The sequence below is a fragment of the Acidithiobacillus marinus genome, assembly GCF_002847505.1.
GTDB classification, from domain to species: Bacteria; Pseudomonadota; Gammaproteobacteria; order Acidithiobacillales; family Acidithiobacillaceae; genus Acidithiobacillus; species Acidithiobacillus marinus.
The window spans coordinates 1-57,671 of record NZ_MXAV01000013.1; the positions used below are offsets into that span (position 1 = coordinate 1).

The 57,671-nt window shown below is 52.5% G+C and carries 45 protein-coding genes (1 of these 45 running past the window's edge); 17 read left to right on the forward strand and 28 right to left on the reverse strand.

Annotated elements, in window-relative coordinates; translation table 11 throughout:
* Positions 1–1,528: TonB-dependent receptor domain-containing protein (locus B1757_RS04030; protein ID WP_101537100.1), on the forward strand; the 1,528-nt coding region annotated here is incomplete at its 5' end.
* Between the two features lie 57 nt (positions 1,529–1,585).
* Here B1757_RS04030 and B1757_RS04035 read toward each other — a convergent pair.
* From B1757_RS04035 to B1757_RS04080, 10 genes are all read right to left on the reverse strand, one after another.
* Complete coding sequence (locus B1757_RS04035) at positions 1,586–3,469, reverse strand: DUF3857 domain-containing protein (RefSeq protein WP_172437594.1); 1,884 nt, start codon at positions 3,467–3,469, stop codon at positions 1,586–1,588.
* Between the two features lie 17 nt (positions 3,470–3,486).
* Positions 3,487–5,433 carry a DUF3858 domain-containing protein gene (locus tag B1757_RS04040; RefSeq protein WP_101537102.1) on the reverse strand — a complete coding sequence of 649 codons (1,947 nt, stop codon included), beginning with the start codon at positions 5,431–5,433 and terminating at the stop codon, positions 3,487–3,489.
* Positions 5,434–5,456: 23 nt separating this feature from the next.
* On the reverse strand, positions 5,457–8,567 hold the full coding sequence (locus tag B1757_RS04045; RefSeq protein WP_101537103.1) for an efflux RND transporter permease subunit: 3,111 nt from the start codon (positions 8,565–8,567) through the stop codon (positions 5,457–5,459).
* A gap of 19 nt (positions 8,568–8,586) precedes the next feature.
* Positions 8,587–9,684 (reverse strand): efflux RND transporter periplasmic adaptor subunit, encoded by a 1,098-nt coding sequence (locus tag B1757_RS04050; protein ID WP_101537104.1) that lies wholly within the window; start codon positions 9,682–9,684, stop codon positions 8,587–8,589.
* Positions 9,681–11,087, reverse strand: a complete 1,407-nt coding sequence (locus tag B1757_RS04055; protein ID WP_101537218.1) for a TolC family protein — start codon at positions 11,085–11,087, stop codon at positions 9,681–9,683. The genes B1757_RS04050 and B1757_RS04055 overlap by 4 nt, the downstream gene beginning before the upstream one ends.
* Before the next feature lie 71 nt (positions 11,088–11,158).
* The gene (locus B1757_RS04060) at positions 11,159–11,620 is read right to left on the reverse strand and encodes a type II toxin-antitoxin system YhaV family toxin (RefSeq protein WP_101537105.1); all 462 of its coding nucleotides are present in this window, start codon (positions 11,618–11,620) and stop codon (positions 11,159–11,161) included.
* Positions 11,620–11,937 (reverse strand): type II toxin-antitoxin system PrlF family antitoxin, encoded by a 318-nt coding sequence (locus B1757_RS04065; RefSeq protein ID WP_101537106.1) that lies wholly within the window; start codon positions 11,935–11,937, stop codon positions 11,620–11,622. Before B1757_RS04065 ends, B1757_RS04060 begins: the two co-directional genes overlap by 1 nt.
* A gap of 261 nt (positions 11,938–12,198) precedes the next feature.
* Positions 12,199–13,317, reverse strand: a complete 1,119-nt coding sequence (locus tag B1757_RS04070) for a DUF4097 family beta strand repeat-containing protein (RefSeq protein ID WP_216360815.1) — start codon at positions 13,315–13,317, stop codon at positions 12,199–12,201.
* On the reverse strand, positions 13,317–15,368 hold the full coding sequence (locus B1757_RS04075) for a phosphocholine-specific phospholipase C (RefSeq protein ID WP_101537108.1): 2,052 nt from the start codon (positions 15,366–15,368) through the stop codon (positions 13,317–13,319). The genes B1757_RS04070 and B1757_RS04075 overlap by 1 nt, the downstream gene beginning before the upstream one ends.
* Complete coding sequence (locus B1757_RS04080) at positions 15,355–16,128, reverse strand: tetratricopeptide repeat protein (protein ID WP_216360816.1); 774 nt, start codon at positions 16,126–16,128, stop codon at positions 15,355–15,357. Before B1757_RS04080 ends, B1757_RS04075 begins: the two co-directional genes overlap by 14 nt.
* A gap of 245 nt (positions 16,129–16,373) precedes the next feature.
* Here B1757_RS04080 and B1757_RS04085 point away from each other — a divergent pair, with 245 nt between their 5' ends.
* A complete protein-coding gene (locus B1757_RS04085) occupies positions 16,374–17,768 on the forward strand; it encodes an MFS transporter (RefSeq protein WP_253253699.1) in 1,395 nt (464 codons plus the stop codon).
* 20 nt (positions 17,769–17,788) lie between these two features.
* On the opposite strand, the gene B1757_RS15895 is transcribed toward B1757_RS04085, so the two are convergent.
* The 11 genes from B1757_RS15895 to B1757_RS04135 all read right to left on the reverse strand — a co-directional run bounded on the left by B1757_RS15895 (position 17,789) and on the right by B1757_RS04135 (position 29,661).
* Positions 17,789–17,917 carry a hypothetical protein gene (locus B1757_RS15895; RefSeq protein WP_301179151.1) on the reverse strand — a complete coding sequence of 43 codons (129 nt, stop codon included), beginning with the start codon at positions 17,915–17,917 and terminating at the stop codon, positions 17,789–17,791.
* Between the two features lie 109 nt (positions 17,918–18,026).
* On the reverse strand, positions 18,027–19,121 hold the full coding sequence (locus B1757_RS04090) for a quinone-dependent dihydroorotate dehydrogenase (RefSeq protein ID WP_101537110.1): 1,095 nt from the start codon (positions 19,119–19,121) through the stop codon (positions 18,027–18,029).
* Positions 19,118–20,008 carry an oxygen-dependent coproporphyrinogen oxidase gene (gene hemF, locus B1757_RS04095; protein ID WP_101537111.1) on the reverse strand — a complete coding sequence of 297 codons (891 nt, stop codon included), beginning with the start codon at positions 20,006–20,008 and terminating at the stop codon, positions 19,118–19,120. The genes B1757_RS04090 and hemF overlap by 4 nt, the downstream gene beginning before the upstream one ends.
* 6 nt (positions 20,009–20,014) lie before the next feature.
* A complete protein-coding gene (gene tsaC / locus B1757_RS04100) occupies positions 20,015–20,575 on the reverse strand; it encodes an L-threonylcarbamoyladenylate synthase type 1 TsaC (RefSeq protein WP_101537112.1) in 561 nt (186 codons plus the stop codon).
* Between the two features lie 15 nt (positions 20,576–20,590).
* Positions 20,591–21,850: a phosphoribosylamine--glycine ligase gene (gene purD / locus B1757_RS04105; RefSeq protein WP_101537113.1), complete on the reverse strand. Its 1,260-nt coding sequence runs from the start codon at positions 21,848–21,850 to the stop codon at positions 20,591–20,593.
* A gap of 14 nt (positions 21,851–21,864) precedes the next feature.
* Entirely contained in the window at positions 21,865–23,430 is a 1,566-nt protein-coding gene (gene purH / locus B1757_RS04110) for a bifunctional phosphoribosylaminoimidazolecarboxamide formyltransferase/IMP cyclohydrolase (RefSeq protein ID WP_101537114.1), read from the reverse strand.
* Between the two features lie 174 nt (positions 23,431–23,604).
* Positions 23,605–25,083, reverse strand: coding sequence for an undecaprenyl-phosphate galactose phosphotransferase WbaP (gene wbaP, locus B1757_RS04115; protein WP_368233155.1), 1,479 nt, complete (start codon positions 25,081–25,083; stop codon positions 23,605–23,607).
* A 160-nt stretch (positions 25,084–25,243) separates the two neighbouring features.
* The gene (locus B1757_RS04120) at positions 25,244–26,419 is read right to left on the reverse strand and encodes a glycosyltransferase family 4 protein (protein WP_101537116.1); all 1,176 of its coding nucleotides are present in this window, start codon (positions 26,417–26,419) and stop codon (positions 25,244–25,246) included.
* Positions 26,416–27,576 (reverse strand): glycosyltransferase family 4 protein, encoded by a 1,161-nt coding sequence (locus B1757_RS04125; RefSeq protein ID WP_101537117.1) that lies wholly within the window; start codon positions 27,574–27,576, stop codon positions 26,416–26,418. Before B1757_RS04125 ends, B1757_RS04120 begins: the two co-directional genes overlap by 4 nt.
* A complete protein-coding gene (locus B1757_RS04130) occupies positions 27,573–28,556 on the reverse strand; it encodes an NAD-dependent epimerase/dehydratase family protein (RefSeq protein WP_172437595.1) in 984 nt (327 codons plus the stop codon). The genes B1757_RS04125 and B1757_RS04130 overlap by 4 nt, the downstream gene beginning before the upstream one ends.
* A 1-nt stretch (position 28,557) precedes the next feature.
* Entirely contained in the window at positions 28,558–29,661 is a 1,104-nt protein-coding gene (locus B1757_RS04135) for an NAD-dependent epimerase/dehydratase family protein (RefSeq protein WP_101537119.1), read from the reverse strand.
* A gap of 727 nt (positions 29,662–30,388) precedes the next feature.
* Here B1757_RS04135 and B1757_RS04140 point away from each other — a divergent pair.
* From B1757_RS04140 to B1757_RS04200, 13 genes are all read left to right on the forward strand, one after another.
* Positions 30,389–31,456 carry a polysaccharide biosynthesis/export family protein gene (locus B1757_RS04140; protein ID WP_253253700.1) on the forward strand — a complete coding sequence of 356 codons (1,068 nt, stop codon included), beginning with the start codon at positions 30,389–30,391 and terminating at the stop codon, positions 31,454–31,456.
* An 11-nt stretch (positions 31,457–31,467) separates the two neighbouring features.
* Entirely contained in the window at positions 31,468–33,987 is a 2,520-nt protein-coding gene (locus tag B1757_RS04145; protein WP_143484212.1) for a GumC family protein, read from the forward strand.
* A 56-nt stretch (positions 33,988–34,043) separates the two neighbouring features.
* Positions 34,044–35,516, forward strand: a complete 1,473-nt coding sequence (locus B1757_RS04150; RefSeq protein ID WP_101537121.1) for an oligosaccharide flippase family protein — start codon at positions 34,044–34,046, stop codon at positions 35,514–35,516.
* Positions 35,517–35,670: 154 nt separating this feature from the next.
* Positions 35,671–36,468, forward strand: a complete 798-nt coding sequence (locus tag B1757_RS04155) for a glycosyltransferase family 2 protein (RefSeq protein ID WP_101537122.1) — start codon at positions 35,671–35,673, stop codon at positions 36,466–36,468.
* Between the two features lie 153 nt (positions 36,469–36,621).
* A complete protein-coding gene (locus B1757_RS04160) occupies positions 36,622–37,761 on the forward strand; it encodes a glycosyltransferase family 4 protein (RefSeq protein ID WP_143484213.1) in 1,140 nt (379 codons plus the stop codon).
* Positions 37,762–37,901: 140 nt separating this feature from the next.
* On the forward strand, positions 37,902–38,837 hold the full coding sequence (locus tag B1757_RS04165; RefSeq protein ID WP_101537124.1) for a glycosyltransferase: 936 nt from the start codon (positions 37,902–37,904) through the stop codon (positions 38,835–38,837).
* On the forward strand, positions 38,834–39,775 hold the full coding sequence (locus tag B1757_RS04170) for a glycosyltransferase family 2 protein (RefSeq protein WP_172437596.1): 942 nt from the start codon (positions 38,834–38,836) through the stop codon (positions 39,773–39,775). The genes B1757_RS04165 and B1757_RS04170 overlap by 4 nt, the downstream gene beginning before the upstream one ends.
* Positions 39,776–39,927: 152 nt before the next feature.
* On the forward strand, positions 39,928–41,181 hold the full coding sequence (locus B1757_RS04175) for a glucose-6-phosphate isomerase (protein WP_172437597.1): 1,254 nt from the start codon (positions 39,928–39,930) through the stop codon (positions 41,179–41,181).
* A gap of 38 nt (positions 41,182–41,219) precedes the next feature.
* Positions 41,220–42,269, forward strand: coding sequence for a glycosyltransferase family 4 protein (locus tag B1757_RS04180; protein ID WP_101537221.1), 1,050 nt, complete (start codon positions 41,220–41,222; stop codon positions 42,267–42,269).
* Positions 42,266–43,426, forward strand: a complete 1,161-nt coding sequence (locus B1757_RS04185; RefSeq protein ID WP_101537127.1) for a glycosyltransferase family 4 protein — start codon at positions 42,266–42,268, stop codon at positions 43,424–43,426. Before B1757_RS04180 ends, B1757_RS04185 begins: the two co-directional genes overlap by 4 nt.
* A gap of 1 nt (position 43,427) precedes the next feature.
* On the forward strand, positions 43,428–44,435 hold the full coding sequence (locus B1757_RS04190) for a glycosyltransferase (RefSeq protein WP_101537128.1): 1,008 nt from the start codon (positions 43,428–43,430) through the stop codon (positions 44,433–44,435).
* 81 nt (positions 44,436–44,516) lie between these two features.
* Positions 44,517–45,674, forward strand: a complete 1,158-nt coding sequence (locus B1757_RS04195) for a glycosyltransferase family 4 protein (protein WP_253253701.1) — start codon at positions 44,517–44,519, stop codon at positions 45,672–45,674.
* 126 nt (positions 45,675–45,800) lie between these two features.
* Positions 45,801–46,214, forward strand: coding sequence for a truncated hemoglobin (locus B1757_RS04200; RefSeq protein WP_101537130.1), 414 nt, complete (start codon positions 45,801–45,803; stop codon positions 46,212–46,214).
* Positions 46,215–46,221: 7 nt separating this feature from the next.
* On the opposite strand, the gene ilvA is transcribed toward B1757_RS04200, so the two are convergent.
* From ilvA to B1757_RS04220, 4 genes are read right to left on the reverse strand one after another with little or no spacing between them, the layout of a single operon-like run.
* Positions 46,222–47,745, reverse strand: coding sequence for a threonine ammonia-lyase, biosynthetic (gene ilvA, locus B1757_RS04205; protein WP_253253702.1), 1,524 nt, complete (start codon positions 47,743–47,745; stop codon positions 46,222–46,224).
* Positions 47,742–48,113 (reverse strand): winged helix-turn-helix domain-containing protein, encoded by a 372-nt coding sequence (locus tag B1757_RS04210; RefSeq protein WP_101537132.1) that lies wholly within the window; start codon positions 48,111–48,113, stop codon positions 47,742–47,744. The genes ilvA and B1757_RS04210 overlap by 4 nt, the downstream gene beginning before the upstream one ends.
* Positions 48,110–49,075 (reverse strand): YheT family hydrolase, encoded by a 966-nt coding sequence (locus tag B1757_RS04215; RefSeq protein WP_101537133.1) that lies wholly within the window; start codon positions 49,073–49,075, stop codon positions 48,110–48,112. The genes B1757_RS04210 and B1757_RS04215 overlap by 4 nt, the downstream gene beginning before the upstream one ends.
* A 2-nt stretch (positions 49,076–49,077) precedes the next feature.
* The gene (locus B1757_RS04220) at positions 49,078–49,287 is read right to left on the reverse strand and encodes a (2Fe-2S)-binding protein (RefSeq protein ID WP_101537134.1); all 210 of its coding nucleotides are present in this window, start codon (positions 49,285–49,287) and stop codon (positions 49,078–49,080) included.
* Positions 49,288–49,605: 318 nt separating this feature from the next.
* Here B1757_RS04220 and B1757_RS04225 point away from each other — a divergent pair, with 318 nt between their 5' ends.
* Entirely contained in the window at positions 49,606–50,382 is a 777-nt protein-coding gene (locus tag B1757_RS04225) for a GNAT family N-acetyltransferase (protein ID WP_101537135.1), read from the forward strand.
* The gene (locus tag B1757_RS04230) at positions 50,379–51,290 is read left to right on the forward strand and encodes a lysophospholipid acyltransferase family protein (protein WP_172437598.1); all 912 of its coding nucleotides are present in this window, start codon (positions 50,379–50,381) and stop codon (positions 51,288–51,290) included. Before B1757_RS04225 ends, B1757_RS04230 begins: the two co-directional genes overlap by 4 nt.
* Positions 51,291–51,513: 223 nt before the next feature.
* Here the strand turns inward: B1757_RS04230 and hemE are convergent, their stop codons facing one another.
* The 3 genes in view from hemE to gltB are tightly spaced (at most 27 nt apart) and all read right to left on the reverse strand, a layout consistent with a single transcriptional unit that may run on beyond the window.
* The gene (hemE, locus tag B1757_RS04235; protein WP_101537136.1) at positions 51,514–52,584 is read right to left on the reverse strand and encodes a uroporphyrinogen decarboxylase; all 1,071 of its coding nucleotides are present in this window, start codon (positions 52,582–52,584) and stop codon (positions 51,514–51,516) included.
* Positions 52,585–52,586: 2 nt separating this feature from the next.
* Complete coding sequence (locus B1757_RS04240) at positions 52,587–53,984, reverse strand: FAD-dependent oxidoreductase (RefSeq protein WP_101537137.1); 1,398 nt, start codon at positions 53,982–53,984, stop codon at positions 52,587–52,589.
* 27 nt (positions 53,985–54,011) lie between these two features.
* On the reverse strand, positions 54,012–57,671 hold the 3' portion of the coding sequence (gene gltB / locus B1757_RS04245; RefSeq protein WP_101537138.1) for a glutamate synthase large subunit. It continues 768 nt past the right edge of the window; 3,660 of the gene's 4,428 nt are visible here — the last part of the coding sequence; its start codon lies beyond the right edge, outside the window; its stop codon occupies positions 54,012–54,014.

Sequence of the window (57,671 nt, forward strand, 5' to 3'; positions counted from 1 at the left end):
CACTATTTACAATCATGAGATAGCACAGCAACCTTCGAACGTACCATTGGCGCTGATTCAAAAATATGGCCGTAATTTTCAATGGGATCGTGATATAGCCAATAATCATACCACGACAAGTTCGTATACGACGATTGTGGGTTGGAAATCTATTCTCAATCAGTATATGCTTGCCAAAGCAAAATTTTTTATCACTCAGAATACCAATGATCGAACAGCTTATGCCAATGCTGCATATAAAGACGGTTTTGATGGATATCCGTTACCAACAGCACTGAAAAGCTATGCCAATCCCAGCAAAACAGGAAGACCTAGCAATACGTACAATCCCACCGCATTGTTTGGTAACAGTTATAATGGGACTCAGTATCAGAGATATATTGATAATTTCGGCAATGCCGGATTTATGCCTTCTTTAACCTTTTTGCTACCCCATAACACCGTGACATTGGGTGGGCTATATATGTTCAGCAAGGATAATTCTGCCGAATACTGGTATGGTGCTCCTGATGTGCCGATGATTAATGGTTATAACAACGCGTGGGATGAACATGACACAAGAAATTATGCGGATGTCTATTTGCAGGATCGCATCAGTTTGTTTGATCATCGTTTGATCATCACCCCTGGTGCAAAGTATTATATGGTCGGTACCACCTGTAATGATATTGAAGGGTATTATTATAATTATGGTGGCACGGTCAGCAATACCTTCAACTACTGGGAGCCTTCATTTGGTGTGAGCTTTCTGGCCACCAAAGATATTGATCTGTATTTCCACTACGGTCGCGTGTACAAGGTACCTAATATCAGCGCCTATTATTCGGTCATTGGCAAAACCCCAACACCGGGTGCGGAATTGGTGAAACCTGAATATGTGGATAGTATTGATACAGGTGTGCGTTACAACTTTGCTGGTATCAAAACTTCTTTGGCATATTTCCGTCGGATATTCAATAACAAGTTTGGTTATTTCTATAATGATCAGACGGGTCAGACCTTTCAGTACAATGTGGGTAGCGCTTTATATCAGGGCCTAACTGCATCCGTAGATGGCAAGCTTCCCTTTAACATGAATGCCTTCGCCAACTACAGTCTCACTGAAGCCAAGTATACATCCAATTTTGATGCAGCCGATGGTGCATCGGTAAGGTCTGGAGAATACGTGGGGGATGTTCCCATGTACAATCTGAACTTTGGCTTGGGTTATCATTATGCGGGATTCTCAGCACGCATTACCGATCATGTGGTGGGTTCTCAATACATCAATACCAATAAGGGTGCTCCAGCTGGTATAGCATTACATCCTTACAATATTGCTAATCTTAACCTGGGATATGTCTGGCGGCCTGAGGAAATGGGAGTCAAAAAGCTTACTTTTGACTTTTACGTGGATAATTTGTTTAACGCAAATTATAATCCCTATGAATATGTACAGTTGCGCAGTGCCAAGGACGGTGGCAACTTTATTGCCGCCCAAGCGGGAGCGCCTACCTTCATTGGTGCCAGTTTAGCCGCCAAGTTCTAATGGCTTTTTGAGGTCCGTCTTTCTCGGGAAGGACCTCATGGATATCCGGCATGAGTTTTATCGTGCCGGATTTTTTTTCACCAGCAGCAACCCCTCGCGGATACTGCTGGAACTCAATAACGCCAAACGGTGCAAATCCGGATAATCTTTGGTACTGATGACAAACTCCGGGAGTTTCAGTCGCTGATCGATATGCAGGATTTGCCCCTGTAGCGCGTAGTGTATGGCGTAGCTGCCCACCGCAGTTTGCATATCCACATTTTTAGGCAGATAAGCCGGGTGGTAACCCCGGGGTAATTGCAGGGTAATATGAGATTCCATATAACTGGGATGGATGAGGCTGGGGGTGCTGCGCTCGGCATCAGCCGTGAATGCCTGCAAGGGTTTGGCCATGGCCGTATCGGTGGGCATGATCATCGCCATGCGCGGGCCGGGAATGAAAAGCCCATCCTTTATGGCATGGGTTTTGATCCCCAGAGGCTGATCCAGATGGTCCCGATTCTGAAAAGCGATGCTCTCCAGTTTCCCCAGATCGCCCTGTTCATAAAAGCCGTTGCGCAATCCTTTCATCAACAGCCGTCCCTGGCTGCCAATCAAGGCGGAACGGATATCCTGGGCAGCGTAACCCCGACGGATTTCTGTGCTTTGGTCTATCATTTGCCCGGCTTTGCTCAAGGTAAGCAGAGTGTGTTTGGCGATTAGCGGCAGGCTCAGGTCAGGGGCCGGGGTTTGGGTCATACGCGGATTCTTGCCGGTAATCAGCACCGGCCGACCCGCGTCTTCGAGTGGTAGACTGTGGATACCCGCGTAGCGCGAGGTGGGATCCAGAAACAGATCATAAGCCGGGATGTACACCAGAAAATGCCCAAAGGCCAAAGGGTCCACGCCGGGGTAGGGGTGGAAGCGCGCAGAGGTGGACATCAGCGCAGGTACGGCTTCCACATGCACGGCGCGGAGGAGGGCGCAGAGCAGGGCGGCATTGGCATTGCTATCGCCGACCCCGCGCTGCAGCGTGCTGCTCGCTGCGGGAGGGGTGAAGCCGGCATTGGCGTAATTGATGGATACTGAGTGGATGTTTTTTTGCAGCCAGTGATAAATGGCCTTAACGGCATCCATACCCGTTGCCCCGCCAGCTATATGGGTGGCCGCTTTTTGCAGTTCAGGAGTTGCTTTCAGGGCAGGGGCGGCCAGTTGATTGTAGGCCCGGGCCACTGCGCTCCAATGATTGGTGGTGGAAATCACTGCCAGCGGCGCATATTGGGTCAGCGCCGGACTACCCAAGGGAGGGTAGGAGACTTTTGTGAGGCTGGTGCTAAATGATACGCGACTACTATGCATGTCTTTTTGCGTGGGCGCCAACTGCCAGGCACTGCCTTGCTGGGCGGCGTAGAGTTTTTGTGCGGCGGGGGCGCGTAAAATGATTTCTGCCTGTTTAACCGGCACATTGGGAGCCAGTACTGTACTGATGGCATGGATGCCCGGTAAATAGCCGTGGTCATAGTGGATGGTATAGCGGATGTGCAGCGTATCTCCGGGCGCCACAGCAGGGAACACGACACTCTGAATGCGGCCATCACTCAAAAAAGGCGCACTGAGAGCATCCGGGCTGGATTGGGTATAAATGGCACTGGCGGGCACCGGATGTTTACTGCCGGAAGGTGTTTCCGTGTAGGCGTCGAGAATGTGGACCTGGGCAAAATTGGCCGGGTAGCCAATTTGTATCTGGGATTGGGATTGTACGCCGGCCATGGTCAGGGGCTGAATAACGCGATCGATGCTGTCTGTAAAAGCACCGTTTTTCTGGACGCTGATTTCCTGACGCAGGAGCAGTATCTGATAATTCACCTGGGCCGGTTCGCGGGCCAGCGCCAGGTTCGCGCTGCTCATGAGGATGCAGCCGGCAGTAAACAAAACAGTCTTGGGCAGAATTTGGCGGGTCATATACAGGCTTCCTGAATTCATTGACGAACAAGGATAAGTGGACTTTGCTGGGCGGCATAATCCCGTTTCAGCAGCTGGCGCAAAGCAGGATATTGCCGGGGGTTATATACGACGCGCTTTAACTGCAGCGTATAGTGAACGAGGACACTGTGATTCTGCCGGGTCAGGCTATAGACAAAGCTGCCGGCTGAATTCTGTAGTTGTTGATCTGGCGGCAGATATTCCACGCGGTAGCCAGCGGGCAGGTGGATCGTGCTGGTCCAGTGAATACCACCAAGATAGGTCGTGACGGGATGCTGGCGTTGCAGGGGGCCAATGACCCGGGTGAGCGCGCGTATGGGGTTTGCTGTGCCGGATAGACCGGGAGTGAGATAAGGGCCGGAGGGTATGGGAAAACTGATATGGTCACCGACATGGGTATAAGCCACCGTATGCCAATGGGCACTGACTGAAAATGGCTGATCCAGCACATTGGGATCACCCGGAACAAAAGAGCCACTGCCGCCGCCATCTCGAAGCAGCAGGGTATTCATGACCCTGGGAAAAGCTGAGGGGGGGATGGACGCAAAGGTTTCCCGGTACATCCAGGCCCACCAGCCATGGGTGACCATTTTGGCCGTAGCACTCAGGTCACCATTGCGATGCAGGGTGAGATCTGCAGAATAGTCCAGTTGATTGGCCCCGGGCTCGGCACCGGGAGTCATGACCACCCGAGGGTGAGGTCCGGTCACAATGGTCGGCTTGTCCCGTTCGCCTACCGCCAGTTGCCCCGGGGTTTCATAGGTGCCGGTACTGTCCAGAAACAGATGGCGTTGAGGCGCATAGTCTATGGCGTGGTTGAACCAGAAGGGCGTGGGCAGAGGCGGTAGAGTAAAGACATTATTCCAGTTGATGAGGGTCGGGTAGAGCTTGAAGCCTTTGGCATTGAATAGAGCCTGGAGTAGGGTGGCGTGGGCTTTACAGTCACCATAGCGGTTTTGCAGGGTGCTGTTGGCCGAGATGGGTACAAAGCCACCTACGCCTAATTCCAGGCCGACATAACGAATATGGTGGGAATCCCAGGAATAGAGGGCCTTTTGCGCATCCCAGCCCTGCAAGTTCTGGCTGGCATCAGCGGCGGTTTTCTGTACCAGAGGGGTGACGGTGGCCTTATCCGCAGCCCGTGACCAATAAGCCTTGCCGACCGCGGCCCAGGTCGGGAAAGTGCTCACCTCAAACAGGGGGCTGAACTGGCTTTCGGCGACAGTGCTCGGACCTGGATAATGGGCATGATGGATAGACATGCGGGCGCTGATCTGTATCAGTTTGCCGTGATTCTGGCGGGTGATCATCCAGCCGCCGGTTTGAGCCGCCTTCAGGTGCATACTGCGGGGTGCCGTGATTTTCACCTGAAAATTCCGGGCGGACTGGCTGACCGGAATTTGCCAGAACTGGGAATACTCTCCGGCAAAGTAGGGGGTGGTCTGGGTTTTCTCGGTGATGAGGTGTAACTGGTCGTGCTTGCCGAGTCTGGGTAGGACGATGGATAGCACCTTGGCGTGACTATACATGGGTGCTCCAGCAGCGACGGGCTCGGGCCGCACATAAATGGCACTGGCGGGCACCTCATATTTCTGGCCGCTGGGGGTGCTGACCCAGGCGTGCAGCACCTGCAGTTTTGCCATGTCCGCAGAGTAGCGTATCTGAAAGGGATTGATCATGGTTTCGAGGGCGGGATTCAGCAGCTCCAGAACCTGATGATCGCGCTCGGTGAACAGGCCGCTGGATTGTACGGTGACCGTAATATGATTTTTGAGGATACGCAGAGGGGCACCGCTGAGCTGCAAATTCAGTGGAACAAAAGGGGCGGTACTGTCCGCAAAGGCTGTATCCGCCTCGGCCATGCCGGTCCAGAGCATGCCCGTTCCCCAAGCCATACCAACCAGAAAAATCAAAGTAGACGGGATTTTTTTGCGCAGAAGCATAGGTTGGTCACCTTTTTGAAAAATCATGGGGTCAGAGCAAGAGATTTTGCCCGTTTGCGGCGCGGCCAGGAGAGCCCGTCAAACCATAAATAGAAGGCGGGAGTGATGTACAGGGTCAAAAACTGGGAAAATATCAGACCGCCCACCACGGCTACCCCTAGGGGTACCCGACTGCCCGCTCCGGCGCCAAAGCCGATGGCGATGGGCAAGACCCCGAGAATGGCGGCAAAAGTGGTCATCATGATGGGCCGATAGCGGATGCTGCAGGCATCGACAATGGCGTCATAGGCATCCGCGCCTTCCCGGCGGCGGCTCACCGCGAAATCCACGAGAATGATACCATTTTTCTTGACCAGGCCCAGCAGCATGATGATGCCGATAAAACTGTATAAATCGAGAGGCTCATGGAAAATGAGCAACGAGAGCAGAGCACCGAAGGCCGCCAGGGGCAGGGCTGTCAGAATGGTCAGGGGATGCAGGAAATGTTCATAGAGAATGGCGAGGACCACGTAAATCAGCAGAATAGTCGCCAGGAGCAAAAAGGGCAGGGATTTGAAAGCTGACTGGAATTGGGCGGCATTTCCGCCCAGATGTCCGACAATGCCAGCAGGCAATACTTTACGTGCAGTTTTTTGCAGGGCACTGATGGCCGTGCCCAATTGCACTCCAGGAGCCAGATTGAAGGAAATGGTGGTCGAGGGCTGACCATCATGTTGCATCAGGTTCAGGGGGGCGGCGTCATAATGGAACTCAGCTACGGCGGAAAGGGGCACCAGGGTTCCCCCCGCCCCCGGTACACTCAAAGTGGACAGAGCATTGATATTTTTCTGGTAGCGCGGTTGCAGTTCCATGATCACTTCATATTGATTGCTGGCCCCGTAAATGGTTCCCACCTCGTGCCCGCCGAAGGCCAGACCCAGGGTGTTTTCGATAGCGGCAGGAGTGACCCCTAAAGCCGTGGCGCGGGCGCGCTGAATCTGAATGGTCACCTGAGGGCTGTTGTTTTCCAGACTGTTACTGACGGAGTTGAGCTGGGGAAGTTTCTGCAGTGCATCGGTCATTTTCAGCGTGGCCGCATTCAGATCGCTCCAGTTACTGCCCATGAGTTCATACACATAACTGCCATTGCCACTGGCGGTGCCGGAGTGGGCACTTTGCGGCCCCTGAAAAACAATCTGGGCATTATGAAAACGTCGGGTGGCCTTTTGCAGGGCGACAATGATCTGTTCGGTCTGGGGAGCGTAGCCATTGCGAATATGAATGAACATGTGGCCGGAATTGCGACTGCCAAAGCCTCCCGCCCCCTGACCGGCAGAAGATACCACCGATTGAATGCGGCTGTTGGCTTTGACTACACGGGCAATGGCCGATTGCTCCTGGCTGACCTCGGCAAAGGTCATGCCGGTGGGATACTCGATGTTGGCATTGATCATCCCCGAATTCTGGCTGGGCAAAAAAGCCTTGGGAACCAGCATCAGCAACCAGACGCTTCCAGCTAAGGAAAGCCCGGCCAGAGCCAGCATCCAGTATTTGTGATGCAGCGCAATTTTCAGGGTACGAATATAAAAATCCCGACTTTTTTTAAAAAAACGCTGAAAAATCCCGTTTTCCGGCAGGTGTCCAGGATCATGTATTTCAGCGAGCGCGTGGGGATGATTGGGTTTCAGGTAACGGCTACAGAGCATGGGGGTCACACTCAGGGCGACCATTCCGGAAATCAGGATGACCATGGCAATGCTGACTCCGAAGTCCGAGAACAAATGTCCGACAAAGCCTCCCAAAAATATCAGCGGCAGGAAAATGATGGACAGGGACAGGGTCATGGACAGCACCGTAAAGCTGATTTCCCGACTGCCATTGAGGGCGGCAGTCATGCCGGTTTCGCCCCGATCAATGTGGCGATTGATGTTTTCGAGCATGACTACTGCATCATCCACCACAAAACCTACGGAAAGGGTCAGAGCCAATAAGGTCAAGGTGTTGATGCTGAAGCCGAGGAGCATCATCACCAGAAAGGTGCCGAGCAGGGACAGGGGAATGGCGACGGCGCCGATGAGCGTCGCCGAAGGGCGGCGCAAAAACAGCCACATGACCCCCGCCACCAGAAAACTGGCGATGATGAGGGTCATCAGCACTTCATGTACGGCGGCACGTATGTAGTCGGCCAGATCAAATACATTGGTCAATTTGATCCCGCCAGGCATGGCGGCCTGCAGCTGCGGCAGCATGGCGCGTATTTTATTGGAAATATCCACGGTATTACTGCCGGGTTGACGGACCACGGCCAGGACAATGCCGGGTGTTTTGTTGATCCAGGTTTCCTGCTGGTTGTCCTGGGTACTGTTGACCGCTTTGCCTACGGCACTGAGGGGCACAGCTTGCCCGCCTTCATAGGCCAGAACCAGGTGGTTGTATGCTTCGGCCGTATGTAACTGGCCGTGCACCCGAGTGGCAAAAGCCTGATCTCCACCGTCCAGGGTGCCGCCGGGCAGATTGACATTGGCGTTGCCCAAGGCACTTTGCACCGCCTGGAGGCTCAACCCCCGGGCCGAAAGAGCAAAGGGATTGACGTAAATGCGCACGGCGTAGGTCTGGGCACCATAAATCTGGACATTGGATACCCCGGAGATTCCCGACAGGGCCGTGCTCACCTTGGTCTGGGCGTATTTGTCCAGTTTATAAAGGGGCATGTTGGGTGCGGACATGCCGATATAGAAAATCGGCTGTGCGGAAGGATTCATCTGGCGCACGGAAGGCGGTTCGGGCATGCCCGGCGGCAGGTAATGCTGAGCCTGGGAAACGGCATTGGAGACTTCCTGGGTAGCACCCAGGGGCGACTTGCTGAGATCAAACTGCAAAGTAATCTGGGTGACGCCATTTTGACTGACGGCACTCATGGAATTGAGGCCGGGAATGCTGGCAAACTGCCTTTCCAAAGGCGTAGCCACGGCGCTGGACATGGTTTTCGGGCTGGCTCCCGGTAGCTCTGCGGTAACCACCACCATGGGAAAGCTGACATTGGGCAGCAGAGCTGTGGGTAATTGCAGATAGGCAAACAAGCCCAGCAGAGCTACGGCCAAAGCCAGTACCGTGGTGGCAACGGGACGGCGGATGAAGGGGGCCGAGAGGTTCATTGGGGGGCCTGATTTGCTTTCATGATGTGATCACTCGCACCGCCGAGCCAGGATGGAGCCGGGTGGGTGCTCCCACAATCACCTGTTCTCCCAATAAATGCTTTGCCCCCGCTATCGCTACCCGGTTGCCGTTCTGCCCCAGAAACTGCACCGGTTGCATGACCGCCTTATGATCCTTGATGGTGTACACATAGGGTCCGGAAACGCCTTGCTGCAAGGCGTTGGCAGGAATGATCAGGGCACCGTGAAGCTGTCTGGCGGTAAAATCCACCTGCACATATTCGCCGGGCCAGAGGCGAGCAGGTTGGTTACTGAGTGTGGCCCGTGCCGTGACTGTTGCCGATGCGGTATTGACGGTATTATCAATGACGCTAACGGTCCCGGTGCCGATGCGGGTGTGGTGATTTTCATCCCAGACATGCACTTGACCAGAGTGCTGACTAATGGCCCTGTGCAAATCATTGAGATAGGTTTCAGGCAGACTGAATTGTACGTAAATGGGTTGAATCTGATTGATGGTGACCAGCTGGGTGCTGTTGGCGGCGACCAGATTGCCGGATTTGAGCTTTAAAATCCCGACGCTGCCACTGATGGGCGCGGTGATCCGCGTTTCCGCCAGGGTGATTTGCGCCGCCTGAAGAGCCGCTCGATCGGCCGCTACCGTGGCAGCGGCGGTATTGGCCTGGGCCTGGGCCTGCTGCACCGTCTGGCGGGTCACATATTCCTTGCTGAGCAAAGGGGCATAGGCCTTGACCTGGGCCTCATCATATTGTTCCTGAGCAATTTCACCCTGAAGGTTGGCGCGATCCTCGGCAACCTGGGCAGCGGGAGTGGCCGGGTCAATCTGAAACAAGAGCTGCCCCTTTTGCACGACTTGTCCCGAGTGTACTGCCACGCTTTGCAAAATGCCGCTGACCTGCGGGGTGATGGTGACACTATGCGAGGCTACGGCCTGCCCCAGAGTGTTGACTACAATGGGCAGATCCCCGGTCTTCACAATTGCAGTTTCAACAGGTAACGCCGAAACTTTTCTGTGATGCTGCTGATGATCAGCACAACCCGTCAGGAGCAGGATCACCGCCGCCGACAGCAGCCAGGACTGGCGGAGTCGCATCATGCTGGACCTCCCGGAAGCCTGCCTTCTTTCGGTAAACTGATTAACCCCAAGGCATTGGCGAGGTTAGCGAGTTGTACATAGGCCGTAGTAATGTCCTGAATGCGAGTTTGTTCAGCAGTAGTGAGTGTGGCCTGGGCGGTGAGCAGATTGAGCATGGTGGAAAGTCCTACCTTGTACTGGGCACGGATGGCAGCAAGAGAAGCCTGGGCACTTTTGACGGCTAATTGGGCGGCGGCAGCAGCAGAGCGCGCCCCCATGACGGTCTGATAATCCTGATAGACGGTTAAGGCAATGCTTTGGGTCTCCTGGTTCAATGACGCCCGGGCACTACGTTCCTGGCGACGCGCCTGTTGAATCTGATAGCTGTCATGAAAACCGGTAAACAACGGGACTTTGAGGCTGAAGCCAATAGCCCAGTTCTGGGAAGGCTCTAGTCCATTCTGAAAGCGTTTACCAGCGGACACCGATGCACTGAGCGTCGGCAGTCCCTGCGCCTGATCTTCCCGGAGCGTAGCACGGCTGGCCAGAATCTGGGCGGCCGCAGCCTGGACTTCCGGATTGTACTGCGTGGAATGCTGGACCAAAGACGCAACGGAAGGAGTAATGTTTGGTGGCAAACGGTGGGTGTTCAATGGCACCAGCGGTATGGGGTTATTGGATGGCAAACCACAGCTTTCGGCCAGCGCTGCCTGATCCGAGCGGACAGTGGCCGAAGCGGAAATCCATTGGGCCCGGGCCTGGGCGAGGGCCGACTGCGCCTGTAACACATCGGCGATAGTTGCCATGCCGGCATGTTCTTTTAAACGCGCCGCATCCAGATTGGCCTTGTCTTCAGTGACGGTTTGCAAATAGGCGCGAACCAGAGCCTGTTCACCAATGAGTTGGTAATAATTTTGGGTAACGCTCAGAGCGACTTTGCTCAGCGCGCTGTTGTTATCGAAACCGGAAATGTACAACTGCGCGAGAGCGGCATCTTTTTTCGCAGCCCGCAGACCAAAATCCAGCAATACATAACTCAGGCTGAGGGTGGGGGAGTTGCTGTTGATAATGGGAATGCTGAAACCAGCGGAAGTATTACCCTGCGAGCGTGCGGTCGTGTCACTCAGCGAAATGCTGGGGAGCCAGGCGGACTCAGCAACCCCCAAAGCAGCGGCGGAAGCCTGTAGATTCTGGTAAGCCACCCGGGTTTGGGGATTGTGAGCCAGAGCATAATTGGTCAATGCCGCCAGACTCTGAGGCTTCACAAAGGTATGGGTTCCCGGCAGGACGGCCTTGGGCAATTGCAGATGTCGGTCCTGCCAAGACTGTCCCAGCGGTGTCTTGACCCAGTCCTGGGTATCAAAGGGGTCGTGGATCAGCATATCGAGGGGCGCGGCCCAGGCTGTTTGACTACCCAGGAGCATCCACAGCAGAGCCCAGACTGAGAAGACCCTGAAGCAAAATTCCGAGCTATTCAACTTGATGCACATTTCGATCAACGTTCCTTTGTTGCCCATTCGGTCTGGCTCGCTGCCACCAGCGCTGTCCAGTCATCGGGCGGGTTGCCGCGTCCGAGCATCTTCTTGAACTGCGCATAGGGATCGGATTTGCTACCCGCCGACCGCAGCGTCTGCTCATCGTTGATCCAAGCGAATACGATCGCCTTCGCCTTGGCATCGTAGCGGAAGAACAGACGGAACCGCCGTCCGATCTTCGCGCGCCGCCAGTGGCGATACGTCGGCCCCAGGGTGTTGCCCTGGCGGTATTCGTCTCGCGAAGGATCGCTGGGCACGACCTCCAGGATCAACTGGCTCAAGGCCCGAAACAGCTTGACGTTGGCGTTGCTCTCGAACCCTTGCGGGTCGTTCTGTTTGGCCCGCTCTGCAGCAATCTGCAGCTTGCGCAACTGCCCGATCACGCCCTCGTGAAACAAGAGCGTCCAGCCGTGCCGCTGCATCAGAGCGCTACCTTGCCGTCGATGTCTTCATCGAGATCGATCGCGTGGCCGGCGTTCACCAGCATGGCCCGGACCAGATCGTCCGGCAGGGACCGAACGCGCTGGCCGGTCCGGATGTCGGCCTCCAGCAGACCCAGAAAGGCCTCGATGTCCGGGTCTTGATGTTCGGTGTCCGCACGGGTCACGATGACTTGGCCTTTGCGCAGGTCGAAGGCCACTTTTCCGCCGGCGTCCACGCCCAGCGCCTGCCGGATGGGTTTGGGTAGGGTGATCTGACCTTTGGAGGTCAGTGTGGCGACTTCATGGATTTCAGGCATGGGGCAGTCCTCCCGATGAAAATGTCCCTATAGTAAGGAATTTTCCTTACCTAATCAATTCACCTGGGCAGGATTTCGGCGTCGGCCAACTATATAGCCCTCAGACCCGTTTCCGACAGCCCCCAGAGTGCCTGTACGTCCTCGTAGGTTTTCAGGTAAACCCCCTCGTATTGGACACTCCGTCAGAGGCACTCCACAAAGATATTGGAGAATGGCAATGTCAGGCATGGTCCCGCTCCACTTTTGTGGTCTGTGACTCTGTCATGACGGGCACTTCCGTAAACGGATCGAACCCGTGCCACTATGTAGCTGGATGTTTATGCTATTAGCCACCGGCCCAAACTGATATCGACGCCCATCAACGGCACTCGGAGCAAAGGGATGCTCGGCATCAAAGCCGCCGGTAGCAGTGACGGCAAGGCCACTGAGGGCGGGTTTGCCGGCAAAACAGAGAGCGATGTTGCCGGTACCGGTGTGGGCAGAGAAACTGTCGCCCGGAGACACTGCCAGCGCATGGATCTGGATGTTTCCCGTGCCGGTATGGATTTCAAAATGCTGCGTGCTCCCCTGCCAATATACCGTCCCCGTGCCGGACTGAATGTTTGTCCGCTGGCCAGAATGCTGGCTTGCCAGCACCTTCCCCGTACCGGCATCCAGGGTCATTTCCGGCGTGGAGGAATCGATCTGAATTTGTCCCGTTCCGTCTTTTACTGTCAGCGGATTCCTCGCCTTGGGGTTGTGAAAGAGAAACTCCCCTGTGCCCAGTTTGGCGACAATGGGAAGATACTCAGGCAAAGCTATCTGCAGCTTCGCCTGTACCTGAGAATGGTGGAGCGAGGGTAGAGGAATCCACGGATCACCATGAAAGAGCCAAGCCCACAACCTATGGAAAAACTGCGGGGCGTTGGTGAAATTCTGGACGAAATTCTTATCCTCCCGGTCAGCGGAGGAACGGATGCTAATCACTTGCCCCGACTGGATGATTGATACGCTTGCTTCCTTGAGCAGCTGCTGTTTCTGGGCCGCGTCTTTAGCATTTCCCCAGATGCTTGTCCGTATATGCAGCTCATTTCCTGGGGTGACGACAATCGTACAGTTCTGAGAGGGTAGTTGCAGATCCAGGCGCTGCCCAGGCTGGGTCACCAGATTCTGCTCTTGAGTCTCTTGGAACGTCGCGGCTCTTGCGAGACCAGGAAGGAGACAAGCGGTGAAAAGCAGCAGAACAAATGGCAATAACCTGATTATGTGCGTGTTCTCCCGGTGAAACGGCCCCTGCAGCGAATGATTTGCAACGACGTTGGCCCGCGCTTTCTGGTTTTCTGGCGAAGGACCACAAGAACGCAAAGGATTCACCCCAAGCGTTGAATTTCGCATACTCATCACGCCAGTACCGGCGCCGTATTAGCCGGATCAGACCAGCTCTCGGCCCCGGTTTCCACATGCCCGGCCAGGCGCCAGCGGTGGCTTGCGCTGCGGATTTCCAGGTCGTACCAGTGATGGCTTTGGGTGATGGGCCAGGAAATTTCCCGGCTTTCTGCTGGACCCAGCTCCAGGGCCCGCATTTCCCGGCCATAGGCCTGGTCGCTGATCTCGATGCGCTGCTTGTCGCCGCTGCCGTTGTGCAGATGCAGGCGCAGGCTGCCGTCCTTCTCGCCCCAAGCCTCCACTTGCAGGGTAGATGCACCTGTGCCGCTGAGGGTCCGCAGGAAACTATCGGGACCAATGACCGTCAGAGCCAGATCCTGATCCTTGGGTAAAGGGATCTCATCTTCCAGGCGACTGGCGGGACCGGCGGTGTAATGATGAGGAAGATGGTGGCTGCCGTCCCAGTAAGCCGTGCACACCACGCCGATGGGGGCGGGATTGTGGAGATGGACTTTCACGCCGGTGGCGGTGGCTTCCAGACGCAGGCGGGTGTCGTAGGCCAGGGGCCGACGTCGGCGTAGCCCCGCTTCCTGGGGGATGATGGCCAGTTCCTGCTCATGGGGCACTTCGGGCGCGGGCAGGGTCGATTCGTGGTGGACGGTGGCCACATAGCTGGCGGTGCTGGGCAGGGAGACAAAACGCTCATCGGGTCGCGAGAAGTCGAAGGCAGAAGTCAGGTCTCCACAAACCGCCCGCCGCCAGGGGGTGATGTTGGGTTCACTGACCCCGAAGCGTTTTTCGATAAAGCGGATCACCGAAGTATGATCGAAGACTTCCGAGCACACATAGCCGCCCTTGCTCCAGGGCGAAATGGTCATCATGGGCGCGCGGGGTCCGAGCCCATAGGGCAGCTGGTCCGCACTGTAAAGTGTCGGCCAGTTCGGATTGATGCGATTGTGGATCTCCCCTTCGGTGCTGACGGTGCTTTTGCCGGGCCGCACCGGAGTGGGTGGCTGGGGCGGCGGCACATGATCAAAAAAGCCGTCGTTTTCGTCGTAATCCAGGAGGAGGGTGGTTTTGCCCCACACGGCAGGATTGCTGGTCAGGGCATCCAACACCCGGGCGATGTAAATGGCCCCGTATGCTGGTGGATAGGAGGGGTGCTCCGAATAACCGGCCGGTACCACAATCCACGATACATGGGGCAGGCGATTGTGAAGCACATCGTCACGCAGGGCGGCCACACCACCGGGGCGCCGCGCCCGCTGGGCCAGCGGTGAACTGTCGGGAATATCGGTGAATGACTGAAAATACAGCAGGGCATTTTCGCCAAAATTGCCGGTCATGGGGTTTTTGTCCACCTCGTGCAGACCCTCCTGGTAGACCCGCCAGGAGATGCCCGCCTTCTGCAGACGTTCGGCATAAGTCGGCCAGGTGAAGGGCTTTACGCCCTTGGTCCAGAGATGGGTGTCGTCATCGATGTAGGGTCCGCCATGCTCTCCCTCAGGATCAATGGAGCCCGTAAAGAGCATACAGCGATTGGGGCAGGTCGGTCCGGCGAGAGAGGTGAAATAATGATCACAAATGGTGAAATGATCAGCCAGGGCATAATGGAAAGGAATATCCTGACGCTGAAAATAACCCATGGTCATATCGGTTTTATTGAGCGGCCAGGCATTCATCAAACCACCAGCGATGGCGCCATGCTGGGAGGCCCAGCTGTGATCGAGGTCCTGCAGGAACTGGGCGGAAGTCTTTTGGGTATTGAAATGAAAAGGTAGAATCGACCGGGTTGGGTCATCCATGCGGCCCTGAAACCAGATGGGTTTGCCATCGGGCAATTTCAGGGGAAAGCGATCGTTATAACCGCGCACCCCGCTCAAATGACCAAAATAGTGATCAAAAGAGCGATTTTCCTGCATGAAGACCACAATGTGTTCCACGTCTTCCAGGGTGCCGGAGCGCCCCAGCGCGGGCAGCATGGCCGCCCGCGCTACGGAACTGCCGAGAAAGGCCGTGACACCGGCACCAGCCCCCAGACTTTTCAAAAAATCACGACGTCGCATGGGTTTTCTCCTCGATGTGCTGCAGGGCGGTGGCGGCGGGCGGGTAATGCCATAGCAGTGCTTGCTGGAAAAAAATCCGAGCCTGAGCCGGGTTTTTCGTTTCCCCATAGCCATGCCAGGCCGCCAGTCCCAGATCATAGGCGGCTGCGCCCACCTTCTCTGCATAAAGTTGCTGTAAGAGGGTTCGGCTGCGACCTTGATACCAGTCTGCTTTTTCCAGATTTTTGGGCATGAGCCTACCCTCGGCGTAAGTCTTGCCCAGCCAGAAATCGGCATTGGCTACCTGTGGCACCATCAGGCCCTGGCGGAACCAGAATGCCGCCCGTTGCGGGCTGCGACCCACGCCCCAGCCATTGAGATAGGCATTGGCTACTTGCCGCTGGGCAAAACGGTCGCCGGCCTCGGCAGCCTGCAAATACCAGTGGAAGGCCTCATTAGAATTGGCCTGCACTCCTAATCCGGCCTGATACAGGTGTCCCAGGGTGTCCGCCGCCCAGAAATCATCATGGTCTGCAGCGGCCTTTTTGAGGAGCGGCACTGCCTGGGCGTAGGCATCGTGATTCAGCAATTGCAGGATAGGTGCATCTGCTTTGCGAATGGCCCGGGCATGATTCAGATAGGCATCCGCAAGTGCGCCAGGATTGGCGGGATTACTCATGCCCATTGTTGCCGGGGAACTTTCGGAAGCAAGGCTGCAGGTAAAGGGAAAGAGAGATAGCAGGAGACTGGCTGCGCAAAGCGTAATTTTTTTGATTTGCATCATAAATCCACTTTTCGATGTAAGTTCAGCATGAAATGAAATTTTCAAAGCCTAAACTAACATACTATTGTTACAGTATTGTGAAGGTTTTATGACAAAAATATGATATTTTCTGGTTCGTTTTTTGCTTGCGGTTATTGGAATCCGCCTTGTTATTGGGCAACAACCATGAAAGTTTCTCCTTGTCATAAAAGTGTCATGTTTGCGTGTTAAGGTGAGGACTTTACAGCGGCCTTGTGACGATAATGATGAATACCCTGTTGAATGTTATTGACGAAGAACAGAAAGTAAATAAGCGCCATCGCCGGATTCTCTGGGCTTCGGGGCTGGGTATTTTTCTGGATGGTTATGATTTGAGCATCATGGCTATTGTGTTGATTCTGCTCAAACCGCAATGGCATCTAGGGCCGACCCTGCTGGGATTGCTGGGTACGGCAGCCCTGGTGGGGGCGCTCATCGGCGGCCTTTTCGGAGGTATCATCGCTGACCGTTATGGCCGCAAAACTGTTTATCTCATCGATATTGCGGCTTTCTTTTTCGCTGCACTGCTGTCGGGCTTTGCCTGGGATATCACCTCCCTGGTCATTCTGCGTTTCATACTGGGGTTGGGTGTCGGAGCAGATTATCCCCTGAGTTCCACGTACATTGCCGAGTTTATGCCCAAAAACAAGCGTGGTTCGGCCATGACCTGGATTTTCGGGTTGTGGATGGGCGGCGCGCTGGTTTCCAGTTTGGTGGGTCTGGCCTTGCTGCATACCGGTCCTGAAGCCTGGCGCTGGATGCTTGCTTCCGGTGCCCTACCGGCGGTACTGGTCCTCTGGCTGCGGCGCAGTTTGCCGGAGTCGCCGCGCTGGTATATCTATCGAGGTCGCTTGCAGGAAGCAGCGGAGGTATTACGCTGGCTGGTACCGGACGTCAGTGCGCAGGAGCGGGAACGTCTGGTTCAGGAAACGGCCACCAGCATGCAGGCCAGCCGAAATGTCTCCTGGACCATGCTCTTCAGCAAGCCTTATTTACGCCGGACCATTTATGCCTGTGTACCCTGGTTCATGATGGATGTCATGGGTTATGCCCTGGGTATTTTTCTGCCTTTCATGCTCATGCACATGGGACTGAAGACTCCGGAGCAAGCCATCATCGGTAACAGCTTTTTTACCGCCAGCTTTGTGCTCGGTTGGATTCCACTGGCATTGCTGATTGACCGGGTGGGTCGGCGGCGGGCCCAGATCTGGGGTTTTCTGGGTGATGCCCTCAGTTTGGGACTGGTGGGATTATTCGCGCTTTCCGGCGAGCCCCCTTTTGCCATTGTCGCTGCAGGTCTCATCATCTGGCAGATTGCCAATAGCTTTGGGCCTGGGAATACCACCTGGATTATTCCCACCGAGTTGTATCCCACGGAATTGCGGGCGACGGGGCATGGTTTTGCTACCGCCTTCAGTCGTTTTGGAGGAGTAGTGAGTGTGTTTTTCCTGCCGAACTTGCAGGCGACACTGGGTAATGGTGGATTGCTGCTGGTGCTGGCGGGGGCCGGGCTGATCGGCGTACTGACCACCTGGTGGCTGGGCTCGGAGATGGCTGGCCAAGCCCTGCCGGAACTGCTGGATGCTACAAGTGGCTCCAGTGGTCAGCGCGCTGCCTGAGAGTCCGCTGGATACGGTTCTCAGGGAATCAGTGAGGCACCAGCGTCCACGACTTCTCCTGCGGCAGAGGCGGTGTCAGAAACGGTGGCACAGCCAGCCAGGGAAGTAATGACGCAGATCAAACCCAGAAGTCGTGTCAAAAAAGTCATGGTTGCTGGTGCTCCTTTTTAATCAGGTGATGCGCGGATAATAATCGAATGTTTGTGCATCAGGATAGCGCATCAGAACCCGAAGTGCTTCTGTTCATCAATATACATCTCAGGCACGCGTTCCACAGGCGGCACGAATATGACTATATCCGTCTTTTTGGCAGAGTTCCGGTAATTTCAACAGAATATCGCGGATCAGTTCAGGCCCCTGAAATACCAGTCCCGTATAAATTTGCAGCAAACTCGCACCGGCGCGAATTTTTTCATAGGCATCGGCCGCGCTGGTGATGCCTCCGGCGCCAATAATGGGCACAGTTCCGTTACATTCCCGATATAATTGCGCAATCACGACAGTGGCAAGCTGACGCAGGGGCGCGCCGCTCAAGCCGCCGGTTTCCGTATATTCCGGATGCTCCGGGGGTCGGGCGATAGTGGTGTTGGTGGCAATAAATCCATCCACTAGCGGCGCATCTCCCAAGGCCAGCTTGGCAATGAGGGTAATATCCTCAGGGCTCAGATCAGGGGCGATTTTCAGCAGCACGGGCAGTGGTGGGCGTTGATGCACAGCGGCCAGACGCCGATTGGCTGCAGCCACCGTCGCCAGCAATTCCGGCAGGGTGTCGGCAGCTTGCAGCAGGCGCAAACCCGGCGTGTTGGGAGAGCTGACGTTGACGGTCAGATAATTCCCATAGGGAAAAAGGTTTTCCAGAGCACTGACGTAGTCCTCGGCTGCCCGTTCCAGCGGGGTGTCCTTGTTTTTACCGAGATTGATGCCGATGGGCACGGGATGGGGCTGCTGAAGGGCCGCCAAGCGTTGGGCGACAGCAGCGGCTCCTTCCCCAGGAAAACCCATGCGATTGATGACTGCCTGGGAGCTTGGGTAGCGAAATACCCGGGGCCGGGGATTGCCGGATTGGGGGAGGGGGGTGACCGTACCGATTTCAAGGAATCCGAAGCCCAAAGCGGGCAGGGCGGCGGCGGCACGCGCATCCTTGTCATAGCCGGCAGCCAGACCGACAGGATTGGCAAATTCCAGGCCCCACAGGTTTTGCTTCAGGGCGGGATGGCTGACGGAAAAATGCCCGGCCACCGCATTCAGACTGCGCGGCATACGCCCCAGGGTTTCCAGGGCGAGAATGCTGAGCTGGTGGGCCTGTTCCGTCTCCAGACTGAAAAGCAGGGGGCGCAGCAGTGGATAGATCATGCCCAATCCCGGGGCGTCAGAAAATCGGTTTTCAAACGTGCCTCGGGGCTATCTTCTGGCGCTTGCCAGTCATATTCCCAGGCGGCGAGGGGGGGCAGGGACATGAGAATGCTTTCGGTGCGCCCCCCGGACTGCAACCCGAAGAGGGTGCCCCGGTCGTACACAAGATTGAACTCCACATAACGACCCCGGCGCAGCAGCTGGAATTGTCTTTCCCGCTCGCCAAAAGGCGTGTGGCGGCGGCGTTCGGCAATGGGAAGGTAGCTTTCCAGAAAACTACCAGCCACGTCTTCCCAGAAGGCCTGCAAGCTCTGTGCATCACCGCTGAGATCATCAAAAAAAATGCCACCGACGCCGCGCATCTCCTGACGGTGTTTGATGGTGAAATAATCATCACACCAGGCCTTGAAACGCGGATAAAAATCCGGGTCGTGACGATCACAGGCATTTTTGAGGGTACGATGAAAATGCCGGGCATCTTCGGCAAAACCATAACTGGGGGTGAGATCGGCGCCACCACCAAACCACCACACTGGCCCGGCACTGAAAAACCGGTAGTTCATGTGGACAATGGGTACATAAGGATTACGGGGATGCAGTACCAGCGACACGCCCACGGCGGTGAAGGGCTGCCCCGCGAGTTCAGGACGATGCGCGGTGGCGGAGGGGGGCAGTTTGTCGCCATGGACCTTGGAGAAATTAACTCCGCCTTTTTCCAGCAATGCGCCGTCGCTGATGACGCGGGTACGCCCGCCGCCGCCCCCCGGTCTTTCCCAGTGGTCTTCACGGAATCGCGCCTGCCCATCGGCATTTTCCAGCGCCGCGCAAATACGATCCTGGAGATTCAGGAGAAAGGCTTCGATCACTTCCGTGGCAGGCTGTTGCATGGGGGGTTATCTCCTTAAAATCTGGCCGGTCAGCGCATCCACAATCCGGCTGGGGCGGCGCTGCCCGCCCAGACGGGCATGGAGCACCGGAATACGGGTTCCAAAATAGCGCCGGATAGTACGCAAGTCACGTGCAGGTTGCTGACCGGCACGATTCGCACTGGTGGAGACAATAGCGCCGCCAAAAGCCCGGGTCAGGGCGCAGACACCCGGATGCTGGCTGACCCGTACCGCAACACTGTGATGTCTGCCCCGAATCCAGACTGGCACCTGCGCTCGGGCCGGAAGCACCAGCGTGGTTCCCGGCCAGTACGCTGCCAGCCGTGCTGCCGGAACCCCGGCATCCGACCAATAGCGGCTGGTTTCGGAAGTTCGTCCCGCAATCAGCAGAACTCCCTTTTGTTGCGGACGTTTTTTGAGTTGCAGAATGCGACGTAGAGCCTTACGTTGGCGCGGGTCGCATCCTAATCCCCAAACACCTTCGGTGGGATAGGCGATCACTCCTCCGCCACGCAAATGGGCCACCAGTTGGCGCAGTTCCTGACGGCGGGGGTGACGACCGAGCATCAGTTCATCTCACCTTCAGGGGCGCTGGAGTCCAAGATGGCCGATATCCCGACGGAACTGGACGCCTGACCAGTGAATCTGCCCTACAGTCCCATAAGCCCGCTGCTGGGCAATGGCCAGACTCTCGCCGAGGGCCGTCACACCCAGCACCCGTCCGCCAGCGCTGACGATATGCCCGTCGCGGCTTTGCGTTCCCGCATGAAACACCTTGACCGTATCCGGAAATGACTGTTCCAAGCCGCTGATGCGTTCACCCGTCTGCGGGCAGTCAGGATAACCCGCTGCAGCCATCACCACGCAGAGCGCCGTGCGGCTGTCCCAGTCGAGGGCCGCCGGTAAGGGCTCACCCCGGGTGGCGTCCAGCAGTACCGTGTAGAGGTCCGAGCGCAAGCGCATCATTAATGGTTGGGTTTCCGGGTCGCCCAGGCGGCAGTTGAACTCCAGCAACTTGGGGCCATCACGGCCAATCATCAGCCCGGCATAGAGAAAACCGCAGTAGGGCGTGGCATCACGCATCAGCCCCCGGGCTGCCGGCTGCATGATTTCCCGCAACACCCTTTCGCTCATGGCCATGTCCAGGACGGGGGCGGGGGAGTAAGCGCCCATGCCGCCCGTGTTCGGGCCCTGATCCTGATCCAGCAGCCGTTTGTGGTCCTGGGAGCCCGCCAGGGGCAGGACCTGACCATCGACAATAATCGCGATAAAACTGGCTTCTTCGCCTTCCAGAAACTCTTCTATGATAATGGGTCCCCATTGCAGAAACTGTTCTGCGGCTGCTTCAGCTTCCGCAAGGCTGCTGGCGACGACAACTCCTTTGCCCGCCGCCAAACCGTCCGCCTTGATTACCACCGGCAGCGGATGCGTACGCAGATACGCCAGGGCCTCAGGCGTATCGGTGAAGCGCTCGTAGCGTGCAGTAGGCAAGCCATGACGCAGCATGAAGGCCTTGGCATGGGCCTTGCTGCCTTCCAGCATGGCCCCTGCCTGATTGGGTCCAAAAACCGGAATGCCTGCGCGCCGTAAGGCATCCGCCACCCCTGCCACCAGCGGTGCTTCCGGACCGATTACCACCAACTGCACATCGAGAGCATGGGCTGCAGCGACTACTGCCTCAGGATGGTTAGGGTTGAGGGACAGATTGATCAGCTTTTCTTCGGCAGCCGTACCGGGATTACCGGGCGCGCAATAGACGGTTTCGACCTCTGCCGATTGCGCCAGTTTCCAGGCGATAGCGTGTTCCCGACCGCCGCCCCCCAGTACCATAACGTTTGCCATCTTGATATCTCCTTTCAACCGTGCCGGAAATGGCGTACGCCAGTGAATACCATGGCGATACCATGCTCATTGGCGCTGGCAATCACTTCTTCATCGCGAATAGAACCGCCGGGCTGGATGATGGCTTTCACTCCCGCCGCTGCTGCCGCATCCACGCCATCCCGGAAGGGGAAAAACGCGTCAGATGCCAGTGCCGCACCCTGCAGATCAAAGCCCAGGTCCAGAGCCTTGGCCGCCCCGCAACGGGCGGCATCCACCCGACTCATCTGCCCGGCGCCGACACCAACGGTCTGTCCTTCGCGACCGTAAACGATAGCATTGGAGCGCACATACTTGCCGACCCGCCAGACAAAGGCGAGATCACGCTGTTCCTGCGCGGTAGGTGCGCGCTCGCTGACCACCGTCCAGTCGCTTTCCATTTCCATGGCCTGATCAAATTCCTGTACCAGCAAGCCGCCCCGAACCCGCTTGTATTCCCAGCCCGGCCGTTGCCAGGCCCGGCCGTCTTCAAATGCCAGGACCCGCAGATTTTTCTTTTTGGCGAGAATTGGGCGGGCATCAGCGAGAATCGTCGGAGCCAGGACCATTTCCACAAACTGAGTGCTGATCAGTTCAGCGGTCTGAGCATCCAATGGCGCATTGAAAGCGATGATGCTACCAAAAGCCGATACCGGATCTCCCGCCCAGGCCCTTTGGAAGGCCCCGAGCAGGTCCTGTCCCATCGCCACCCCACAGGGATTGCCGTGTTTGACCACGCAGCAGGCGGGCTCCTGAAACTCCATGACCAGCGCGACTGCCGCATCACCATCACCAATATTGTTGTAAGACAGTTCCTTGCCCTGCAACTGGTGGGCATCAGCCAGCCCGCCACCGAGGCCATCGCGATAAAAAGCGGCGGCCTGATGCGGATTCTCGCCATAACGCAATTCCTGCACCTTCTCGAACTGCAGGGAAAGGGTCTGGGGAAACGCGCTCTGGCCGCCTTCCAGACTTCGGCTGGAGAGATAATTGGCAATGGCCCCATCATATTGCGCGGTGTGGGCGAATACCTTAGTGGACAGATGAAAACGGGTGGCCGCTCCCACGCCGCCGTGGCTTTGCTCCATTTCCTGGAGGACTCGGGCGTAGTCATCGGGATCCACCAGAACGGTGACGCTCTCCCAGTTTTTGGCTCCGGCACGGAGCATGGTGGGACCACCGATGTCAATGTTTTCAATGGCATCTTCCAGGGTGCAGTCGGGGCGCGCCACGGTTTCAGCAAAGGGGTACAAATTGACGCAAAGCAGATCAATGGGCAGGATTTTGTGTTCGGCCATCTGCCGGTCATGGTCAGCGTTGCCGCGCCGGGCCAGCAAGCCCCCATGAATTTTGGGATGCAGGGTTTTCAGACGCCCCTCCAGCATTTCCGGGAAGCCGGTGTAATCGCCTACTTCCTGGACGGCAATTCCGTCAGCCATCAGCATCTTGGCGGTGCCACCCGTGGACAGGATTTCCACCCCGAAGTCGCGCAGACGCCGTGCAAATTCCACGACCCCACGTTTGTCAGAAACGCTGATGAGCGCCCTTGTGATTTCACCCATAAAGCCATGTCACCTTTGCCAGCCTAAAATTAAAAAAGGTACGATCAGGAAACCTGTCGTACCCAAACCTCCTGATGGAGGGAGCGTTCTCACTCGCTTAACGCCAAGAGCGTTAACGGAATAATCCTATTGTAAAAGAGCCGGGGCTGGGATGCAAGGGCGGATAGGCTCTTTTCAGTAGGCGCCATCCCGCGCCAGGACCACTTTGATGGTGCGCAACAAAATGACAATGTCATACCAAAGGGTCCAGTTTTTGACGTACCAGGCATCCAGATCGGCGCGGTCGGTAAAAGTGGTTTCGGAGCGACCGCTGACTTGCCAGAGGCCGGTAATACCTGGCTTTACCTGAGCATACAAATTGATGCCTTCGCCATAACGGTCAATTTCCCGGGACAAAAGAGGGCGCGGTCCGACCAGACTCATCTGGCCGAGCAGCACGTTGAAAAGTTGCGGAAGTTCATCGAGGCTGGTACGGCGCAGAAAACGGCCCACACGAGTGACTCTAGGGTCATTACGCAATTTGAAGTTACGCGCATATTCAGCGGCAATCGTCGGATTATCCTGAAGATAGGCTTTCAGCCGATCTTCAGCGTCATGCACCATGCTTCTGAATTTGAAGCAGCGGAAAGTTTTGCCGTTGCGACCGACTCGGTCCTGAATGAAAAACACTTTTCCACCATCTTCAGATTTTATTTTCCAGGCCAGGATCAGTAACAGCGGTGAAATGAGCAAGGTGATGAGGCTGGCCGCAATCAGATCAAAAATGCGTTTCAGAATACGCGGACCCGGGCGGGCCAGATTGTCACGCACCCGCAGCATGAAAATTTCCTGGCTGAAAAAGTGCATCACCTCCAGGCCAAAAAGGGGCAAGCCCCGCAGTGGTGGCGCAATAGTCAGGCGGGGATAGCCAAAACCCAGGGTACGCACCAGTTTTTCCTGGGCTTCCCACTGGTCCATATCCAGGGCCAGAACCACGTGGGGGCTACCCAGGTCTTCAAGCTGACTTATGGGATCATCGCTTAAAGGTTCCATCCGGACATGGGGATAATGACTTTTGTCATCGAGCAAAGTGGAATTGTTGGGAATGAGGATCCGGTTGATGGAGTATCCCAACAGTTCTTCACTTTTCAGGGCACGCATGGCTTCTATGGCGTTTCTGCCGCAGCCGATGACAATGACGGGTTTAACCCAGGCACCCAGTCGGGCAAGTCCCCAGCGTATGCTATGACGGGCCACTGGCAAAAAGACAAAGACAAGCCCCCAGGTGGAAAACAGCCACAAGCGGGAAAGGGGCCACTTGCCGATAAAGGCCACCGCCGCATTCAGGGCAATGAAAATGGTGAGAACTGAAATGATGTCGCCGGCCTCATCCCAAAAAGCCTTTCTTTGATGATAATGGCCTTTGATAGCGAAGCTGATGATGACAGAAACGGTCAGTAATAAAAAAAGCAACAAGTTGATTTGCGCCAGACTCCCCCACCAATGCTTCAACACCCAAAGCGGATTGAGATGATAGTAAATAGCGTGGGACAGCCGGGCAAAATAGAAGGCAGACAGGAATGCCAGAATATCACCCAGGGCCATGATGGAGGGAGTCCAGTTGGACCATTGAAATGCTGCACTTTTTCTCATGGTGTATCTGATAGTTGCCATTATCTATTTCCTGAGAAGAAGATTGAGGAACATACTGATCCTGATGGAGTGCTGCAGGACAGCATGAATTCTTCGTGAATCGATCACAGGAAGACACTGTTACATTCAGCTTATCCTGTGCGTGAAGGTAAGAGCAATGCTTTTCTAAGCTATTGGATGTTCAAGCGGAGGCTCTCAGAAATCCTTGGGTTGGTGACAGAAGAGACACAGACATGATCTCGTCCAGTTTTTTATACATTCCATCCAAGGAAAAACGTTCAAGCGCAATCTCCTGTCCTCTGCGGGCCATGAGCGAAGATTGATCGGGGGCGTTCAGGATCGCGCTTAAGGTACTATGAAGCGCATGGGGGTCACCGGGGGGGCACAACATCCCGGTAACCCCATTTTCGATGATTTCATCCGGCCCTCCCGTAGCAGTGGCCACAACAGGTTTGCCAGCAAGCATGCCTTCTACAATGACACGCCCGAAGGGTTCCGGGGCAACAGATGTATGCGCAATGATATCGCAAACTTGCATGAGTTCAGGGATGTCCTTTCTAAAGCCAATCATTTTTACTCGGTCTTGTAGTCCAAGTTGCTGAATATCCCCTTCAAGCCGTTGCGCATAGGTTTCTTCACCAAACATTGAACTCCCCACAATAACACCTTGAACATCCGGCATCAGGGAAAGAGCTTTTAAAAAAACATCCTGACCTTTCCAGGGAGCCAGTCTGCCAAATACCCCGATGAGTGGGCGGCTATCCAACCCCAGATGTTTTCTCAGAGCTTGACGAGAATCGGTAGTTGAATGGTCTGTATAATGTTTTTTGCAAAAAGCGTTATAAACCAGATGCACATTCTTAGTGCGACTAGTCAATTTTTGTAACGCCTTTTTTGTGGCTTCCGAGTTGACCAATATCTGTGAGGAGTGTCGGGTAATGTATTTTGCAGCCATCAATTGTGTCTTCCCAAAGTGTTCTAAAGTCAAAATATCATGTAAGTACCAGAAAACCGGTTTGCGTGCGAGCTTGCCAGCCAACACTGAAACCAGGGCTGCTTTTTGTGAATTGGCAAAAATAAAATCATAATTTGCAGCTTCACTGGCGATGTCGCGCGATATTTGGATTAGTGAAAATGCGCTGGATAAAGGGATGCGAGAAGCTCTCCGAATATTTTTTATGTTGTTCGAAAGATGGATTATCCGGGTATCAATATGACGCGACTGAAGTTCCAGATGAAGTGGTCCGTCTTCAAAAAGAATAACCTTACTTTCCTTTCGATAGGGGTATATCACATCTAGAAGGGCAAGTTCACCGCCACTGAGTTTTGCTGTCTGATCCACAAATAGAATCTTCATGATATTGTCTCCCGATAAATATCAGCAATTTTTGGGGCTATGATTTGCCAGTCAAAATTTTTTGCATATGTTTGGCATTGCTCGAAGGATGGAGTGGATATCCTTCCTAAAAAAATATCGGTGATTGCTTCTGCAATGGATTCAGGTTCAGAATTTTTGGTAACCCAGTCAGAATGGAACGGTCTTATGGTTTCAGGCAGGCCTCCCACCGGTGTGACCAAAACGGGTGTTCCAGTGGCCAATGATTCCAGAGTGATCAGTCCAAACCCTTCGAGTGCAATACTAGGAACAATAGAAAAATCGGCAGCACGATAAGCGGTTACAAGATCGTTTTCGGAAACAAAACCCATGAACTGGATATTGTCTTCCACATTAAGATCTTTCGCCATTTGCTTCAGTTCGCCCATGATCTGGCCTTTCCCGGCAACCATGAGCAGAATATCCGGAAATCTTTTTCGCAGGAGCGCCAGGGTCTTGATCATATTATCCAGCCCCATTCTTCTTGAAATTCTCCGCACCGCAAAAATGATGGGTCGGTCAAGCGGCCACCCCAGTTTCTCGCGGGCAGCTTTTTGGTTGTATGGAAGAATGAAATTTTCAGTATGAATGGCAGCAGGAGCTACTGATATTTTATGCTCGTTAATATGGTAATATTGGCATAGAATTTCTTTAAAAGCGCGTGACAAAACAATGATTCGATCTGCTTTTTGATAAATTTTTTTTTCAATATGAAATTTTATATCGGATTTTTTTTGATTTTTTTCGATGGCAGATTCCTGAGTCCAAGGCCCGTGAAAATGAACTACCATTGCTTGTTTGGATAATAAGTCTGTCGCAGAAATGCCGTATAAAGCAAAGTGGATGCATACGAGCTCAGGTTGAAACTCCTTGAGCACCTTTTTCATGGCCATTCTGGCTTTGAACCAGCGATGGAGCAAAGATTTTTCAGGTCGGGAAAAAGCACGGACCTGACCATTAGTGGTTTTCTCTATTTCACGACTACCGACTACAAGCCCACGGCAGGATACCTGTTGGGCCGGCAAGTTTTGTAGTAAATCATGATAGTATCTTTCCAAGCCTCCTGAATGCTCAGGCAACCAGGATGAGCCCAGTTGCAAGGTACGAAAAGCTTTGGGGGTAATAGATTCCTGTATCATAATTTTTCCCAATGCTCTTGATACCACTTAATGGTTTTCTGGATACCGTCCTGAAACGGCGTAATCGGTTGCCAGTCAAGTTGCTGCCGGGATTTGCTGATATCCAGATATTTGATGGAAGGTACGGGCTTTTTTTCTCCAGAAAAAATGGGGGTTCGTTCGATGCCATCAAATACCCGGCTGGTCAAGCTGGCTAGCTCTTTGGTAGAAATGGGCACCCCTGTCCCAAAGTTGAAGGCTTCTCCTGCCACTTCATCCAGTTTTTCTGCTACATGAGTATAGGCCTTGGCCATGTCGCTGATATAAAGACAATCAATTTGTGAGCTGCCATCATCCCGTGAGCCAAAATCATAGGTGTCATTGGTGATAAGATTTTTGATGGCCCGGGGCACAATGCGGCTGAAGTTGGTATCCCCAGGACCAAAGGTGTTCATGAATCGACAAACGGCAGTTTTCATACCGTATATATGGGCATAGGCTCTGACCGCCACGTCTCCTGCTACTTTTGATGGCGCATAAATATTGGCGGCGGGCAGAGGCGGATGCGTTTCAGGTATTGCCTGATTGGTCGTGGTAGCCCCGTAGTAGGCGCCGCTGGAAGCAAACACCAGGCGCTCTACACATGGTGCAGTTCTGACTGCTTCAAGCACATTGTATGTTCCTTGCGCATTGATACTCAGAGTTTCCTGAGGTAGTACATTACTGATCGGCACAATGGGTTGTGCAGCCAAATGGAACACTGTGTCAATTTCAAAGCGCTGCAGGGTCAAGCGCAGCAAATCCATATCCCGTATATCGCCTTGAATATAAGTGATTCTTGCCGTCAGGCCCGAGAGCACAAGATAGGAATTAGCCGGTAACCAGCGATCCAGAATATAGACTCTGGCACCCAAGCCAAGGAGTAACTCACAAAGATGAGCCCCTCCAAATCCGGCCCCACCCGTAATCAGGCAGTTTCTTGCGCTCCAGAATGCCTTCATCTCAGCATCCTTCATCGCGAGTCCGCATGTACTCGCGATAAAACTGGATGGTTTCGCGCAAGGTATCCATGAAATCAGCCTGAACAGTAAAGCCGGTTGCCTCTTCAATTTTCTTGCCGTTCAAATGCTGTTTGGTAATAGCATGAACAGTGGATCCGCTCTGACGCACGCGAATAGATATGCCGTTATTCATAATTGTTTCAGCGCGTTCAGCATCATAAGATTTCTCTACTTCAGCCGCCTGTTCCACAATGGTCTTGAGCATTTGCGGCGTAGGCATGTAAGTTCCGGCAGCCAGGTTATAAACATCTCCGCGACATTTTTGCTGCTGGGTGAGCAACAGAATTGCGGTTACCAGATCCTGAACGTAAAGATAGTCGCGATGATGCTCGATGGCGTCAAAATAGAGTTCCGGCGCCTCTGGCTCTGCAGATCCGAATATACTGGCCATGGCTTTGGGCAGGAGGCGGTAACCCATGTTGAAGTCGTATGGGCCATAAATGTTACACATGCGCAGGGTGACGGTAGGCAATCCAAAGGCCTCGTGGTAAGTCCTGGAAAACACATCAGCAGCCAGCTTTGCCGAGTCGTATACGCCTATTCCGCGTAACGGAGTGGAGTGTTCGCTGTAGGAATCTTCCTCCATTTCACCGTAGACTTTATCGGTGGATGACAGAAAAATCATATTGGGTTTGTAGGGAGCGAGTCGGCACGCTTCCAGTACATTGACCCAACCCATAGTGTTAGCCATGATCGTGTCATAAGGAGCGGATATGGCTTTTTCAATGACCGAAGCATAAGCCGCAAAATGGTAAATAAAATGAAAGCGGCCTTCATGGATGATTTCTTTCATGGCATTGGCATCTACTACATCTGCTTCATGAACAAGAATCTTAGAACGGAGATCCATGGATGCACAATTCAGGATCGAATCGCGATTCACATCCGTATTGATATCAATGACGGTTACATTCGCACCCAGCTCGACGAGTCGTTTCGTGACATGTCCTCCGACGAAGCCGAAACCTCCGGTAACCAAGACATTCTTGGAATCAAAAAATTCGGTCAGGTGTTCATAACGGTTGATGGGCTGGTTGCTGTTCATGTTTTATGTACTCCGGTGAATGGTTTGTTTTGCCTTGTTGGTCCATTAGCATTTAGTATGCCATTTCTATAAAAACATAAAAAACAATGCGTTATATTTTTTGCGTAGAATCTTGCTACTGTGAAGAGTGTTAGAATTTTGTTACATAAAAAGAGAAGAAAGCCTATAAATTTTACAACGTTATGATGATAAAAGAGAAAAATAATAGAGAGTGGATTGCGGTACTGTGCCGCTCGCTCCATATTTCTTTGGATTACTTCAACAGCTGAATGGCTTCTCAGAAATTCCCGATGAGTACGTAGTTGGTGAGTAAGGCGACTGAATTTTATGGAAATATCATAGAATATACTACTTGCCGACATAATTTTTAAGAGCTTTACGGATGGCTGTTTGATCTCTCCGAATCGGAACTTTTATGGATGTAACTTTTTTGTAACAATGCTCCAAAACTTAGAGTTTGCGGTTACCAAAATCAGGCGTTGTGCGTGCAAGGCAAGAGGGGTTCAGAAGCCCGGCTAATTTCTAGTCATAAAAATTTATCACGGAATCAAAAAGTAAACATGATTACGGAAATTTCTATTTCAGGCATGAAATGTGCTTAATAATTCGTGTTCTCTATGGTTTGAGAATTGTTTGCAAGATTGTCTGGACGAATGCATTTGTTAAGGTTTGTTTTGTAACCTGAGTGAAGGATGTAAATGGAACTGGCTATTGGGGATAGTATTTTATGTATAAGAAGCTTTACGGGTTGATGGTTTGGGCATTGCTGCCAGTATGGTTGGCAGGTTGTGCTGCGGATGGGCTCAGCCCGCAAAAGGTTGATGTTCGTAAAATGCCGAGTCCGGTGCTTGCCAGTCAAGCTGTCGTATTGCCATCCAAAACTGTAGATCAACTTTTACACCACCCATTGGCCTATCATTTAGGTCCCGGTGACGTAGTATCCGTCTCTGTGTATTTGCACCCGGCGCTTTCCGCTACCTCAGGATCTGGTTCGGTGGGTATCCCTGGAGCCTTGGTCACTAACGGTGGCAACATTCAGTTACCTATGGTGGGGCTAGTGCATGTGGCCGGACTGACAATGGCAGAATTGCGTATTAAGCTGGAAAAACTTTATAGCCAGTACATTATCCATCCGGATGTATCCGTACAGCTTCAGGTGGCGCATAGTATTCGCTATTACCTCTTAGGTGAATTCACGGCTCCTGGACTGAAGTTTTCTGATCGTTCCTTGACTTTGCTGGATGCCATGGCCCTTGGAGGGTCGGTTAATTTTGCTGAAGCGAATCTGCGCAGTGCCTATGTCGTCCAGGATGGCAAAAAGCTGCCCATCAATTTTCGTCAATTACTGAATGAGGGGAACCTGGGCGAGAATATTGAGCTGCAAAGTGGTGATACGGTTGTTGTGCCGAGCATAGCCAGCATGCGGGCTTTTGTGTTTGGCGCTGTGGATAAACCCGGTCCAGTGCCCTTCGTAGACGGGCGACTGAGCCTGCTCCAAGCCTTGTCATCTGCAGGGATGAACACTACGGCACTGACCAATGCGCAGTTGCGAGATATTCGAGTTATTCGTTCAGAAGGGACCAGCGGAGAACTGATGACCGTCAACGCGAATGCCATACTGCATGGAAAAGCTGCGCCGTTTTATCTTAAATCAGGTGATGTGGTTTTTGTACCGCAGACTGTAGTGAGTAGCTGGAATCAGGTCATACAGCAGATTTTACCCTCTTTACAGGCGGTTTCCGGTTTACTGAACCCCTTCGTATCCATCAAGTACTTATCGCAACCGAATAACTAGGAATAGATACCGTGGCTGATCACAATGATAGAATGCTTTCACCGGATAATGTGGACTCCCAATGGCGCCCATCAGTTTCCAGTCATTTCGACGGTGGAGATGAAGGAGAAAAAATTGATCTGTCTGCACTGTTTCGTTCTCTAAAAAAACACTGGCGTTGGCCAGTGGGCTTGGCGATTGCCGGAATAATCCTGGCTGTTTTGCATACCCTCTTTTCGATACCAGTATTTGAATCATCTGGTTCAATCTATCTGGGAAACGCGGAAAAAGATCAGGCTGCAGCTTCATCTGCCACTGAAGGTTTGTCGCTCGTTCCCGGTTTGGTGCAGGCACCCAATCTGGAAACGCAAGTACAGATCATGCAAAGCCGCCAGATAGTGGAAAAGGCCATTATGCAATCCGGGGTAAATGTGTCCATCATGAATCCAGACCAAAGTGCTGTGATCCATTTCTGGTACTGGCTACTTAATGGTCATTCCTTTGGTGTTTATGAAAATCAAAAAACCGGATTGCATGCTACTATGGCAGAAGCGGTAAATCCTGACCTCTATGGCCAACACCTTGAACTGAAATTTGCCGATGCAGGTCGTTACCAAATATATGCAGGAAAAAAATGGATACTGAGTGGTCAGCTGGATGAGGCAGCCGTTAGTCCCTATCTGCGGATTCTCATCAAGACTAATTTCCCGGGTTTTATCCCCAAGGCCAATCGTTCCTATCGCTTGACTATCCGCTCTCCTTTGTCGCTATATAATGCCTTTGCAGGAAACATTGCGGTCAGCCAGTCGAGTAAGGATAGTGGCGGCACTGCTACTCTGAGCTATCTGATCTACCTGAGCTTCCAGAATCCTAATCCCTTCGTATCGCAAAGATTTCTGAATGGTTTGATGTTGAGTTATCTGGAGCAAACCCATGCCTGGGCTACAGGCCAGTCTTCATCGACTTATGATTATTTGAATGGGCAACTGGAAAAGGTGCGTTCTGCGCTGGAAACGGCCGATAGTAATCTGGCCAAATATCAAAGTCATAGTGGCCTTTTGTCGGTGACTTCAAACGCCCAGGCGATGATTACCCAGATGGCCAATTATGAAAGTCAGCGCAGTGCGCTGGAACTTAAGTTGAGAAATCTGCAACAAGTAAGCGCAGAGCTTCGTGCGCAGGGTGAAAAAAAGGTCGATCCTTATTTGATGAGTTCGCTCAACGATTCTGTGCTTAATGGTCTATCCGATAAACTGGTGACAGCCCAGAATCGTAAAGCCTCGCTGGAGACTATGTACACGCCCAAAGCTCCAGAAATACAGCAAGTAAATAAGGAAATATCTGCCATACGCTCGGCTATTGCCAGTGTGATATCTAATCAGGAGACACAAGCGCGTCAGCAGCTCGATTCTTTGGATACGGTGATTGACCGGTATAAAGGCAAGATGGGGCAATATCCCAAAGAAGCTCTGCAGGTACTGTCGTTAACCCGTTCTACAGAAGTTCTGGGCAAGTTATATATGTTTCTGTTGGAAAAGCAAAAAGAAGCAGCAATCAGCAAAGCCAGTACCATCACCAAAAATCGTATTCTCGATACTGCAATGGTGCGGCATACGCCCGTTTCCCCAAAAGCATCTAAAAACATTCTCGTTGGCGGTTTTCTTGGGTTGTTATTAGGGCTTGCGGTGGTTTTTGCACGTTTTCTGATGCACAAGGGTTTCCACTCAGAGGAGGAGATCCTGCGACGCTACTTTGCCACGCCATTGTTAGGCACTCTGCCTGAATATAATGGATTTCCTGATGCTGATATCAGGGCAAGATTCCCGGCAATTTCGATTTCGGACCCTCGTTCCGGGTATGGAGAAGCCATGCGTTTGTTGCGTGGTAAACTTTACCTGTTTGCAAGAACAAGTGGTGCAGGAAAAATTCTGATGTTTTCTTCTGCTGATCCTGGTGCAGGCAAAACAACGATAGCCAGTCAGTTGGCCATGACCTTGGCGGAAGATGGAAAGAAAATACTACTCATTGATGCTGACCTGAGGAATCCTCAGTTACATCAGATATTTGATTGTAAACAAACCCCAGGATTGTCTGAATATTTGATGGGTAAATCCGACCTGGAATCATGTATCCGTGTGATGACCCGATTCAATGTTCCATTGAGTCTTATGACTGCGGGCCAAATTCCCGGGACTCCGGTGGAGTTGATTGGTAACAGTCGTTTTGCCGACCTGATTCAGGATGCTCGATCGCAGTTTGATTTTGTGCTCCTGGATGCGCCACCCTATCCGTCGGTAGCGGATGGACTGATGATTTCCCAGTGGGTTGATCGTCTGATTTCAGTGGTTCGAGTGGATACAACACCACGAAAGACTTTTCAGGATCACATGCAGGGTGTGGCGCAAATTGGTTGCCCACTAGCTTTGGTGATAAACGGAACGCCCTCAGTTCAGGGCCACGCAGATCGTGTCCAGTCTCGGACTTCTGGTTTTTTAAACCTGGAAGAAAAATTACTCAAATTCGTGCACTTCGTTCAGAAAAAACAGGGATAATTGTATATGTCATTATCTGATAACTACTCTTCAGCTGATTATCAAGGGTTGCGGTCATGGTCGCCAGCCTGAAACGTAACTCTTTGTATAATCTAATGGGTAATCTGGTGCCCGTGGCTGTTTCGTTTGTAACTGTTCCTCTGTTCCTACACAAAATTGGTGTGGATGAGTACGGCGTTCTAGCGATTGTTTGGTTATTTTTAGGATATTTCGGGGTTTTCGATTTTGGGATAGGAATGGCATCGGCCAATCAGTTTGCTAAATTGGAAGACCATGGACAAATGGTCAGTGTATTTTGGAGCGGAATATGGACTAATCTGATGTTGGGAATGGTGGGTGCGGCAGTACTTTTGCTTCTGGGTGATTTTTTATTTGAATATCTATTCAAAATGTCTTCTGTGATGCATGCATCAGTGGTGAGCGCCTTGCCTTGGTTGGCGTTAGCGGTCCCCGTAATTACTGTAAACGGAATATGTGTAGGGGTACTGGATGGGCGTCAACTGTTTTTCAAGATGAATGCCTTAGCTCTTACAGGATCCTTTTTTTTGCAGTTGTTGCCGTTGCTGACCGCGTACCTACATGGACCTGACCTTACCTGGATTATTGCGATAACGGTACTTTCTCGATTATTTTTTGGAGCAATTCCAATGGGAATTGTGGCCTTTTATACATTGGGAAAACCAGGACCCGAATGGCCGCAGTGGTACTGGATAAAAAAAATGCTAGGTTATGGGGGATGGACAACGCTTTCAAATATGGTAGTACCACTTACCGGAGCAATGGATAAATTTTTGCTGGGCAGTTTAGTTGGGCCTGCGGCTGTGACATTCTTTGCTATACCTGAGCGCCTGGCAAGGCAAGGTGCAGTCGTTCCTGGTGCAGTTACGCGCGCCTTGTTTCCCAAACTGGCAGCAGGTAATGAAAAGGATGCCAGAGATGCATCATCCCAGTCCTTGGATTTACTGCTTCTGATCCAGACGCCAATGATATGTGGACTTATTCTTGTGCTGCAGCCATTTCTGGGAATTTGGGTGGGGTGGACAGTGGCTGATAAGGCTGGCTCAGTAGGATTGATTATTGCGGCGACAATATGGTTAGTAGGTTTGAATTATATTCCATCAATGTTGTTACAGGCTCGTGGACGCCCGGATATAGCTGCAAAATTGCGCGTCCTTGAGTTGCTTCCATATCTTCTGGTTCTGTGGCTATCTATTCATTATCTGGGTTTGATTGGCGGTGGTATTGGTTTGTTGTTTGTGACAGTCCTGGATATGTTGTTGTTATTTTGGGGAGCCAAATTAGTTCTATTCAAAAATTGGACATTTTGGCAATCATTGGCCTGGATTATGTCGGCCGAGATTCTGGCTTGGGATTTTGAAAGAACATCTGTGTTGTGGTACGTAGTCTCGATTATTTTTCTTGGATTTTCAGTTGTATGGGCAGGTTATCGTGCACCAATTATCAGAGCAAGTGTCGCCTCATTGCTAGGTAGAATGTACGGAAAAAGGTTGAGAACGGTCGGGAAGTGATGCTAAATTATTTATTAAAAATATATTAAAATAATTTGCGAGGATGTCGCATATTTATTGATGAGACTATTGCTGTGATTTGCAATATAAAGCGTCATATTGGATCAAAAAAATTTAAATTTGATCCAATTAAAGTCGAAGAGGAAATGTTAATATGGAGATCACTTTTGCTGCTTTGATACCTACAAGGCATCGTCCAGATTTACTTAAGTTATGTCTGGAAAGTGTTTACAGTAACAGCGTTGTCCCGACGTTAACAATTGTAGGTGATGATTCTACTGATGTTGAATGTATAAAAAAGAACAAGAAAATTGTTTCTTCATTTGGCAATTGTTTTTATTTGCCGGGGAAGTGTGCTGGCCCATCGCAAAATAGAAGATATCTGGCGGAATATTTGTTGTTTCTGATTGCGCAGAAAAATTCTAATATTTCTCATGTGGCTTATATTGACGATGATATAATTATCTCTAAAAACTGGTTTGCTTATGCAGCTATGCACTTGGAAAGTTGTGTTTCTAAACTTAATTTGATGAAGAGTATAATCTATGGGATAATAGTTAGTAGTTTTAGCGATACTAATAATGTCCCTCAGTTATACCGCTTCACATTTCTTGGGTATTTTGATGTATCGCGTGATGATTCAACTTCTTGTGTTAATATTCAAGCAGCTATATTTCCTGTATGTCTTTTTTCAAAAATAAATTTTGATAAAAATATTTATTTTGGTTATGAGGACGCTGACTTGTGTAATAGAGCTATTTCTTTGGGGTATGAGTTGAGTTGTGTGTCATCCATGTTGGCTATTAATAAGTTGCCTGGCCAGAGTAGTCTTGCTGAAGATGATGAAAAACATTGTTCCCTTGATCTGCAGATAGAAGCTGCAAGATTGTATGTAACCTTTAAAAAATATTTCTGTATTGAAAGAAGGTCATTGAAATCATTTTTTTTCTGATTTTTTTTCTCTTTCACTTGATGGCGCATATGGTTAAAATAGGGAAATCTCCCGTTAGTATTATTCTTGTATTCAAGAAGTCAAAAATTTGGCAAGTCTTGAAATGCTCATCAAGTTGCACTGTGATAAATGTAGAAAAATGAGGTATCAATCTTGAAAATCTTGCTCTCTATTCATCATCCAATCTCCATTGAAGGCGGTGCGCCGGGAGTGACTCGTAAGCTTGCTCAGGAGTTTTCTATGCAAGGTCATGACGTTAGGGTGTTGTCGTTTGACGATATGCCCAGACGCTTTCATGGTAAACTTGCTCAGGTTGTCTTCCCTTGGTTTGTTGCCGATCATGTCCGTCGAACGCGTTATGATGTAATGGATCTTTCTAGCGGCGATGGATGGCGTTTGAAGCCCGGAAACTTCAGTCAATCATTGATCGTATTTCGTAGCCATGGGCTTGAGCATGTTTCTGCAGAGCAACGTCGTGAGGCAGCCCTACAGGATGAAATCCAACTCTCTTGGAAATATCCACTTTATCATGGTGGATGGCGTTTACAGGAAGTTGCGCAATCAATGCGTAAATCCGATCTTTGCTTGTTTCTTAATAAAAAAGATCATGATTTTGCAATTGCTCGTTTAAGTGCGGAACCTTCACGTTGTGAAATTGTACCAAATGGGTTGCCTTCCTCATTTTTACATCTACCATTATCTGATGAGCCGGTTGCCGGTACCCCACTACGTATAGCTATGGTTGGTGGATATCTACAGAGAAAAGGTTTTTCGTATGCTCTCGAAGCGTTTCGCCGACTCTTGGCGCGCTATTCTTTACTTGAAGTTGGTTTTTTTGGCATTGGTCAGGGGAATGCAGCATTAATTGAGAAGGAGTTGGGTAACGCTGGGCTTGGGCGAGTAAATTATGTCGAGAATTATAGTCATGAAGAGCTACCAAAATTGCTTGGAAGATACCATGTGCTCCTTTTTCCAAGCTTGTCAGAGGGCTTTGCAATGGCACCTCTTGAATCTATGGCCTGCGGACTGGCGCTTATTACGACCTCAGTGGGTGGGCTGCCTGAACAGCTCAGAAATGGTCATCAAGCCCTAATCATTCCGTCGGCGAATACAGTCTCGATTGAGCAGTCAATAGAGACCTTGTTCAACGATCGCTCACTTTTGCAGCGACTACGCAAGGCGGGACAAGTTAGAGCACAAAAATTTTCTTGGGAAAGTATTGCGAGTGACCAGTTAGCCCTATATGCCGAATATTTAGAAAAAAAGGGTGTATTGATTGCATGTTGTAATTAGTGTCGCTGCCGACTGATGTTGTATATATTATATGTAATTTTAGATATCTATGATTATAGTTTAGGTTTATTTTATGGTAAATATATGGTCATTTAAAAAATGTATAAATCTTTATCCTATTGACTTTATGAGAGATTAAAATGAAGATTAATGTTCTGATTAATAGTGTAAACAGACCGAAAGACCTGGAGCGTCTTCTGCAAGCATTGATGGCTCAGATACGCAGGCCGGACAGTCTGTATATTTTGATTCATCCCCGAGATACCGAATCCGGTAAACACATAGAAACCCTGGTTGGTTCGGCTATTCCCTGGACCCTGGCTTGTAAAGATCAGTCTGGACCTCTGGTTGCCATGCAACATGCACTGCAGATGATGACTTGTGATGTGGTGGCCTTCACCCATGACGATGCAGCCCCTCGAGCAGATTGGCTGGAGAAGGTTGCAAGTACACTGATAACCAAGCCTGAATGTGCAGGGGTAGGTGGTAGGGACTTCCCGGTAACTGCTATCTCGCAAAATCCTCCTCTGGTCGAAAAAGTAGGAAAGGTAACCTGGTATGGCAAGATCATCGCGCAACATCATCTCCCCTGTGTTGGTGCGCGATATGTGGATTTTCTTTCCGGCGTGAATGCTGCGTATCGCCATGACATTTTGGTGGCTACAGGTCTAGATATACGTTTGCAGTGGCAACAAGATACCTGCTGGCACTGGGAGATGTCTCTCGGGCTGGCGGTTAAAAGACAAGGATGGAAACAATATTATGATCCTGAGCTTATTGTAGATCATTACCCGGGCAAACTTTTTTCCGGACAAAAAGATAGTTACTGGTTTGCTGCGACACGTCGGCGAACTTTCAATGAAACCCTCATTCTCATGAATTATTTGTCAGTGTTGGGACGTGGTTGCTGCATGATTTACGCTTTGCTGATTGGTAGTCCTGATAGTTACGGGATCGTGCAATGCTTGCGTTATTGGCCGAGGGATGGGCGACTGGCATTTCGTAAGTGGATGGATGCCATGCGCGGGCGCTATACAGGTATGCGGGCATGGCTCTACCCCGGTTTGTGTCCATGACAGAAGGAGTAACCATGCAAATATCGGTTATGATCCCCACTTATCGACGCCCGAAGGATTTGGAGCGATGCCTGGAAGCGCTGGGTGAACAACTGCGACCTGCAGATGAAATCATTGTTGTGGCAAGGAGAGAGGATAAGGACACACATGACGTGCTGAAGGGCCATGCGGCTGCAAGTTTACCGTTGCGCGTGGTCATTGTGGATCTTCCTGGCTTGGTTACGGCGATGAATCTGGGTTTGGAGGCGGCGTGTGGAGATATATTGGCCATAACGGATGATGATTCGGCACCTTTCCCGGATTGGTTGCAACGTATTGAGCGGGCGTTTGAACAGGATGAGAGCATAGCGGGTGTTGGGGGAAGAGATTTGATTCGTCAGAATGGGACACTGATTGATCATTCGGTACGGAATGTGGGGAAAGTTCTGTGGTATGGGAAAGTCATCGCAAATCACCACTTACGTCTGGACCATGTGCAATTTGTTGACTTGCTGAAGGGGGTCAACGGGGCTTACCGTCTTTCTTTACTCAAGGAAATCGGGTTTGATCGCCGTTTGTTTGGACGTGGGGCCCAGTGGCATTGGGAACTTTCACTGGGACTGACCCTACGCCAGAAGGGCTGGCGGTTGTTATATGATCCTGAAATACGAGTCAATCATTATCCGGGCCAACTTTTTGGGGATCGTTCCCGCGATGTATATAATCCCGAAGAAACACGTAATCGTTGTCACAATGAGGCCTTGGTATTGCTGTGTTATTACGGAATTATGAATCGTCTCATGTTTCTTTTCTGGTCAACGTTGGTTGGTACCAGTGAAAGTTATGGTTTAGTACAGATGATGCGTTATCTACCAAAAGAAAAAGCTCAGGCAGTAGCTAAGTTTCGGGATAATTTATATGGCCGCTATATGGGAATACGCTCATGGCTGCGACACTGAAGGATTTGGGCCCAGACATTGCTACGAGCCGATCAACTCATGGTATATGGCCTTATATTATTTTGTTTTGGGCATTTCCATTCATATTTTATTTTGCACACTTGAGTTCTTTAACTAATTATTTGTTTCCGGTTTTTGGGTTTCTTCTGGGGGTGAAGCTCTATCGCGATTTTCCCACCCTGTATGTGAGCCACATGTGGTGGCTTTGGTTTGTTACCCCGGAAATCAGACGACTGGTGGATTACCAGATTGGTTTTCAACCAGTAGATCCAATCATGCTCACGCCTTACCTGGTAACGGGATTGGCTTTTTTTACCGTATTGAAGTATCTACCGGCACTGCGACAGAAAACGCTCTTTCCTATGGCGTTAGTAGTGCTGGGTGTGTTGTATGCGTACATTGTTGGCTTGGTGAACACAGGTTTCATGCCTGCCACCTATGGTTTGTTAAACTGGTTACTGCCAGTTTTGTTCGGTCTGCACATGGCCATCCGCTGGCAGGATTACTTGCGTGTGCGGCGCACTTTGTTCCATACGTTTGTGTGGGGAACATTGGTTATGGGCGTCTACGGGTTGGTGCAGTATGTCCATCCTCTGCCATGGGATACTTACTGGATGACAGCCTCAAAGTTGTTGAGTATCGGGCAGCCAGAACCATTCCATGTGCGGATTTTCAGCACAATGAATTCGCCTGGTCCTTTTGCCTTTGAACTGATGGGGACATTGTTGATGCTCTTCGCCGGCGGTGGTTTCTGGCGAATTCCTGCGGCTGTTTTTGGTTATCTGGCTTTTTTGCTGTCTATTGTGCGTGCTGCCTGGGGAGGGTGGTTTATAGGATTAGTCTATATTCTGTCCAGATTGAAGCCAGCCCATCTGATAAGATATCTCATGGGCATTATGGTCATTGTTATCCTGGCGATGCCTATGTTGCTTTACAAGCCGGTTTATGAGCGTTTAGAGGCACGCTTCAATTCCATTGAGAATGTCAAACAAAATGCCAGCTATCAAGCCAGGGTAAAGTTTTATGGCGAATTTTTTCTGGAGGCATTTGAAACGCCTTTGGGAAGTGGAATAGGCAGCACTGGTACGGCCGCACGCCTCAGTCAAAAAGGACATGTGGTGAATTTTGATAGTGGAATCATGGAAATTCCTTATGTGCTGGGGTGGCTGGGTGGAACCCTGTTTTTTCTGGGAAGTATCTGGACATTGATTTACATGCTCAGCAGCAAGTGGGCAAAAAAAGATCCATTCATAGCAATTTCCTCAGGGATAAGCCTTGCTGTATTTTCGACCTTGATATTTGTGGATACTTTGATTGGCAGTACGGGCATGTTGTTCTGGGCATTTGCCGGAACCTCCATTGCCGGAATTCACTATCGTCAGGTTAAAGGAATGGAAAATGCCTGAAGATAACTTTAACGCTCGTGCAGGTGAGTGGTAATTCCATGCGCATTCTGCATATCACCAATCATGTTCTCGAAATTGGCAATGGGATCGTCAATGTCGCGGTGGATTTGGCCTGTACCCAAAGCGCGATGGGGCATGAGGTATTTTATGCTTCCGGCGGTGGAGAGTATGAAAACCTTCTGAATCAGCATGGGGTCAAACATCGCGTCATGGGCTTCAGCAAGTCTTTGTTGCGAACACCAAAAATGCTGATCAATCTCGAAAGAATTATGACAGAAGCCCGACCGGATGTGATACATGCCCATATGATGACAGGCGCGCTGCTCAGCAAACTGTTGCGTGTTGGGCGACGCTACAGGCTGGTAACGCATGTCCATAACGAGTTTCAAAAAAGCGCCAGGGTCATGTCCGTCGGTGATGCAGTGATTGCGGTTAGTGCTGCTGTCAGCCGATCGATGGCAGAACGGGGTATTCCGGTCAAAAAACTGCATGTTATCCGCAATGGAACCATCCATAGTCCGCGTATGCGCTCAGTGGAAACCAAAGTGTTACAGCATCCAGCCATTGTCACAGTTGCGGGGATGTATGAAAGAAAGGGGATTCGTGATCTGATTGAAGCGTTTACCAATCTGCCGAGCGAAACTCCTGGACATTTATATCTGGTTGGCGATGGTCCGGATCGCGGGATTTTTGAGGATCTGGCAAAAAAAAGTTCCCGCAAGGATCAAATTCACTTTGAGGGGTTCCAGTCTCAGCCGCAGGCCTATCTCAAAAGTGCGGATATTTTTGTGTTGGCCTCCCGCAAGGATCCATTTCCGCTGGTGATTCCTGAAGCACGAGAAAACGCATGTGCCATTATCGCATCTAAAGTGGATGGTATACCAGAAGCTTTGGAAGATGGGCGGGCAGGACAATTATTTGATCCTGGAGATGTCGATGCGCTGACTAGCTATCTTTACCAGTTTCTGTGTGACCAGGACTTGCGAACACAATTCGCCGAAAGATCCCATACTCATATTGACTGGCTTACGGTTCAACGTATGACTGATGAAACCTTGAATTTGTATGAGATGGTCATGCTGTCATGAAAACATTATGTATGATAACCCACAAGTTAAAAAAAGGCGATGGTCAAGGCCGGGTTAACTACGAGATTCTGTTGGCTGCCCATGCTGCAGGTTATGCCATCACGCTTCTCGCGAGTGAGTGTACTCCAGAAGTGCTGGCGTTGAATGGAGTCAGTTGGGTGTCCATATCTGTAAGGGGTTGTCCAAGCCAGTTACTGCGCAATCAGATATTCGCTCTGAGAACCTGGTGGTGGTTAACACGTCATGCTCATAAATACAATTTGATACATGCTAACGGATTTATTACCTGGTATCCGGCAGATGTTAACTCTGCGCATTTTGTTCATGGAGCATGGCGTCATTCTCCATACAATGAAACTAATACGGAAAAGGGACTTAAAGGACTTTATCATCGTTTATTTACCTGGCTTAACGCTAAGCTGGAACGTTACTCCTATCGGCAGGCGCGCTGGGTTACGGCAGTTTCGCCGAAAGTTGCCGAAGAATTGATGGCGATTGGCGTTGATTCAGGGAAAATCATGGTCATACCCAACGGGGTTGATATTCAGGAGTATTGCCCTGGAATGAGTTCACGGCATGCCCTTGGTTTAAAAGATAAAGTACCAGCTGCTTTGTTTGCGGGGGATTTACGTTCTTCACGGAAAAATCTCGATACCGTTTTCCATGCATTGGTCATGGTAAAATCTTGGCATCTGGTTGTGCTGGGCTATCTCGAAAAAAGTCCTTATCCCGAATTGGCAAAGGAGATGGGAATTGCAGATCGGGTACATTTCATGGGATATCGCGAAGATGTGCCGAAGTTTCTGCGATCTGTGGATTTGCTGGTCTTCCCATCCCGATATGACCCATGGGCCATGATTGTTTCTGAAGCGTTAGCTTGCGCAGTACCGGTGATTACTGCCAAAACAGTAGGAGCAGCTTTTCAGATCCCTGCAAATGGCGGATGGGTATTGGATGATCCGGATGATTTTCAGGCTATCGCCACCATTCTTGAAAACTATGCACAGATGAACGCGGATATGAAAGTTGAAATGGCGAGTGTCGCACGAGCATCTGCCATAGAGTTTGCATGGTCCCGCATCACGGAAAAATATTTGGAGGTTTATGATTCCTGTCTGCAAAGTAAGCCTGATATTGTTTTAAATAATAGGACTTGATATGAACGCAAAACTTTCTGAGATTAACAATAATAAGCCTATAGCAACTATTATCATCCCGGCTTACAAGCGTACAAAATTTATTGCGCAGGCTATCAGTTCGGTTTTGGAGCAAACCCGGGCAGATTTTGATTTGATTGTGACCGATGATTCCAATTCTCCAGAAATCCATAAAATATGTGCCCTATTTTCTGATGATAGGCTAATATATAAAGCTAATATAGAGCGTCTTGGCGTGCTTAAAAATTGTGAGAACGCATTATCAATGGTTAGAGGAGAATATGTTTTATTTCTCAATGATGATGATTTTCTTGATTCGGACTTTCTTGCTATTATGGTTGAAATAATGGAGCATAATTCGCATCTTGCTTTTGCGTTTTGTGATCATTGGATTGTTGATGAAAATGGCATAAGAGATCAATTTAGAAGTGATAAGCACGCAGTTTATTGTAGGCGAGATACTCTCCCAGAGGGGGAGTTAAAAAATCCAGTTGACGCGTTGTTTGACGGGTCTATTATAGTTGGCAATGCCAGTTTATTCCGTAAATCATTAATCAATTCTTCAATGGCCTACAACGAGGTTGGGGTTTGTGCAGATTTGTGGACTGCCTGTGTTTATGTGCAAGCTAAATTGCCGATTTATTATGTCAATAAACGCCTGCTCAGTTATCGGGTGCACAAAGATTCGGAAACCAACCGTGGTAATTCTGCTCTACCAGATTCTGAGCGATTTATTTATAATTTTATTCTTCAAGAAGGATGGTTTCAGGAAAAGAAGGATCTTATTTATAAAAGGCTTGGTGATGCGACCTTCAGAAGCGCAAAATCTCGCTTGATTAATGGGCAGCGTGATGAAGCACGGAAAATCTTCCGCACTGGTTTGTGGAACTATAAATCTTGTCGGTGGATTTTAGGGTACTTGTTGTCTTTTCTACCGACGGGCATGACTTCTGCCTTGCTCAACTTTGTGCAGAAGAAGGATTTTTATAGTAATGTACGTGTTCCTTAACACTCGCTCTGCACTTGTAAAGCGGCGTTACTAGTTTATCCTACTTATAGCTCCCTGGGCATGCTTAATAAGGAATACAGTTTGAGACGTGTTGCCATTGTTCATGATTGGTTGACTACATACGCGGGAGCTGAGCGCGTTTTGGAGCAGATGCTGCTGATGTTTCCCCAGGCCGACTTGTTCAGTGTTTGTGATTTTCTTCCAGATGAGGAACAAAAATTTTTGCAGGGGAAAGTACCCCGGACCACATTTGTTCAGCAGTTGCCTGGCGCCCACAAGCGCTATCGTCATTATCTTCCGCTGATGCCGTTGGCTATTGAACAGCTGGATATGTCCGGCTATGACCTGATTCTGTCCAGCTCCCATGCTGTGGCCAAGGGAGTGCTGACCGGACCTGATCAGCTACATATCAGTTATATCCATACGCCGATTCGCTACGCCTGGGATTTGCAGCATCAATATCTCCGCGAATCCGGACTGGAAAAAGGGTTAAAGGGTTGGGTTGCCAAATGGCTTTTGCACAAAATCCGCATTTGGGATGCGCGCACTGCCAATGGTGTGGATCAATTTGTCGCTAATTCTGCGTTCATTGCCCGCCGTATCTGGAAAATCTACCGGCGACAAGCTGTGGTAATTTATCCTCCAGTTGATGTCGAAGCCTTTGCTTTTCTTCCAGATAAGGAAGATTTTTATCTCACTGCTTCTCGCCTTGTGCCGTACAAACGAGTTGGCCTTATCGTGGAGGCGTTTACCCGGATGCCGAACAAAAAATTGAAAGTTATCGGCGATGGTCCCGAGCGGGAAAAAATCGTACAAATGGCTTCTGGATTCCCTAACATAGAAATTCTTGGATATCAGTCAGCACAAGTCCTGGCGCAACTCATGGGGGCTACCCGCGCTTTTGTGTTTGCTGCCGAAGAAGATTTTGGTATCACCCCTGTAGAGGCCCAAGCCTGCGGTACGCCGGTGATTGCCTTTGGTAAGGGGGGAGCATTGGAGACTGTTATTCCTTTGGCTGCCGAGGAGGCGGAATCATTTCCTGCAGCTACAGGATGTTTTTTCTATGAACAATCAGTTCCCTCAATCATGGCTGCTGTGGAGCATTTTGAGAGTATCAGAGAAAGTATTGATCCAGCTGCCTGTAGAGCCAACGCCCTGCGTTTCGCGCCGGAGCGTTTTCGCAAAGATTTCATGAACCTTGTGGAGCAGGCATGGGCCAGTTTTCATGACGGTAGTTAAAGCGTTTTTTTCAGCATCTCCCACTGCCGGATTAAGCTGCTATCGCAACTGATGCTGCCATCCATTACCACCTTCCTCGGCAATATCTGGTAACATCCTCCTGTCAGCAAAAATTTCAGGACAAAGATGGAAACCAACTCCCCAGCCCCCGCCCCCAAACGTCGCCTCGAACCCCTCTGCGATAAAATCTCCCTGCCGGTGATTCGCGCCGTGGTGGATGACTTTTACAACCGCATTCAGGTCCATCCTACCCTGGCAGAACCTTTTTCCATTGTGCAGGACTGGAATTTGCACAAGGATCGCCTGGTGCATTACTGGTGGACGGTTTCGGGTGGTCTGCCCTATAAAGATTATCGCTATGCCCTGGGCGATAAGCACGCGCCGGTGGGGGTGACCAACCCGCTGGTGGATGACTGGCTCGCCCTGTTCCATGAAACCATGCTGGATCATATGGATGCCGATCTGGCCAAACGCTGGCATGGCATGGCCGCAGGCATTGGCGAGTCCCTGCGCCTGATGTTTGCCCCACGGGAGTCTTAAGCTCGCTTCAATCGGCGCGCGCGTTATCCAGAAAAAAGCGGTAGGCAGGATTGCCGCTTTCGGAAACATGCGAATACCCCACCTTGGACAGCATGCTTTTAAATTGCGGCAGATCACTGTCGGGCACTTCAAATCCGGCCAGTACCCGGCCCAGATCGACGCCATTATTGCGATAGTGGAACAGGCTGATGTTCCAGTGTCCCCCCAGCTTTTCCAGGAATTCCATGAGAGCGCCCGGCCGTTCCGGGAATTCAAAGCGGTAAATCCGCTCGTTCTGGGCTTCCCGGGCATGTCCGCCGACCATGTGGCGAATATGGAGCTTGGCCATTTCATCCTGACTCAGGTCGAGGGCTGCGTGGCCGGTATTGCGTAAATGCTGAAGGAGGTTTTCGGCATCTTCCCGATTGCGAATGGCGACCCCTACAAAAATATGGGCGCGATCCCGGCGATGCAGACGATAATTGAATTCGGTGACCACCCGCTGGCCGATGGCGGCACAGAAATCGCGAAAGGCGCCGGGGGTTTCGGGAATGGTGACCGCGAACAAGGCTTCCCGAGCTTCGCCCAGTTCGGCGCGCTCGGCAATGAAGCCCAGCCGGTCAAAATTCATGTTGGCCCCGGAGAGCAGAGCGACCCAGGCTCCGCCCTGACCGGGGTCTTCGCCGGCCTTGCGTTTCAGTCCTGCCAGCGCCAAGGCACCCGCCGGTTCCATGATCGAGCGGGTTTCATCAAATATATCCTTGATGGCGGCACAGATTTCATCGTTACTGACCCGGACGATTTCATCCACATAGTGCTGACAAAGGGCGAAAGTGTGTTCGCCGACCTGCTTGACGGCTACGCCGTCGGCAAATATCCCCACCTGGGGGAGTATTACCCGCTCTCCCGCTGCTAGGGATTGAAACATGGCGTCGGCCTCGAAAGGCTCGACGCCAATGATGCGGATTTCCGGAACGATGGACTTCAGATAAGCCGCCACCCCGGCAATCAGTCCGCCGCCACCGACAGGCACAAATATCGCCTCCAGGCCGGTACCGCGCTGCCGCAAAATTTCCGCGCCCACGGTTCCCTGACCGGCAATGACCAGGGGATCATCAAAGGGCGGGATGAATACCATGCCTGATTGTTCGACCAGTTGAAAACAGTGACTTTGCGCGTCGGAAAAATTGTCGCCGTGCAGGATGACCTCCGCGCCCCTGGCCCGTACTGCCTGGACCTTGATTTCCGGGGTGGTGGCAGGCATGACGATAATGGCGCGAATACCGAGTTTCTGGGCAGAGTAGGCGACTCCCTGAGCGTGATTGCCGGCGCTGGCGGTGATCACCCCAGCGGCTTTTTCAGCGGCAGAGAGCTGGGCAATCTTGTTGTAAGCCCCGCGCAACTTGAAGCTGAATACCGGTTGCAAGTCCTCGCGTTTGAAGAGAATTTCCCGCTGCAGGCGGGCACTCATTTTGGGGGCGGTTTCCAGCGGGGTTTCCCGGGCGACATCATACACCCGGCTGCACAGCACTTCCCGAAGCAGATTTTTCACGATTTGGAGGGCTCCCGGGGCTGTAGTTGCATGAGTTGACGAAATTCGGCGATGTCCGGGGCCAGAGCGGCATTGGCTTTGGCTTCCATGGCTTCATAGCGGCGCAGTACTTCTTCACCCATTTCCGTCAGGTGAGCACCACCACCATGACTGCCACCGGTGGCAGTGCTGACCACGGGGCTGAGGAAGCTGTGATTCATCGTATCCACCAATAACCAGGCGCGCCGATAGCTCATCTGCATACAGCGGGCCGCCGCCGAAATGGAACCGGTTTCGCGAATGTGACGAAGTAATTCGGCTTTACCGGGGCCCATGGCGATGGCTTCCGCCAGTAAAACCCGCAGGCGTGGTTGCAGAGTTTCGCTCATGGGTTGTTCCTCCCTTCAAAAAAATCCAGCAATGTGTTCGGTAACCAATCCAGATGACCCGGAAAAGGTCCGGTCATAAAGCCCACATGGCCTCCATGCTGGGTGACACAAGCTGTCATGACCGGACTTAATACCGCCGCACGCACACTGGCGATGGGCACAATCGGGTCATCCTCGCTATGCAGGAGCAAAGTAGGCACCTGGATGTGGCGTAACAGCGGCGCTGATGAGCCTTTTTCCCAGAAAACCTGAGCCCCCGCGAAACCATGTACGGGTGCCGTGAAGTATTCATCAAAATCATACAGATTTCTGGCCAAAAAAACCTGGGTCCAGTCGGCCATTTCCGGGTGACGCTGCTGAAAACGGCGAGCCGTTTTTTTCATGTTGATCAGAAAGTAACGATTGTAAAAACGAATGGATCCCTGTTGTAAAAATTCCGCCGTAGCAACCAGGTCAACGGGCGCGCAAACCCCCGCTGCTTTACTCAGGACCTGTTCGGCGCTGCTACCCTGTTCACCCAGGTATTTCAGCAGGGCATTGCCGCCCAGGGAGACCCCCACGCCATAGCGCTGGCGGTCGGGCAGGAGTGCGGCGACCTTTTCCAGCATCCAGGCGATTTCCGCACTATCGCCGGCATGATAACTGCGGGGGAGGCGGTTATCGATGCCGCCACAACCCCGGAAATTGATGAAACAACCGCCCCAACCCCGTTGCTGCAGGGCCACCGCCAGCGCCAGGGCGTAATGCCCCCGGGAACTACTGCCGAGGCCATGAAAAAGAATGACGACGGGTGCGGCCGCCGCTGGGGCATCTATCCAGTCAACGGCCACCTGGTCCTGATCGGGGGTGGTCCAGATCTCGCGACGGAAAGATATCTTTCCCGAGCGCGCGAAAAAAGGGGCCCATACGGTCTGCAGATGCCCACCCCGGGACCACCAGGGCGGCTGAAAGTCACAGGACAACGCTAATCTTCGATGTAGGCGTCGTGCTGACGGAGGTAAGCCTCAAGCTCATCAATACAGCTTCCGCAGCCACCGCCGCATCCCGCATGGACCATCAACAGTTCCATGAAGGGGAGGGGCTCAGCGCGTTGGCGCTCCAGAATTTCCATAAATGTGGCAGCCGAACAGCAGCAATAAGGGCTGTCATCGACTTCCTCGGGTGCGGCAGACATGGTAAAACTTTCACCTCTTGGCAACTGATGCTGGAACAACCTCATACAGTAGCCATTGAGCGCATAAGGTGCAAGACTTGCACCGTGATTTTATCGATGTTTTTTCGCTGAGGTGGTTTTTTGGGCCTTGGGGCTGGTAAACTCTGAATCATCCTATAAAATGCGTGTATCGGCTGAACTGGAGCAGGTGGTTATGGATGAGGCAGGACTTTGCGGATGAACACTGTCATAAAAAGTTCATAAAACTGCCGCACTATTGTCACATTTGTGAGTCATAATAAGGAAGGTTTGCTATCGTTTTTGCACGGAGAGTCCTGCATGTTAAGCACTCAATCTCACGGCAGTACTGATCACTTGACCAAGAAAAAAGATCGTTCCTTGCGACTTTATCTGGCCCAGCATCAGGACGAAGTGGAGGCGGCGCAGCGTTTGCGTTATGAAGTATTCAGTGCCGAATATGGCGCCCAGCTCAGCGGCGGTCCTGGTATGGATCAGGATGAGTATGATCCCTTCTGTGAACATCTGATTGTGGAAGATGAGAACCGTCAGGAGGTGGTCGGGACTTACCGCCTGTTTCTCCCCGAAAAAGTCCCTTCGGTGGGTCGTTATTATGCCGAGACTGAATTTGACCTGTCTCGCCTGCTCGCTCTGAATGCCCGCATCATGGAACTGGGCCGCTCCTGCGTGCATCCCGACTATCGTCAGGGAGCGGTGATTGCTTTGCTCTGGTCGGGATTGGCCGAGGCCATGTCCATGTGGCAGATCGATTACCTGATGGGTTGCGCCAGCGTCCACAGTACCGATGGTCCGGCGCTGGGCGCTCTCTATCAGCAGCTGCAGCAATATCTGACCCCCCAGGAGCAGCGGGTGTTTCCGCTGCGGGCAGTGCCGGGCTTTGATGTGCAGGCGCAAGTCGCCCCTGCCTCTCTGCCATCCCTGCTGAAGGGTTATTTGCGGGCGGGAGTCCGGGTGGGGGGAGAGCCTTTCTGGGATCCTCAATTCCACTGTTCCGACTTTTTTGTCTGGTGTGAATCGAGCCTCATTACCCCCCGTTATCAGCAGCGCTTTCTGGAACCGGTAGGTCCCAAAAAATGAGATGGCGTAAACAAACGCCCGCACCGGTGCTGATTCACTATCCGGGGCGGCGTTTGCGACGCTTGCGCCCCAATGCCATGCGCCGCTTCTGGCGTCTTCCTTTGCTGGTTTTTTACCTGTTGCTGGCCTATCCGCTGGCGCTGTGGACCTGTGCCCGCAAGGCGCAGCCTGATGCCATGAGTTATCGGGCTTTTGCCTGGTGGAGTCGCCGCGCCCTGCGGGTTCTGGGTATCCGCCTGCGGGTGGACGGTAAAATCCCTGAGAAGCCGGTCATGGTTGCAGCCAATCACGTATCCTATCTCGACATTCTTGCTCTGGCGACCTTGATTCCCGGCCGTTTCGTGGCCAAAAAGGAAATGCGCAACTGGCCATTTTTCGGAATCATGGGCGAATGGTTGGGAACACTGTTCATTGATCGCAGTGACGCCCGCGCCAGTCAACGGACCATGCGTCAGGCCAGCGAGATCATTGTGGCGGGAACCAGTGTGGTGCTGTTTCCGGAGGGGACCACCAGTAATGGTAAAGCGGTGGGTGAGTTTTACGCCGCGCCTTTTGAAACGGCGGCTGTTGCCCATGCCGAGACCATTCCGGTGGCGCTGCGCTACGAGGATGTGCTGCGCCCGGGACAACCCGATGTTTTATGTCCTTTTATTGGTGACGACAGCTTGTTCGGTCATCTCTGGCGACTGGCGGCGGCCGCTCCCTTGACCCTTCGCGTGGAGTTTCTTCCGGCCCTGCCTCCTGAGCTGGGACGTCGGCAGTTGGCTCAAAATGCGCGCCTGGCCATCAGTGATGCCTTGCAGCGCATGGAACAGGGCGCTTCCGTCACTTATTTGCCGACCCACCGTTCCCGACGCCATCCTTTCCGTGATGCCTGGGCCGCCTGGCGGCGCGGTCATGGGGCCTGAATGTATTCTTGCCCCGGCGGGGATGGCATAGGGGATTTGCCGCGACTGTGATCCGCGCCGTTGTTGTTCTTGGTGAAATCCCGCGCCCGGCAGGCGAACTGTTTGAGCCCGTAGGGCGAGTTTTCGCCTGACAGCGGGATGAGCCTTAGAACAACAGGCAAGGAACGTTGGAGCAAAAATCCCCTATGCCATCCCCGTCGGGGCGCGACTAGATCACTCAGTCTCAAACGGTTTGTTTTGCTTGACCCCAGTGGTGGACCGTATCTATCAGTGTGCTGACATTTTCGATAGGGGTTTGCGGAGTAATACCATGCCCCAGATTGAAAATATGACCGGCTCCGGGGCCATGACTCTCCAGAATCCGCAGGGCTTCCTGATGCACGCCGGCACTGCTGCCATAGAGGGCAATAGGATCCATATTGCCTTGCAGGGCGACCTTCTGCCCTAAACGCTGACGGGCCATACCCAGTTCGGTACTCCAGTCGAGACCCAGCACATCGGCACCACTGTCGGCCATGGCTTCCAGCCAGTTACCCCCGCCCTTGGTGAAGAGGATGACGGGAACGGTGCGACCCTCGGACTCCCGGTGGAGTCCGGCAATAATCCGAGTCATATAGGCCAGTGAGAATTCCTGATAGGCAGGGGTGCTGAGGCTGCCGCCCCAGGTGTCAAAGAGCATCACCGCCTGGGCACCGGCAGCAATTTGGGCATTCAGATAGGCGCTTACCGCATCGGCAAGATGAGCCAGCAAGCGATGCAGGGTCGCGGGGTCACTGTACAGCAGCCCCTTGATGTGGATGAAATCGCGACTGCCCCGTCCTTCAATCATGTAGCAGGCCAGTGTCCAGGGGCTGCCGGCAAAACCGATGAGGGGTACCCGTCCGTTGAGTTCACGACGGATCAGGCGCAGGGCATCCATGACAAAACGCAGTTCCGTTTCCGGGTCGGGCTGGCTGAGGCGGGCAATATCGGCCGCCGAGCGCAGAGGATTCGCAAAAACCGGGCCTTCGCCCTCCTGAAAACTCAAGCCCAGCCCCATCACATAAGGGATGGTGAGTATGTCCGAGAAGAGAATGGCCGCATCCAGAGGAAAACGGTCGATGGGTTGCAGGGTGACTTCGCAGGCCAGCTCCGGCGTGGTGCAGAGGGTCAGAAAGTCACCGGCCCGGGCGCGGGTGGCGCGATATTCCGGCAGATAGCGACCGGCCTGACGCATGAGCCAGACCGGTACCTGATCCACTTCCTGCTGCAGGCAGGCGCGCAGGAAACGGTTGTTATCCAAAGCAGTAGCCATGCCTACACGCCCAGGTGGTCGAGAATTCCTTCGGCCGCCTTTCTGCCCTCATCTACGGCAGTCACCACCAGATCCGACCCGCGCCGCATGTCGCCCCCCGCAAAAATCTGCGGATTGCTGGTCTGAAACTGAGCATTGGTGCGAATCCGGCCGCGCTCGTCGATTTCTATCCCATGTTCACCAAACCAGGGAGCGGGGGAGGGATCAAAACCAAAGGCAATGATGACCACATCGGCGTCGAGGACCTGTTCGGAGCCGGGAATGAGTTCGGGATGACGGCGTCCTTTGGCATCGGGTTCGCCCAACCGGGTTTCCACCATGCGCACCGCTTGGGCACCATCTTGCTCATTACCGATGATTTCCACTGGTTGGCGATTGAAGAGGAACTTCACCCCTTCCTCCCGGGCATTGGCCACTTCCCGGCGGGAGCCGGGCATGTTTTCTTCATCACGGCGATAGGCGCAGATAACACTGCTCGCTCCCTGGCGGATGGCGGTGCGTACACAGTCCATGGCGGTATCGCCGCCCCCCAGTACCACGACTTTTTTACCGGAAAGGTTGAGATAGGGCAGGGTCGGGTCCGGCAGCTGCATCAGATGCCGGGTATTGGCAATCAGGTAGGACAATGCCTTGATGACGCCGGGTAACTGCTCGCCGGGAAGATGCCCGGTTTTGGCGGTGTAGGTGCCCATACCGAGGAATACTGCATCGTAGTCCTTGAGCAGTTGCCCCAGAGTGATGTCTTTACCCACTTCCGTACCCAGTTGAAACTGGATACCCATGTCCTGGAGCAGATCGGCGCGGCGGGCGATGACTTCCTTTTCGAGCTTGAAGGGCGGAATCCCGAAGGTGAGCAGCCCGCCCACCGCTGGATAGCGATCAAAAACCGTCACTTCAGTGCCCGCGCGGTTGAGAATGTCGGCGCAGCCCAGACCCGCAGGCCCGGCACCCACCACGGCGACTTTTTTGCCATTGGGACTGATCGGGCCGATTTCGGGACGCCAGCCTCGCGCCAGGGCTTCCTCGCTGATGAATTTTTCGAGGTTGCCGATGGTGACGGCGCCATAGCCGTCATTGAGGGTACAGGCGCCTTCGCAGAGTCGGTCCTGGGGACAGATGCGTCCGCAGATTTCCGGCAGGGTGTTGGTCTGGTGCGAAAGTTCAGCGGCTTCTTCAATGCGGTTTTCGACAATGAGCTGCAGCCAGTTGGGAATGTAATTGTGTACCGGGCATTTCCATTCACAATAGGGATTGCCGCAATGCAGGCAACGGTCAGCCTGCAGTTTGGCACTGTCCAGGTCAAAGCTTTTGTAGATTTCCTTGAAGGCCTCGCGACGTTCTTCCACGTCCAGCTTTTTCGGATCCTGCCGGGGGTCTTCGATGAAGGCAAAATGGCTCATAAGGGTTCCTCGGTTGGGCGCGGAGAATCAGCTGGCTTCTTCCAGCAGGACATCGAGCTTCGCCGCCTTAGGCACGACGAGCCAGACATCACGAATGAAATGAGACCAGTCTTTCAGCAGGCTGGCCGCGTATGTGCTGCCGGTTTGCGCCACATGGGTTTCCACATGGCGGCGCAGCAGGGCGGCATAACCGCGCATGGATTCGGTTTCGATACGATGGCAGTTGACCAGTTCGCCATTGACCTGATCAGCAAACTGACGGGCCTGATCGCGGACAAAAGCCAGACCGCCGGTCATACCTGCACCAAAATTGACACCCACGGAACCGAGAATGATGACCTGACCACCGGTCATATACTCGCAGGCATGATCTCCGGCACCTTCAACGACGGCTATGGCACCGGAGTTGCGCACTGCAAAGCGTTCTCCGGCGCGTCCGGCAGCAAACAAGCGGCCTCCCGTCGCACCATAGAGGCAGGTGTTGCCCATGATGGCGGAATCCTGGCTGGCATAATGGGTGCCTGCGGGCGGGGCAATGACCAGGGTGCCGCCATTCATGGCCTTACCCACATAATCATTGGCATCGCCGTGCAGTTGCAGGGTCATGCCCTGCACGCAGAAGGCACCAAAAGATTGGCCAGCGGTTCCGGTCAATTCGACATGAATGGCATCGTCGCGCAACCCGTTATTGCCATAGCGTTGGGCAATTTCCCCAGCCAGACGCGCACCGATGGAACGGTTGACGTTGCGAATAGGGTAATGCAGGCGCGTAGGTATCTGCTCTTCGAGTGCTGGCCGGGCATCCTTAACCATCTGTTCGGCCAGTTCGCCTTTATCAAAGGGCGGATTGCGGTCCTGGGTATGGTAATTGACATCGGCATTTTCCAGTTGGGCATTGGCGAGCAAAGGCAGCAGATTCAGACGCTCCTGCTTTTCTGTCCGGGCACCGCCGACCTCCAGTAGCTGGCTGGCGCCAATGAGTTCATCAAAACGCCGGATACCCAGCTCGGCCATGATCTGCCGGGCTTCTTCAGCGACAAAGCGGAAGTAGTTGATGGCCATTTCCGGAAGGCCGGTAAAATGCTTGCGCAGGGTTTCATCCTGGGTGGCGATACCCGTGGCACAGTTGTTGAGGTGGCAGATGCGCAGATATTTGCAACCCAGGGCAATCATCGGCGCGGTACCAAAACCAAAGCTTTCGGCCCCCAGTAGAGCGCCCTTGATGACGTCCAGGCCGGTTTTGAAGCCGCCGTCAGCCTGCAGCCGGACCCGGTGGCGTAACTGATTGCGGCGCAAAGTTACTTGTGTTTCGGCAAGACCTAACTCCCAGGGCGATCCCGCATATTTCACCGAGGTCAGGGGGCTGGCGCCGGTACCACCATCATAACCGGCAATGGTGATGCGGTCGGCATAGGCCTTGGCAACGCCGGCAGCAATGGTTCCGACACCGGCTTCTGACACCAGCTTCACCGAGACATAGGCCCGGGGATTGATCTGCTTCAGGTCAAAAATAAGCTGGGCCAAATCTTCGATGGAGTAAATGTCGTGGTGGGGCGGGGGGCTGATCAGCGCCACGCCTTCCTTAGCATAGCGCAGGCGGGCAATGATGCCGCTGACTTTATGGCCGGGCAGCTGGCCGCCTTCACCGGGTTTGGCGCCCTGGGCGACTTTGATCTGCAACTCTTCGGCATTGACTGCATATTCCGGCGTTACACCAAAGCGTCCAGAAGCAATTTGCTTGATTTTGCTGACCTTGTTGTTGTGATAACGAGCCGGGTCTTCGCCCCCTTCACCGGAATTAGAGCGACCGCCGATGCTGTTCATGGCAATGGCCAGGGCTTCGTGGGCTTCGGGAGACAGCGCACCCAGGGACATGGCGGCTGTGTCAAAGCGCGGGGTGATGGCTTCGATGGGTTCCACTTCACTGAGGGAAATGGGTTGGGCGGATTTTTTGAGCTGCAGCAGATCGCGCAAATTGGTCACCGGACGTTCGTTGACCAGCCCGGAAAATACCTGATAATCGGCATAACGTCCGGATTTGACCGCCGTTTGCAGACTCTGGACGACATCGGGGTGATAGGCGTGATATTCGCCGCCATTCACATATTTGAGCAAACCCCCAACGGGCAGGGTTTTTCTGGGAATGAAAGCGTCACGCACCTGCTGGCGGATGTCGTTTTCCAAGAGTTCAAAGCTGGCGCCACCAATTCGGCTGACGGTCCCCTTGAAGCAGCGTTCCACGACCAGCTCATCCAGACCCAGGGCTTCAAAAAGCTGGGTGCTGCGATAAGAGGCAAGGGTGGATATACCCATTTTCGAGAGGATTTTGTAGAGCCCCTTATCGATGCCTTTACGGTAATTTTCTAGCGCTTTGTTTTCGGTCAGAGGCTGGCTGAAGGCGTGGCGTTCCAGCAGACTGCGGACAATGGCATAACTGAGGTACGGATAAACGGCGGTTGCCCCGTAACCGATCAGGGTGGCAAATTGATGGGGATCGCGGGCATGAGCGGTGGCCACCACAATATTGGCTTTAGTCCGCAACCCGGCGTTAATGAGGGCATGATGCACCGCGCCCACGGCCATGAGGGCCGGAATGTAAAGACGATCCCGCTCCAGGGCATGGTCCGAGAGCACCAGGATGACCGCTCCATGGCGCACGGCGCTAATGACTTCTTCGCAGAGGGCTTCAATGGCCCCGCCCAGGTTGCTGTCGGCGGCGGAATAGCAGAGATCAAAGCTCTGGCTGCGAAAAGCCGGTTCCGTGCGGCTGGTCAGGGCCGCAAAAGTGGCATCCGACAGTACCGGTGAGTGAATTTCGATGCGCCGCGCATATTCGGGACGTTCGGCAAACAGATTGCTCTCGCTGCCGATCACCGTATTCAAAGACATCACCAGCGCTTCGCGCAGGGGGTCAATGGGGGGGTTGGTCACCTGGGCAAACTGCTGGCGGAAATAATCGGCAATATGGCGTTTTTGGCTGGACAGCACCGCCATGGGGGTATCATCACCCATGGAACCCACGGCCTCCTGGGCGCCCTCTGCCAGTACCCGGATGACCTGGTCTTCTTCCTCAAAGCTGACGCCAAAGGCTTTTTCACTGGTCAACAAGTCGGCAACGGGCAGGGCAGGGGTCAGGTCCTGGTCATCACGGTGCAGGTGTTCGGCATATTCATCCAGCCAGGCCCGGTAGGGGTGGCTGTTCATGATTTCGGTGTCAATACTCTCGGAGTCCAGGAAACGACCGGTCGCCATGTCCACGGCCACCAGTTGACCCGGGCCGACCCGGCCCTGCACTTCAATGTCCTGGTGCTGGTAGTCGAATACGCCCACTTCCGAGGCAATATTGATGATACGGTCTTTGGTGATGACGTAACGTGCCGGACGCAGGCCATTCCGATCCAGGGCACAGGCGGCAATGCGTCCGGTGTTCAGTACCAGTCCGGCGGGACCGTCCCAGGCTTCCATGCGCATGGAGTGATATTCATAAAAAGCGCGCAAGGCGGGTTCCATGTGCGGAACATTATGCCAGGCCGGCGGGACGAGCAGACGGATGGCCTTGAAAAAATCCATGCCGCCCTGCACCAGCAGCTCCAGCATGTTGTCGAGGCTGAAGGAATCGCTACCACCGCCGACAGCGGGGAGGACTTCAGCCATGGGCAGGAGATCGCTCTGCAATTGCGCTTCCCG

Bases quoted from the DNA above. Each gene is read 5' to 3' on its own strand.
- B1757_RS04085 (WP_253253699.1), top strand. From the start codon at position 16,374: ATGATGAATACCCTGTTGAATGTTATTGACGAAGAACAGAAAGTAAAT.
- B1757_RS04155 (WP_101537122.1), top strand. From the start codon at position 35,671: ATGGAGATCACTTTTGCTGCTTTGATACCTACAAGGCATCGTCCAGAT.
- B1757_RS04130 (WP_172437595.1), bottom strand. From the start codon at position 28,556: ATGAAGGCATTCTGGAGCGCAAGAAACTGCCTGATTACGGGTGGGGCC.
- B1757_RS04240 (WP_101537137.1), bottom strand. From the start codon at position 53,984: ATGAGCCATTTTGCCTTCATCGAAGACCCCCGGCAGGATCCGAAAAAG.
- B1757_RS15895 (WP_301179151.1), bottom strand. From the start codon at position 17,917: ATGACTTTTTTGACACGACTTCTGGGTTTGATCTGCGTCATTACTTCC.
- B1757_RS04070 (WP_216360815.1), bottom strand. From the start codon at position 13,317: ATGAGTATGCGAAATTCAACGCTTGGGGTGAATCCTTTGCGTTCTTGT.
- B1757_RS04220 (WP_101537134.1), bottom strand. From the start codon at position 49,287: ATGTCTGCCGCACCCGAGGAAGTCGATGACAGCCCTTATTGCTGCTGT.
- B1757_RS04065 (WP_101537106.1), bottom strand. From the start codon at position 11,937: ATGCCTGAAATCCATGAAGTCGCCACACTGACCTCCAAAGGTCAGATC.
- B1757_RS04180 (WP_101537221.1), top strand. From the start codon at position 41,220: ATGCGCATTCTGCATATCACCAATCATGTTCTCGAAATTGGCAATGGG.
- wbaP (WP_368233155.1), bottom strand. From the start codon at position 25,083: ATGGCAACTATCAGATACACCATGAGAAAAAGTGCAGCATTTCAATGG.
- B1757_RS04090 (WP_101537110.1), bottom strand. From the start codon at position 19,121: ATGATCTATCCACTGCTGCGCCCCCTGCTTTTCAGTCTGGAGACGGAA.
- B1757_RS04060 (WP_101537105.1), bottom strand. From the start codon at position 11,620: ATGCAGCGGCACGGCTGGACGCTCTTGTTTCACGAGGGCGTGATCGGG.
- B1757_RS04210 (WP_101537132.1), bottom strand. From the start codon at position 48,113: ATGAGCGAAACTCTGCAACCACGCCTGCGGGTTTTACTGGCGGAAGCC.
- B1757_RS04125 (WP_101537117.1), bottom strand. From the start codon at position 27,576: ATGATACAGGAATCTATTACCCCCAAAGCTTTTCGTACCTTGCAACTG.
- B1757_RS04140 (WP_253253700.1), top strand. From the start codon at position 30,389: ATGTATAAGAAGCTTTACGGGTTGATGGTTTGGGCATTGCTGCCAGTA.
- B1757_RS04040 (WP_101537102.1), bottom strand. From the start codon at position 5,433: ATGCTTCTGCGCAAAAAAATCCCGTCTACTTTGATTTTTCTGGTTGGT.
- B1757_RS04170 (WP_172437596.1), top strand. From the start codon at position 38,834: ATGACAGAAGGAGTAACCATGCAAATATCGGTTATGATCCCCACTTAT.
- B1757_RS04190 (WP_101537128.1), top strand. From the start codon at position 43,428: ATGAACGCAAAACTTTCTGAGATTAACAATAATAAGCCTATAGCAACT.
- B1757_RS04035 (WP_172437594.1), bottom strand. From the start codon at position 3,469: ATGACCCGCCAAATTCTGCCCAAGACTGTTTTGTTTACTGCCGGCTGC.
- hemE (WP_101537136.1), bottom strand. From the start codon at position 52,584: ATGGCTACTGCTTTGGATAACAACCGTTTCCTGCGCGCCTGCCTGCAG.
- B1757_RS04045 (WP_101537103.1), bottom strand. From the start codon at position 8,567: ATGAACCTCTCGGCCCCCTTCATCCGCCGTCCCGTTGCCACCACGGTA.
- purD (WP_101537113.1), bottom strand. From the start codon at position 21,850: ATGGCAAACGTTATGGTACTGGGGGGCGGCGGTCGGGAACACGCTATC.
- B1757_RS04080 (WP_216360816.1), bottom strand. From the start codon at position 16,128: ATGCAAATCAAAAAAATTACGCTTTGCGCAGCCAGTCTCCTGCTATCT.
- B1757_RS04120 (WP_101537116.1), bottom strand. From the start codon at position 26,419: ATGAAGATTCTATTTGTGGATCAGACAGCAAAACTCAGTGGCGGTGAA.
- B1757_RS04150 (WP_101537121.1), top strand. From the start codon at position 34,044: ATGGTCGCCAGCCTGAAACGTAACTCTTTGTATAATCTAATGGGTAAT.
- B1757_RS04055 (WP_101537218.1), bottom strand. From the start codon at position 11,087: ATGCTCCTGGGTAGTCAAACAGCCTGGGCCGCGCCCCTCGATATGCTG.
- B1757_RS04050 (WP_101537104.1), bottom strand. From the start codon at position 9,684: ATGATGCGACTCCGCCAGTCCTGGCTGCTGTCGGCGGCGGTGATCCTG.
- B1757_RS04225 (WP_101537135.1), top strand. From the start codon at position 49,606: ATGTTAAGCACTCAATCTCACGGCAGTACTGATCACTTGACCAAGAAA.
- B1757_RS04200 (WP_101537130.1), top strand. From the start codon at position 45,801: ATGGAAACCAACTCCCCAGCCCCCGCCCCCAAACGTCGCCTCGAACCC.
- B1757_RS04185 (WP_101537127.1), top strand. From the start codon at position 42,266: ATGAAAACATTATGTATGATAACCCACAAGTTAAAAAAAGGCGATGGT.
- B1757_RS04230 (WP_172437598.1), top strand. From the start codon at position 50,379: ATGAGATGGCGTAAACAAACGCCCGCACCGGTGCTGATTCACTATCCG.
- hemF (WP_101537111.1), bottom strand. From the start codon at position 20,008: ATGCAACAGCCTGCCACGGAAGTGATCGAAGCCTTTCTCCTGAATCTC.
- purH (WP_101537114.1), bottom strand. From the start codon at position 23,430: ATGGGTGAAATCACAAGGGCGCTCATCAGCGTTTCTGACAAACGTGGG.
- B1757_RS04165 (WP_101537124.1), top strand. From the start codon at position 37,902: ATGAAGATTAATGTTCTGATTAATAGTGTAAACAGACCGAAAGACCTG.
- B1757_RS04075 (WP_101537108.1), bottom strand. From the start codon at position 15,368: ATGCGACGTCGTGATTTTTTGAAAAGTCTGGGGGCTGGTGCCGGTGTC.
- B1757_RS04135 (WP_101537119.1), bottom strand. From the start codon at position 29,661: ATGAACAGCAACCAGCCCATCAACCGTTATGAACACCTGACCGAATTT.
- tsaC (WP_101537112.1), bottom strand. From the start codon at position 20,575: ATGCTCGGTCGTCACCCCCGCCGTCAGGAACTGCGCCAACTGGTGGCC.